Raw genomic sequence first — 57671 nt, forward strand, 5'->3', positions numbered from 1 at the left:
GCGCCTTGCAGCGCGCTACCGCACCCTGAAGCGCCCGGCAACACGCCAGAGCGTGCGCAACGGCGCGTTCAGCACGCGGCCATCGAGTCAGCAGGAACACCAAGAGCTTATGACGGAAAACGTAGCACTCAAGATCGTACAGCGCATTGCCACCGAACTGTCCGTCCAGCCGCGCCAGGTCGCGGCCGCGGTGCAACTTCTCGACGAAGGAGCAACTGTTCCGTTCATCGCCCGTTACCGCAAGGAAGTGACCGGGAATCTCGACGATACCCAACTGCGCAATCTCGAAGAGCGCCTGCTCTATCTGCGCGAGCTGGAAGACCGGCGCGCCGCGATCATCACGAGTATCGACGAACAGGGCAAGCTCACCGACGAGCTGCGTCATGCAATCGAAGGCGCCGACAGCAAGCAGGTGCTCGAAGACCTGTATCTGCCGTACAAGCCCAAACGCCGCACGCGCGCGCAGATTGCCCGCGAAGCCGGTCTGCAGCCGCTTGCCGACGCGCTCATCGCCAACCCTTTGCTCGACCCGCCAGCCGAAGCGGCCGCCTACGTGAACGCCGAAAAGGGCGTGGCCGACGTGAAGGCCGCGCTCGACGGCGCGCGCGACATCCTCTCCGAACAGTTCGGCGAGACGGCCGATCTGCTCGGCAAGCTGCGCGATTACCTGTTCAATCAGGGCGTGGTGTCGTCGAAAGTGGTTGAAGGCAAGGAAAACGCGGAAGAAGAAAAATTTCGCGATTACTACGACTATGCCGAGACCATCCGGACCGTGCCGTCGCATCGTGCGCTCGCGCTGTTTCGCGGTCGCAACGCGGGCGTGCTGATGATCAAGCTCGGTCTCGGCGAAGAACTCGACGCGCAGGTGCCGCATCCGGGCGAAGCGCTGATTGCGCGCCACTTTGGCATCGCCAACCAGAACCGCCCCGCCGACAAGTGGCTCTCCGACGTGTGCCGCTGGTGCTGGCGCGTGAAGGTGCAACCGCACATCGAGAACGAACTGCTGACCAATCTGCGCGACGAAGCCGAGCATGAAGCGATTCGCGTGTTTGCACGCAACCTGAAGGATCTGCTGCTCGCCGCGCCCGCCGGTCCGAAAGCCGTCATCGGCCTCGATCCGGGCATGCGAACCGGCGTGAAGGTCGCCGTGGTCGATCGGACCGGCAAAGTGCTCGCCACCGACGTGATTTACCCGCACGAGCCGCGCCGCGACTGGGACGGCTCGATTGCAAAGCTCGCGCGGCTGTGCACGCAAACGAAGGCGGAACTGATCAGCATCGGCAACGGCACGGCGTCGCGAGAAACGGACAAGCTCGCGAGTGAGCTGATCGCGCGTCATCCGGAATTCAAGCTGCAAAAGATCGTCGTGTCCGAAGCGGGCGCGTCGGTCTATTCGGCGTCCGAACTGGCGGCAAAGGAATTCCCCGACATGGACGTGTCGCTGCGCGGCGCGGTGTCGATTGCACGGCGCTTGCAGGACCCGCTCGCCGAACTCGTGAAGATCGAGCCGAAAGCGATCGGCGTCGGCCAGTATCAGCACGATGTGAACCAGCGCGAACTCGCGCGCTCGCTCGACGCGGTGGTCGAAGATTGCGTGAACGCGGTCGGCGTGGACGCGAACACGGCGTCGGTCGCACTGCTCGCGCGCGTGTCCGGTCTGAACGCCACCTTGGCTCGCAATATCGTCGACTATCGCGACGCGCACGGTCCGTTTCCGTCGCGAGAGCATCTGCGCAAGGTGCCGCGGCTCGGCGACAAAACCTTCGAGCAGGCCGCCGGCTTCCTGCGCATCAACAACGGCGAGAATCCGCTGGACCGCTCGTCCGTTCACCCGGAAGCGTATCCGGTCGTCGAACGCATGCTGGCGAAAATCAGCAAGCATGTCGGCGAAGTGCTGGGCAATCGCGATGCGTTGCGCGGGTTGTCACCCGCTGAATTCGTCGACGATCGTTTCGGTCTGCCGACGGTGCGCGACATCCTGCTCGAACTCGAAAAACCGGGGCGTGACCCGCGGCCCGAGTTCAAGACCGCGACGTTCCGTGAAGGCGTCGAGAAGGTCAGCGACCTGACGCCAGGCATGGTGCTCGAAGGCGTCGTGACGAACGTCGCGGCGTTTGGTGCGTTCATCGACGTCGGCGTGCATCAGGATGGTCTCGTGCATGTGTCGGCGATGTCGAACAAGTTCATCAAGGACCCGCACGAGGTCGTCAAGGCCGGGCAGATCGTCAAGGTGAAGGTGCTGGAAGTCGACGTGAAGCGTCAGCGCATTGCGCTTACGATGCGAATGGACGACGAGGTCGGCGCGACGGCATCGGCGCGTAGTAGTGGTGGCGCGCAGCACGATCGTGGCGGCGCTGGCGGCCGCTCGGGTGGCGGCGCCGGCCGCGGCGCGCCGCAGCGCTCGCGCGAGCCGGAAGCGGGTGGCGCGATGGCCGCCGCGTTTGCCAAACTGAAGCAGAAGTAAGGAGCGCGGTCAGCGTGTGAGTCGATCATGCGCGGATTCCACGCCGTGAAGTTCGCACGCGCAACGCGCCGTTAAACAGAAAGCCCACGCAAGATTGCGTGGGCTTTTCATTTCACCTTTGCTGCAGCGCCGGATCTAGATCTCGATCTTGGTGCCTAGCTCGACCACCCGGTTGGCCGGAATACTGAAAAAGTCGGTTGGCTTCGCGGCGTTCTGATGCATCCACGCGAAGACGCGCTCGCGCCATACCGACATGCCTGGCAACTGTGTCGGCACCACCGTCTCGCGCGCAAGGAAGAAGGACGTGTCCATCAACTCGAACGTCATGTCATGGGTGCGGCCCACTTCCAGCAACACCGCCTTCACGTCCGGCGTTTCGTTAAAACCATAAGCGGCTTTCACCAGATACAAACCACCTTCCATATCCTTGACCGTGACGCGGTCCGCGTCGTTGACATACGGAATGTCGCGCGTGACGAACGTCAGGAAGATGGTGCGCTCGTGCAGCACCTTGTTGTGCTTCAGATTGTGCAGCAGGCTCACCGGGACCAGCGAATCGCTGCCGGTCAGATAGATCGCCGTGCCCGACACGCGGTGCGGCGGGTGCGCGAGCAGGCCCTGCAGGAACGGCATCAGCGGGATACCGTCCGCAGCCGTGCGTTCCTTGACGATCATTCTGCCCTTGAACCACGTCATCAGCAGGAAGAACAGCAGCGCGCCGATGCCAAGCGGCAACCAGCCGCCCTCCTCGACCTTCAGCAGATTGGCGCCGAAGAAGCCCAGATCGACCGTCATGAACACGCCGATGATCAGCGCCACCAGAAGCTTGTTCCAGTTCCACACGTTCACCATGACGACGCACGCAAGGATCGTGGTGATGACCATCGTGGCCGTCACCGCAATGCCGTAGGCGGCGGCAAGATTGTCCGAACTCTTGAACGCGATGACGATGCACAGAATGATGAAGAGCAGCATCCAGTTCACGACCGGCACATAGATCTGACCGATCGCGAGCTCCGACGTATGCAGGATCTTCATACGCGGCACATAGCCTAGCTGGATCGCCTGGCTGGTCAGCGAATACGCGCCCGAAATGACGGCCTGTGACGCGATCACGGTCGCCACCGTCGACAGCACGACGAGCGGCAGCAACGCCCACTCAGGCGCGAGAAGGAAGAACGGGTTTTCGATCGCTTTCGGATCGTGCATGAGCAGCGCGCCCTGACCGAAATAGTTCAGCACGAGCGATGGCATGACGAGCACGTACCACGCCATACGAATCGGCTTCGCGCCGAAGTGGCCCATGTCGGCATAGAGCGCCTCGGCGCCAGTCAGCACCAGCACCACCGAGCCCAGCACTACGTAAGCCTGTAGTACATGCGCGGCCATGAACGTGTACGCATAGTACGGATTCAGCGCGCGGACCACGGTGGGTGCCTGCACGATGTGCCACAAGCCAAGCACGGCCAGCACGACGAACCACAGCACCATGATCGGACCGAACAGGCGGCCGACCATGGCCGTGCCGTGCCGCTGGATCCAGAACAGGAGCACCAGAATCACGATCGTGACCGGCAAAACGAGATGTGACAGATGAGGCGCGGCGATCTCGAGCCCTTCGACCGCGGAGATCACGGAGATGGCGGGCGTAATGACGGCGTCGCCATAGAACATGCACGCGCCGAAAATGCCGAGCATCACCAGCAAGCCGGCCATTTTCGATTTCTCGTCGAGCGAGCGTAGCGCCAGCGCCATCAGCGCAAGCACACCGCCTTCGCCGTTATTGTCCGCGCGCATCACGAACAACACGTATTTGATGCCCACCACGATCACGATCGCCCAGAACAGCAGCGAGATCACACCGAGAATGGACTGCTCGGTCAGCGGAATACCATGCGATGGGCTGAACGCTTCTTTCAGCGAGTACAACGGGCTCGTGCCGATATCGCCGAACACCACGCCGATCGCGGCTATCGCGAGGGAAGGCAGAGGCTGCTTGTGCACGTGATTGTTATCTGTCATAAACGCGACGAAATCCGTTTCCTGAGCGGAAAAACGACCGCTATTCTAAACTGCCCGTCTGGCGCCGCCTGGCTTGTTGTGGATACACCACGTCGATGCTGCGGGCAGTGTAGCACTGCGATATGGGCGCGTCTGCCGCGTCGGCGTCATGCGGCCGTCACGCCGACGCCCTTCGCGAAGCGTCTTCCGCGCAGCGGGTTGAACGTGAAGCGGCGCGTGAGCGCAAAAAAAACGGAGCCCGATGGGCTCCGTTTTGCAGAGTCTGCAACGCACGCGACGCGATGTGTTCAGCGCCCACATGAGCATCAGTCCCCCGCCGACTCCTGCGCCTGCTGCATGCCGCGCTTGATCCACGCGCCCAGATTGTGCGGGCGCACCGTGTCCCACTCCTCGAACGGCTGGTGGATCCACGGGTTGGTCGGCAGATACTGCACGTGATAGTCAGGCTTCACCTTCGAGCAGCCCTTGTACCAGAGCACCGCCGAGCGCACCGCCGTAATGGCCGGATAACGTTCCTTCAGATGCTGCTGCACGCGCGCCAGCGTCACGCCCGAATCCACCAGGTCGTCGACCAGCAGCACATTGCCGGACAACTCGCCGCGCGTCATGGTGATGTATTGCGCGATATCCAGTTCGCCCTGCTCCGTGCCGGCCGCTTCGCGATACGAGCTCGTGGCGAGAATCGCCAGCGGCAAGTCGTAAATACGCGAGAGCTGATCGCCGACACGCAGGCCGCCGCGCGCGAGGCACAGGATCTTGTCGAACTTCCAGCCGGACTCATGCACCTGCAACGCGAGCATTTCGATCAGCCGGTGATACTCGTCCCAGCCGACCCAAAGATTCTTGTCGTCATTGCGCGGGTCTTTCATCGCGATCATGGGTAGACCTTTCACCATGGCTTAAACCTTGAACGGATGACGAAGCAGAATGGTTTCGTCACGGTCCGGACCGGTCGACACCATGTCGATCGGAATGCCCGCGACTTCCTGCACGCGCGACAGATAAGCGCGCGCATTCGCCGGCAGCTTGTCCCATTCCTTGATGCCGACGGTGCTTTCCTTCCAGCCCACGAAGGTTTCGTACACCGGCTCGCAACGCGCGACTTCCGACGCGCCGCGCGGCAGCAGATCCACGGCCTTGCCGTCGACCTGGTAGCCGACGCACAGCTTCACTTCGTCGAGACCGTCGAGCACGTCGAGCTTGGTCATGCACAGTCCGGACACGCCGTTGATCTGGATCGAGCGGCGCAGCGCGGCGACGTCGAGCCAGCCAGTGCGGCGCGGACGGCCGGTGACCGAGCCGAATTCCTTGCCGACGGTGGCCAGTTCGAGGCCGATTGCTTCCTGACGCGCGGCGTTATCCGCGTCGTACAGTTCGCTCGGGAACGGGCCCGAACCCACGCGCGTGCAATAGGCCTTCGTGATGCCGAGAATGTAGTTAAGCTTTTGCGGACCGACGCCCGCGCCCGCGGTGGCGGCGCCGGCCACGCAGTTGCTCGACGTGACGAACGGATAGGTGCCGTGGTCGATGTCGAGCAGCGTGCCTTGCGCGCCTTCGAACAGCAGGTTGCTGCCCGCGGCGTTCGCGTCGTACAGACGGCGCGATACGTCGGTCACCATCGGCTTCAGGCGGTCGGCATAGCTCAGCATGGTGTCGAGCGTTTGCTGGAAATCGACAGCGGCGACGCCCAGATATTGCGTCAGCACGAAGTTGTGATAATCGAGGTTTTCACGCAGACGTTCGGCGAAAGTTTCCGGCTCGAACAGATCCTGCACACGCAGACCGCGGCGGGCTACCTTGTCTTCGTAGGCCGGGCCGATGCCGCGGCCGGTGGTGCCGATCTTGCCTGCGCCGCGGCGCGCTTCACGGCCCTGGTCGATTGCAATGTGATACGGCAGGATCAGCGTGGTGGCTTCGGAAATGAACAGGCGTTTCTGAACGTCGACGCCAGCAGCTTCAAGCTCGCCAATTTCCTTGAACAGCGCTTCCGGCGACAACACGACGCCATTGCCGATGTAGCACGCGACGCCAGGATGCATGATGCCCGACGGAATCAGGCGCAAGATGGTTTTCTTGCCGCCGATGATGAGCGTGTGACCGGCATTATGACCGCCCTGGAAGCGAACGACGCCTTGAGCGTGGTCCGTCAGCCAGTCGACGATCTTGCCCTTGCCTTCATCACCCCACTGGGTCCCCACGACGACGACGTTACGCCCGGGGTTCACATTCACTGCGCTGGCAGACATGTTGTTTCGTAAGCTGGTTAAAAACGTATTCTACCTAGGTTCGCGGAAGCTTCCGAATTTTTCCGTTTCCGCTCAACGGTATGCACGTTATGGTGGAGATAGCAAAGTAAGGTCGGATGGATCGTCCGACATGCGCTTAGGGGCGCGGTTCGACGACCCATGCTCCGTTGCGATCGACCAGCACGCGGTCGAACGCGAATTCATCCAGATCGTGCTCGTGACCCGGCAGCGCCTGGATCACCACTTCGCCCGCGTCGCGCAACGCGGCGACGCTTATACGCAATGCTTCGTCGTGCTGCCATGGCGCGAGAATCGCGCTGCTGCGCGCCTCGACCGGCGAGATGCGCGCCACTTCACGCAGATCGAGCGAGAAGCCGGTTGCCGCGCGCGCGCGCCCGTAAGCCTGGCCCACGTGGTCATAGCGGCCGCCGCGCGCAACCGCATTCGGCACGCCGTCCACGTAAGCGGAGAACATCACGCCGCTGTGGTACGCATAGCCACGCAGGTCGGCGAGATCGATCATCACCTCGGCGCCTTCCACCTGGCTCGCGAGAAACGCGAGGTCGTCGAGCGCGCGGGCGATGGCCGGCGCATTCGGCAAACGCGCCCGCGCCTCTTCCAGCACGGACGCGTCGCCGTACAGCGTGGGCAGCGCGCGCAGCGCGTCGCGCGTGACGGGCGACAGTGTTGCAGTGAGTTCGACGAGCCGCGGCACGTCCTTGCCCGCCAGCGCGTCGTAAAGCGACTGGCCGAGCGCGGCCGCTGCCGGTTCCGCTTCGATCAGCGCCGCGAGCACGCCTGCATGGCACAAATCGAGGCGCACGCGGCCGAGGCCGGCGAGACGCAACGCATCGAGCAGCAGTTGCTGGATTTCCAGATCGGCTTCGAGACCGGCGTGACCGTAAATTTCCGCGCCGATCTGGATCTGTTCACGCGTAGCGTGCAGGCCACGCGGGCGCGTATGCGCCACATTGCCCGCATAGCAAAGGCGTGTCACGCCCTGACGGTTCAGCAGATGCGCGTCGATGCGTGCGACCTGCGGTGTGATATCCGCGCGCAGACCGAGTGTGCGGCCCGACAGCTGGTCCACGAGCTTGAAGGTGCGCAAATTCAGATCCTGGCCGCCGCCCGTGAGCAGCGACTCGATGTATTCGAGCAGCGGCGGCATCACCATCTCGTAGCCGTACGAACGGAAGCGATCCAGCAGATGGCGGCGCAGCTCTTCGATCTTGCGCGCTTCCGACGGCAGCACGTCGGCAATATTCTCGGGGAGTAACCAGGTCGACATCGGTACAGTCCTACGACGTTGAAGACGGCGTCTAAGCGCGCCGGATGTAAATGTGAGTGGCGGGCGGCGGCTCGGTTTTGGCGGCCGCTGCGCTAGCACGCACGCGGCCGAACGGGCGTTTTCGCCTTCATGTTGCCGCGCGCAAGGTCAAACACAGGAGACCTGCCGCATTGGCGAACGACGCGACGTGCCCACTCGCGTCCGCCGCGCGTGCGTCGACGAAGCGCCTCAGGTCACGATGAACAGCAGGATCAATCCGAGCACCATCACGATCAGTCCGCCCACGCGAATCTGATGCGGCGGGCGTTCCGCTATTTTACGGAAGGTGTCGCGCCAGGCAGCCGGAAAAACGAAGGGAAACATGCCTTCGATAATGAGCATCAAAGCGATCGCGAGCAGTAACGAGCCGGCTATATCCATGCGAATCAACGTGCCGCGATGCGGATGCCGCGGCGTTCCGGTTATCAATGTTTGCGCGAGGCCGCGGGAACGTCCGGGGCGGCGACGGCGCCGGTCGGGCTACGCATGAAGCGGAAGAAGTCGTTGCTCGGGTCGACCACGATCACGTCGCCCGGTTTGAAGGTCTTCCTGTACGCCTGCATGCTTTCATAGAACTCGTAGAACTGTGGGTCGCTGCCATACGCGTCGGCCGCGATTTCGGCTGCCTTCGCGTCGCCGTCGCCGCGAATGGTTTGCGCCTGACGATAACCGTCGGCAAGAATCGCCTGCTGCTGAGCGACTGCGTCCGCCTTGATCCTGTCCGCTTCCGCCGTGCCTTTGGCGCGCTCGTCGGCGGCGATCTGCTGGCGCGCGGCGATCATGCGCTTGTACACGGTGTCCGCCATCGCGGCCGGAAAGTCCACGCGCGTGAGTTGCATATCCACCACCGACACGCCCAGTGAGGCCGCGGCCTTATCCATCGTGCCGCGCGCTTCGTCGGCGAGCGCCTGCTGGCGGGCAAGCGCATCGGTGAGCGTGTATTTCGCGAACGTGTCGCCGAGCGCGCTGCGCGAGAGGAGCGCGAGCCTGTCCGGCAGGCTTTGCACGTCGCCTTTCGTTTGCGCGAGCAGTTTCAGCGGATCGGTCACGCGGTATTTGATGACCGGGTTTGCGAGCAGATCGATTTTGTCCGACGTCACGTAGCGGTCTTCGTCCGGCGCGTCGAGCGAGCGGATGCGGCTGTCGACCAGCGTGACCGTCTGCAACGGTGGCGGAAGTTTCACGTGCAGGCCGGGGCCGAGCAGCGCAGCTTCGGCGTCGCCACGCGACGACAGCACGGCCATATGCCGTTGATCGACGACGAACACCATCGACGACGCGGCAAACAGCACGATGACGATAGCGACGACGAGCGCAATGATTTTGTTCATGATGGGCGCGCCTTATTGAACGTCGTCTTCGCGCATGCGGCTGCGGAAGGAGTCGCGTGAACGGAGTGCGTCGCTGCCGGCCGCGGCCTGGCTGGCCGGCGTGGCAGCCGCAGCGGGCGCGGATGCCGGCGTTGCATTGGCAGGCGCCATGCTTTGGGCGTTCATCTGGCCGACAGAGGATGCGGTGGCGGCGGACGGCGTGCCCGCGTTGCCGCCGGCCTGCGCAGCAGCCGCAGTGGACGCCGCTGCGCCGGGCGTCGATACGCCGGGCGTCGATGCGCCGGGCGTCGATACGCCGGGCGCCGCCGCGCCGGGCGCCGTCGCGCCGGGACCTGCGCCAGCACCCACATCGGCCGCACGCTGACGTGTCTGGTCGACCAGTTTGTCGAGCGGCAGATACACCACGTTGTTGCCGCTTCTGCTGTCCACGAACACCTTGGTCGCGTTCGAATAGATCTGCTGCATGGTGTCGAGATACATGCGCTCACGAATCACGGCAGGCGCCTTCGCGTATTGCGCGTAGACCTGCTTGAAACGCTCGGCGTCGCCTTGCGCCTGCGCGACGGTCTTGTCGCTATAAATTTTGGCTTCCTCGATCTGAGCCGCCACGTCGGCCTGCGCGCGCGGCAACAGGTTGGCGGCGTATGCCTCGGCGTCGCGCTTTGCACGCTCGTTTTCCTGATGGACTTTCGCGGCGTCGTCGAAAGCAGCCTGCACCTGGTCGGGCGCCTGCACGCCTTGCATCGTCACTCCGACGACGGCGAGACCCGACTGGTATTCGTCCAGAGATTGCTGGATTTCCGCCATCAACTGCTGGCGGATCGCTTCGCGATCCTGATAGAGGATGTCGTTCGTACTGCGCGCGCCCACGATGTTTCGCACCGCCGCCTGCGCCGCCTGCATCACGCCCTGATCGGGGTCGACGCTGCGAAACAGGTAATCGGTCGGCTTGCGGATCTGATACTGCACGGCAAAGCGCACGTCGACGATGTCGGCGTCATGCGTGAGCATGGAGGCGTCTTTCACGTTCGCGAGACGCACGACGTTGTTGCGACCGATCTCCACCTGGCGGATCTGGCCGATATTGACGATCTCATGCGTTTCGAACGGATAGGGCAAGCGCCAGTGGGCGCCCTGATCTGCGGTATAACGATACTTGCCGAACTGCATCACGACGCCGGCCTGGCCCTCCTGCACGACGAATACGCCGCTGCCCAGATAGATCGCGATCAGTACGCCGATCACGATTCCCACACCGATGCGTGCGCCCCGCCCGTTATCCGGACGGCCGCCGCCTGCCCCGCTGCCCTTGCGGCCGAACATGCGGCTCAAGCGGCGGTTGAAATCACGCCACATCTCGTCAAGATCGGGAGGACCGTCGCCGTCATTGCTCTGCGGACGCTTCGGCTCATTCGGACGGGGGCGATCGCCATTGCCGTCCCCACGGCCCCAGCGCGGATCGTTCAGTGACAGCATCGCGCGCAAGCGCGGCCAGATACTCCGCTCGTTGTAATCGTTCACCTGTGTTCGTTCACCAGAGTAGACAGCGGGTCAGTGCAATTGGAGCGGGTCAGTGCCCGAGTTCTGTGACCTTGCGGTCGTCGCGTGGTGCTGCCGACCGGTCTTCTTCCGACAGATCGATCTGCATATCGGGAAGAGCTTCGGCACTAGCGATTTCAGCGATGGCAGCGCGTAATGTATCCAGCCCTTGCCCGGTACGCGCGCTCAAAAAGACGCGCGAAATATTACCATACTCGTCCCGCTCGACCGCGTCCCCTCGGGCCGCAAGCTCCGGCACCGCGTCGATCTTGTTGAACACCAGCACCTGGCGGATCGTATCCGCGCCGATCGCGTGCAATACCTCGTTCACCTGATCGATCTGGTCGAGGCGCACCGCGCTCGACGCATCCACCACGTGCAGAAGCAGGTCGGCGTGAATCGTTTCTTCGAGCGTTGCGCGAAACGCCGCCACCAGTTGGTGAGGCAACTCGCGAATGAAACCGACCGTGTCGGACACAACCACCTGGCCCGCTTCATCGCCGAGATAGACGCGCCGCGAGGTCGTATCGAGCGTAGCGAACAGCTGGTCCGCCGCATAGGCTTGCGCCTTGGTGAGCGCGTTGAACAGCGTGGACTTGCCCGCGTTCGTATAGCCGACCAGCGACACCGACATGGTCTGATTGCGCGAGCGCTGGCGGCGCTGTGTGCCGTGCTGGCGGCGCAATTTTTCGAGCCGTGTCTTGAGCGCCTTGATGCGTTCGCCGATCAGACGGCGGTCGGTTTCGAGCTGCGTTTCGCCTGGGCCGCGCAGACCGATACCGCCTTTCTGACGTTCGAGGTGAGTCCACGCGCGGATCAGCCGGGTCGACAGATACTGCAGTTGCGCAAGTTCCACCTGCAGCTTGCCTTCATGGCTGCGGGCGCGTTGCGCAAAGATGTCGAGGATGAGGCTGGTGCGATCGATCACCCGCCGATTAAGCGCCTGCTCCAGATTGCGCTGCTGCGCAGGTGCCAGAGCGTGATTGAAAATGACGAGTTCGATGTCGTTCGCTTCGCACGCAAGACGCAGTTCTTCGGCCTTGCCGCTGCCCACGAACATTTTCGCGTCGGGACTGGACCGGCGCCCGGTGAGCGTGACTACGGGATTCGCGCCCGCGCTTTGCGCGAGCAGGCTGAGTTCTTCGAGACTGGCTTCGAAATCGATCTTACCGAAGTCGATGCCGACAAGCGCTGCATTGATCAAATTGGAGGGTATCAAAATAAGGCGGCCGGGAGTTATCGCCAACGGGCGACGCTACGCCGGCCGCGACGGGGGGTTAGGACTGTTCGGAATCCGGGTGGAAATTCACCGGGCGGGCTGGCACGACCGTGGAGATTGCGTGCTTGTAGACCATCTGGGTGACCGTATTCCGGAGCAACACGACGTACTGGTCGAACGATTCGATGTTCCCTTGAAGCTTGATGCCGTTGACCAGGTAGATCGACACCGGCACGTGCTCTTTACGCAGTGCGTTCAAAAACGGGTCTTGTAACAATTGCCCTTTGTTGCTCATAGCAAACTCCGTATTTTTTTGCAGGTTGACTGAATTGACGAGGAAGAAAAAGAGATCCAGCGTCAACCGCTACACTATAGCTGATTTTCATTTTTGCGCGCTGGGCTGGGGACCTCGCCCAAACCCAGTACACACGCGGCTTTCAGCCGGAATTCAGCCTTTATCCGCGTAAGGGTTCGTGGACGATCTGAACTCTATCCGCAATGGAGTCCCCGTTAGCTTGAAAGTTTCCCGGAAGCGGTTTTCGAGGTAGCGCTTGTACGTGTCCGTAATCGCGTCGAGGGCGTTGCCGTGAATCACGATGATCGGCGGATTCTGGCCGCCCTGGTGCGCGTAGCGCAACTTCGGACGAACCGGCCCGCGGCGGCGAGGCTGCTGGAATTCCACCGCTTCGATCAGCGCGCGCGTGAGTTTCGGCGTCGGCAGCTTGACCATGGCCGCTTTGTACGCGTCGTCGACCGAGCGCATCAGCGGGCCGATTCCGCTTTTCTCCGCGGCGGAAATGAAATGGAATTTGGCGAAGTCCAGGAATTTCAGTTTGCGCTCGATGTCGGCCTTGGTGCGCTCGCGCACGTGTGAGTCGAGGCCGTCCCACTTGTTCACACCCACCACCAGCGCGCGTCCCTGCTCCACGACGAAACCGGCGATATGCGCGTCCTGTTCCGAAATGTCCTGACGGGCATCGAGCAGCAGGATCACGACGTTGGCGTCGGAAATCGACTGCAACGTCTTCACGACCGAAAACTTTTCGATCGCTTCGAACACTTTGCCTCGACGACGCAGACCGGCGGTGTCGATCAGCGTGTAGGGTTTGCCGCCGCGTTCGAAGTCGACGTAAATCGAATCGCGCGTGGTGCCCGGCATGTCGAACGCGATCACGCGCTCCTCGCCGACGAGCGCGTTGATCAGCGTCGACTTGCCTACGTTCGGCCGACCGACGATCGCGATTTTCACGCCGCGCGCTTCTTTTTCCTGGTCGCTTTCTTCCGGCTGACCGGCGTACGCGACTTCGAGCGCTTCGTTGATCATGTCGGTCACGCCGTCGCCGTGCGCCGCCGAAATGGCGCGCGGGTCGCCCAGACCGAGTTCGTAGAAGTCGGCGGCGACCGCGCTGTATTTCATCCCCTCGGCCTTGTTCACGACGAGGAAAATGGGCCGGCCAGTCTTGCGCAGATAGTCGGCAATGCTCTTGTCCTGCGGCGCGAGACCATTGCGACCGTCGACGATGAACACGACGATATCCGACTCCTCGACCGCCTGGCGCGTCTGGCGCGCCATCTCGTGCAGAATGCCGTCTTTCGCGACCGGCTCGAAACCGCCGGTGTCAACGACCAGATATGGCCTCTCGCCAGTGCGCCCTTCGCCGTAATGGCGATCGCGCGTCAGACCGGGCAGGTCGGCAACCAGTGCGTCACGCGAACGCGTGAGGCGGTTGAATAGCGTGGATTTCCCCACATTGGGGCGCCCGACGAGGGCAATTACGGGTTTCATCAGATGTTGTTCACGGTGAGACGCGGCGTCAGGATCGACCGCCCGCGTAGCGACGCCATGCGGCCGCGACACGGCAGCGTTTGACGAAAATTATCACGAATCCGCCCAGCCCTAAACGCACTGTCAATATGCGCACCGGGGCGGACGAAGTGTCTGGCTGTATGGGCAGCGCCAGCGGGCTGCCAGGTTCAGTCTTTCCCTGACCACTGCCCGACGGGCAGTTCGCATGCCAGTTGGACTACGGTGTCCTGCGATCCGCCAACAGGTTGCACGACCAAGGTTGCACGACCAGGCGGCGCCGCAGGCAGCCGCCGTGGCCGCGCGGGCCGATCTTTCAGACTTGCTTGTTCGATTCGCCTTTTGAATCGCTTTTGGACTTGAAAGACCAACCGGTCCGGCAAAATGTTTTGCCTGACCGGCCTTTGCAGAAAATTGGCAAATCAGCGTGCGGGCTGACGCAATCAGCCCGCACGCCTGGCGCGGCGCTGCGCGCACAGCCCGACCACACGATCAGCGCGGACGGAAACCGTACAGATCGCCGTCATGGGTTTGCACGACCAGCGTCTCGCCCGCCAGCACCGGAGCGGCCGTGATCGCGCTGCCGTCCGTCTTCATGCGTGCGACGAGCGTGCCGTCGTCGCGCGAAAGGAAATGCACGAAGCCCTGATAGTCGCCCAGCACGGCCGCGTGACCGAGAATGAACGGCACGCTCAGGTCGCGATTCTTCAACGCGTCGTTTTTCCACAGCGGTGCGCCGCTCGACACGTCGAACGCCTGAACGACGGACCAGTCGTCGGCCGCCACCACCGCGCGCTCATCCTGCGCGAGGCCGCTCGTGCTGGAGAACGCCTTTTCCCACAGCGCGCGACCCGAGTTCGCGTCGAAACAGCCAATCTGGCCCTGGAACGTCACTGCGCAGGTTTCCGAACCAACCAGCGTAGGCGGACCCGTCACATCGTTGATGCGCTCCACTTCCGTTACGCCCTTCGGATACGACACCGGCGTTTGCCAGTAGTTGTCGCCCGTTTGCAGGTTGATCGCCGCGAACGCACCGCCCGGGAAACCGGCCAGCACGGCTGCATCGCCGGCGAACGTCATGCCCGACGACACACGCAGATTGAGCGGCACAGCACGATTGCGGAAATTCCACTTCTGCTCGCCGGTTTGCGCGTTGAACGCCGTAATCTGGCCGTCGACCGTGCGAACCACCACCAGACCGTTGCCGACCAGCGGCGGCGAAATGATTTCGCCCGGCGCCTTTGCGGTCCACAGTTGCTTGCCGTCCGCGCCGAGCACGTACACGTCGCCTTTCAGCCCGCCGACCGCAGTCAGCGTGCCGTCGCTGCCGACGCCCGCGGACAGATCGTCGTGCAACTTCACGCGCCAGAGATCCTGGCCGGTTTGCGCGTCGATCTTGGCGACCGAACCGTTTGCGCCCGCTGCATACACTGCGTTGCCAACCGCGACAGGCGAAAACAGATAGCGGCCCGCCTTGCCGACACTCGCCTTCCAGACCTGCTGCACGTCGAGCACGGGTTTGAAGTCGGTGAGCGGCGTCGGCACGCGGCGCTCGTCTTTCGCGGATGAGCAAGCCGCCAGAGTGAGGACGGTCATCGCACAGATAACGGGCACAGCGTAACGTTTCAGCAAATTCATCGGTGGACGAAGCATTCAGGAAATGGATTTAAAGGAGACGGTAGGTCAACGCAAGCGTCGCGCTGCGCGCGACGATCAGCCGCCCAGTGCGTCCAGCTTGAACTGGATCAGCTGGCGCGCCGAGCTATCGTTTTTCGACAGCGAGTCGAGCGCGACCTTGTAGGCTGCGCGTGCATCGTCGCGCTTGCCCTGGGCGGCCAGCAGGTCGCCGCGGCCATTGGCGACGAGTCCCTTGAACGCGTCGGATTGCGGCTCCGCGAGCAACGCGAGACCCTGGTCATAGGCTTTGTCGTCGAGCAGCAGCGAAGCCAGACGCAGCTTCGCGATCTGCTTGAACTCGTCGTCTTTCGCGTGATCGATGGTCCATTGCAACTGGGCCTTCGCGCCGGCTTCGTCGCCCGCTGCGTACAGCGCCTTGGCCGCGCCTAGCGAGGTCATTTGCGCATAGGCCGTGCGGCTGAAGCGGTCTTCCATGTCGGCGGCAACGCGCGTGATTTTCGCCTTGTCATTCGAGGCCACCGCTTGCTGCACCTGGTCATACAGTACAGCGGCTTCCGCCGCCTGACGACGCTGCCAGAAATTCCAACCGTTCCAGCCAGCTGCGGCCACGAGGGCCACCAGCACGATCCATGTGGTTGCATTGCCCCACTGCGTCCACCATGCTTTCAGACTTTCAATCGATTCTTGTTCGTCGTGGTAACTCATTGCCCGGCGATGTCCTCTTTCTTGCTACAGGTGCGTGTCGAGCCAAACTGTGAACAACCGGCTCGACGACATTGCGATCAGTCGTCGCCGTCTTCGGCGGTTGCAACCATCGCATTGATTAGAAATTCGGTCAAGTCTTCAGCAGGCACGTTATGTTGCTCACTTTTACCGCCGTTGGCGGCCGTATCTCGCAACGGTTTCACGCCGACCGTGCCGTTGGCGATCTCGTCCTCACCAAGCACGACGGCGAATGCCGCGCCGCTTGCGTCAGCACGTTTCATCTGCGACTTGAAGCTCGCCCCCTGGCCGTCGGCGCTGCAATGCAGGATCACGTTCAGCCCGGTATCGCGCAGACGCTCGGCGATGATAAAGGCCTGCTCGCGCGCCGCGTCGCCCTGATGGACTACGTACACGTCGCAACCTTCGTCCTCGGGCACGAGACTGTCTTCCTTCAGCAACTCGAGAATGCGCTCGATGCCCATCGCCCATCCGCACGCGCCGGTGGGCTTGCCGCCGAGCTGCTCGATCAGCGGGTCGTAACGGCCGCCCGCTGCAACGGTGCCCTGCGCGCCGAGCTTGTCGGTCACCCATTCGAACACGGTCAGGTTGTAATAATCGAGACCGCGAACGAGGCGCGGATTGATCGTGAACGGAATGTTGTTCGCCTTCAGAATGCGCTGCAGTCCTTCGAAATGCGCGCGCGATTCCTCGCCGAGAAAATCGATCAGCTTCGGCGCATTCTGCGCGACTTCCTGCAACGCCGGATTCTTCGTGTCGAGCACGCGCAGCGGGTTCGTGTAGAGACGGCGTTTCGCGTCTTCGTCGAGCACGTCCATGTGCTTTTCGAGATAGGCGATCAGTTCGACGCGGTGCGCAGCGCGCTCTTCTGACAGACCCAGCGAATTGATCTCAAGCTTGATGCCCATGAGCCCGAGATCGTCCCACAGCCGCTGGCACATCAGGATGATTTCCGCGTCCGCGTCCGGGCCGGCGAAGCCAAGCGCTTCAACGCCGACCTGATGGAACTGGCGATAGCGCCCGCGTTGCGGCCGCTCGTGACGGAACATCGGGCCGATGTACCACAGCCGCTTCGGGCCGTCGTACAGCATGTTGTGCTCGATCGTGGCACGCACCACGGCCGCGGTGTTTTCCGGGCGCATTGTCAGGTTCTCACCGTTCAGCGCGTCGGTGAAGCTATACATTTCTTTTTCGACGATATCCGTCACCTCGCCGATACCGCGTTTGAACAGCTGCGTATGCTCGACGATCGGCGTGCGGATATTCTGGTATCCGTACGAACGCAGCATCGACTTGACGGTGGCTTCAAAAAACTCCCACAGTCCGGCTTCCTGCGGAAGGATGTCGTTCATGCCCTTCACGCCGGAGAGCTTTTCGAGCTTTTTCTTCTGTTCAGTCATCTGTCTTTCTGGAACCGATATTTAGTTGAGCGCTTCGGCGCGACCATAGCGGCGCTCGACGTAGTCACTCACGATTTGCTGGAACTCCTGCGCAATGTTGTCGCCGCGCAGCGTCTTGACCTTCTCGCCGTCGATGAACACCGGCGCAGCGGGATTTTCGCCCGAACCCGGCAAGCTGATGCCGATGTTCGCCTGCTTCGATTCACCCGGACCATTGACGATGCAGCCCATGACCGCAACGTGCATTTTTTCGACGCCTGGATACTGATCGCGCCACACCGGCATCTGCGTGCGCAGGTAAGTCTGAATCTGCGACGCCAGTTCCTGGAACAGCGTGCTGGTGGTACGGCCGCAACCGGGGCACGCGATCACCATCGGTGTGAACGAGCGCAAACCCATGGTTTGCAGAATTTCCTGGCCGACGATCACTTCGCCGGTGCGCGACGCGCCGGGTTCCGGTGTGAGCGAGATACGGATCGTATCGCCGATGCCCTGTTGCAGCAGCACGGACAGCGCCGCCGTGGACGCGACGATGCCCTTCGATCCCATGCCCGCTTCGGTCAGGCCCAGATGCAGCGCAAAGTCGCAACGGCGCGCGAGCTCGCGGTACACCGCGATAAGGTCCTGCACGCCGCTCACCTTGCACGACAGGATGATCTGGTTGCGCGACAGGCCCAGTTCAACCGCGCGCTCCGCGGAGCCGATCGCCGACTGGATCAGCGCCTCATACATCACGCTTTGCGCTTCCCACGGCGTGGAACGAGCCGCGTTTTCGTCCATCATTTTCGCGAGCAGGTCCTGGTCGAGACTGCCCCAGTTCACGCCGATCCGCACCGGCTTGTCGTACTTGACTGCTGCTTCGATCATTTGCGCAAACTGCGTGTCGCGCTTCGCGCCGTGGCCGACATTGCCCGGATTGATCCGGTACTTCGACAGCGCTTCCGCGCACGCGGGATAGTCGCGCAGCAGCAGATGGCCGTTGTAATGAAAGTCGCCGACGAGCGGCACCGACACGCCCATGCGATCGAGCTGCTCGCGCACGGCCGGCACGGCCGCCGCTGCCTCCGGCGTGTTCACCGTAATACGCACGAGTTCCGAGCCGGCCTGGGCCAGCTCCTTGATCTGGATCGCAGTGCCGATCGCGTCCGCGGTGTCCGTGTTGGTCATCGACTGCACGCGTACCGGTGCATCGCCGCCGATGGTCACGAGTTGGCCGCCCCAGCGCACATCGACCGCATGAGACTTGCGCCGCGGCGCGTGGCCGCCGAACACCGGTTCGTTGGAAACGATTTTGCTACCTGATTGGGATTGAGCTTCAGATTGCATCGAAAAACCCATTTACGCCGCACACGCCACGAAAAACGTGGCGCCTGAATTGAAGAAGCGCCGCGGTCTGATTGGCCGCGGCGCATGCCGTATCTGTCAAGGCAGCGTCAAGCGAGCTACATTGCCCTTCGCTGCCGCATACCGGGATGGATCGACCGGTTGGCCGTCCAGCGTCAACGCCTGGAGGCCGGCCTTGTTGCCGACCGTCACCTTGAACGGCGCCTCACCCGTCACTTCTTTCGTATCGCCAGCGTGCACGAGGCCGGAGTAGATCTCCTTGCCGTCCTTGCCACGCACGCTGAACCAGCTGTCCTGCGTCACGCGCAGGGCGACGATCGCTTCGCCCGCGGGCGGAGCCGACGTTGCCGCGGTACTCTGATTGGCGGCCGACGCACTCGTGACAGTGGCCGCCGGCTGCGAGCCCGCTTTCGGCGCGGCATTCATTGCCGTCACAACCGGCGCCGGCGACGGGCTGGTACCGGTGGCCAACGGCGCGGGCATGGGGACGCCCGATGCCGTGTTTGCGCCTGCCGCCTGCGTCTGCGGCGCGGACGCCGTGCTGTCCGCGGTGGTTGCCGCGGTATCCGAACCTGCCATCTGGCTTTGCGACACCGCGCCCGATGTGCCGGTCGCCACGTTCGTCGAGCCGTTCGCGCTCGCCTTCAGACGCGCGAGCCACGCCGACGAATCACCGCCGTTGGTGTGCCACATACCGAGCGCGATGATCACCACGATCACCGCCGCCACGCCCCACAACCAGGACCGGCTCTTCTGCTGACCGCCGCCCAGCGACAGCGACACCTTGCCTCGCGGCAGATCCCTGCCCGACGATGCCGGCATGGTCAGATCCGGTGCCGGCACGCCCTTTTCCCGACGCAAGGCCTGAGTGAAGGGCGCCGGGTCGGCGCCGAGCATTTTCGCGTAGCTGCGCACCACGCCGAGTGCGAAGGTGGTGTCCGGCAAATGACTGATGTCGCCCGATTCAAGCGCACGCAGCTTGGCCGCGGAGACTTTCAGCCGCGCCGACACGTCTTCGATTGACCAGTTTTTCGATTCACGCAATTGGGTCAAGCGCGCGCCCACCGCCGCCAACGAATCCAGAGCCGGCTGTACGACAGGCTGCACCACCGCCCGCGCGACAGGTACCGGGCGGCCTTCGTTCGTGTCTGTGTCCTGCGGCTGCGGGTGCTGCGGCTCACTCATCCCAAATCCTTTCGCGTCGATTCTTTTTCACTTGCGTTATCCGAACGGGCCGAAGCCTCACGCCCGAATCGCAGACCGTTTATAACAAAATGCGCGGCTTCGTGTACTGCTTCCGATCGCTTCTGCAAACTTTCTTTTCAGTCCTCGCCGACAAGGCCGCCTGCACTCACGCTGCCTCGCCGCCTCGACGACTACACGGCGCGAACCTCGATAACCTTTGCCGCCCTCCCGGTGCGCTCAGCGAGCCGCGTGCGGTCTTTCACCGCGCCGGCTAACTGACCACAGGCAGCGTCGATATCATCGCCGCGTGTTTTGCGCACCGTGGTGACGACGCCCGCGTCCATCAGCACTTGCGCAAACCGCTTGATCTGCTCCGGTTTGGAGCGAATGAGACCTGATTCCGGAAACGGATTGAACGGAATCAGATTGAATTTGCACGGCACGTCGCGCGTGACCGCCAGCAACTCGCGCGCTTGCGCTTCGCTGTCGTTCACTCCGTCGAGCATGCAATATTCAAAGGTAATGAAATCGCGCGGCGCGACTTTCAGATAGCGCTGGCAGGCAGCCATCAGTTCGCGCAGCGGATACTTCCTGTTCAGCGGCACGAGCATGTCACGCAGCGGATCGCTTGGCGCATGCAGCGACACCGCAAGCGCTACTGGAAGATCCGCGCCGAGCCGGTCCATCATCGGCACGACGCCGGAAGTAGACAACGTTACGCGACGACGCGACAGGCCGTAGGCGTTGTCGTCGAGCATCAGTCGCATGGCAGGCACGACCGCGTCGTAGTTGAGCAGCGGCTCGCCCATGCCCATCATCACGACGTTCGTGACCGCCCGCTCACCCTTGCCGTCACCCCCCGTGGCACGGCCGCCGTCTGTCCCGCGTGACGCGCGCAACGCGAACTCGGCCATACGCAACTGGCCAATGATCTCGCCGGTGGTGAGATTGCGGGAGAAACCCTGTTTGCCGGTGGAACAGAAACGGCAGTTCACCGCACACCCGGCTTGCGACGACACGCACAGCGTGCCCCGCGTCTCCTCGGGAATAAAGACGGTTTCGACCGCGTTGCTGTTGCCGACGTCGATCAGCCACTTGCGTGTGCCGTCGGTGGAAATATGGTCGCTGACAATGCCGGGCATCGCGATCGTGGCGCGCCCTTTCAGCTTTTCGCGCAAGGACTTCGCCAGATCGGTCATGCCGTCGAAGTCGGCAGCGTTGTACTGATGAATCCAGCGCTGCAATTGCTTGGCGCGAAACGGTTTCTCGCCCAGGCTGTCGCAATAGGCGACAAGCCCTTGGGCGTCGAGGTCGAGAAGGTTGACGCAGGGACTGCTCGTCATATCGAATCCTGCCATTTCAGTGCGAGACTGCGTTCATGCAACAAGCTGCATGAACGCAATGCCGTTCGCGCCCATTCCTGCTGCTTTTACCTTACTACTTTTGCGGCGCGCGTCGTGCTTTAAACAAACAGTCGCACGACACCGCGCACAGTACAGGCACTAACCCGGCGATTAACGCGAGTAAACGTTGACTTGCGGGAAGAAGAAAGCGATTTCAGCCGCTGCCGTTTCAGGCGCGTCCGAACCGTGCACTGCGTTCGCGTCGATGCTGTCTGCGAAATCAGCGCGAATCGTGCCCTTCTCCGCTTTCTTCGGGTCCGTTGCGCCCATCAGGTCGCGATGCTTCAGGATGGCGTTCTCGCCTTCCAGCGCCTGAACAACCACCGGGCCGGAGATCATGAACTCGACCAGATCCTTGAAGAACGGACGTGCAGCGTGCACAGCGTAGAACTTCTCCGCGTCAGCGCGCGACAGATGAACCATGCGCGACGCCACGATCTTCAGACCAGCGTTTTCGAAACGGCTGTAGATCTGGCCGATCACGTTCTTGGCCACTGCGTCCGGCTTGATAATCGACAGGGTGCGTTCGATCGCCATAAAAACTCCAAAAAATTAAGAGGTTACAGATTCAAATGAATCCGCTATTGTAGCATGTTCCCGTGTATGATTGCGATTGAACCCTTACAGCATTGAAAGAATTCAGGCGTAACTGTACGAATGCTGGTAGCGTAGACGCTGAAGACATTTTTCATGCATTGAAACTCCGCGCTTTCGCACCAATCTTAGGGTTAGACATACCGCAAGCGTCGGCATATTTTCGCCAACGCGGCACCACCACGACGTATCACGCTTCTGACGTAAGGAGAGACCATGAACGATCATCCGTATAGCTTTGGCCGCACTGGCGCAGTCAGCACGGTCGAAACGCGCAACCGTGTGCTACGGAACACCTACTGGCTGCTCGCGCTGTCGATGATCCCGACGGTGCTCGGCGCTTATGTGGGCCTGGCAACCGGCTTCTCGCTGTTTGCCGCAACGAGTCCGGCCATGAGCATGCTGGCGTTCTTCGCGATCGCCTTCGGCTTCATGTTTGCCATCCAGAAAACCAAAGACAGTGCAGCGGGCGTCTTCGTGCTGCTCGGATTCACGTTCTTCATGGGCCTGATGCTGTCCCGTATTCTGAGCTTCGTGCTCGGATTCTCGAACGGCCCATCGCTGATCATGCTTGCCTTTGGTGGCACGGGTGTGATCTTCGCGTCCATGGCAACGATCGCCACGGTCAGCAAGCGTGATTTCTCCGGTCTCGGCAAGTGGCTCTTCATGGGCGTGATCGTGCTGCTGCTGGCATCCGTAGCAAATGTGTTCCTGCACCTGCCGGCGCTCATGCTCACGGTGTCGGTGCTTGCGATCGTGATCTTCTCGGCCTATATGCTGTTCGACGTCCAGCGCGTCGTGAACGGCGGTGAGACGGACTACATCACTGCCACGCTCGCGATCTACCTGGACCTGTACAACGTATTCGTGAATCTGTTGGCGCTGCTCGGGATCTTCGGCGGCAACCGCAACTAAGCGGGACATGGCAACGGCATCGACTGCCGTTGCCCGTTAAAAAAGCCCATAGCGATTGCTCGTTATGGGCTTTTTTTCGCACCGACGCCGTCAATCAGTCAGCGGGCGCCAGACTCACGCAGACAAAATCTAGCTCACAGACTCAGCCACGCGAACCCATCGTCCTGCGACGCCACCACCACTTCGGTAGGCGACGCGCCCAGCACGCCGGCCATTGCGGCCTGCGCCAGTTCCGGCGTGTTATTTTGCTGACTGAGGTGCGCCGCCACCAGATGCCGTAAGCGCGAGCGATCGAGCGAAGCCAGAATCTGCGCCGCCGCGTCGTTGTTCAGGTGCCCATGATTCCCGCTGATGCGCGCCTTCAGCGACTGCGGGTAGCGGCTGCCCGCCAGCATCCGCAGATCGTGGTTGCATTCGAGCACCAGTGCATCGCAGCCGCTTAGCACCGTGCTGATATGCGGCGTGGACGTGCCGACATCGGTCAGCACCCCGAGCCGGCTCGCCCCGTTGGAAAGCACGTATTGGAGCGGCTCGCGGGCATCGTGGGGCACGGTGTACGGAAGCACGCTGAGATCGCCGATCGCGACCGCCTCGTCGCCCCATAGCACCTGCAGGTCGACGTCGGCTTCGTCGGCGCCGACCGCGCGGGCGGTGCCCCAACTCATATACAGCGGGATGGCCCACTTGCGTGCAAGCGTCAGCGCGCTGCCAATGTGGTCACTGTGCTCGTGCGTGATCAGAATCGCGTCGAGCCCTTCGACGCTCGTGCCGAGCCGCACGAGACGCCGCTCGACTTCCTTCGCTGAAAAGCCGCAGTCGAGCAGCACGCGCGTGGTGGACGCACCGCTTTGCGCTTCCACCAGCAGCGCATTGCCCTCACTGCCGCTGCCGAGACTGGCGAATCTCACAGTCCGCTTAATTGAGCTGTGCGTGCAGCAGCGTCACGATGCGCTGCGCGTCGGACGACGTGTCCACCTGCCCGTTCGCATCCAGCACCGCGACCTGCGTCACCGTGTCGCCCTTCGGACGCACGTTGACGAGAAACTCCGGCCCCGGCTTTTTCGCCGAATTGCCGCTGTAGAACAGCTTGCCGAACAGGCCTTCGCGCTTTAACTCCTGCATGGAGTCCGCGTAACGCACGTAATAGATCCCCTTCGCGCGGTCGCGATTGTCGACCGTGAAGTTGGTGCGGTCGAGCGCGAGACCCACGCGCAGCCACGCGCGGTCGAACGATTCCTGCAGATCGAGCGTCGACGCCCCCGCGGTCTGGTCGATCGTGGCCGGCGCAACGGCCGGACGCGCATCGGTCAGCAGTTGCTTGGACTGCGCTTCGGTCAGCCCGAATTTCTGCATCAGCTTCGTCAGGAACAGCGCCTCCAGCGCCGGATCGCGCGGACGCTCCTCCCAGCGCGACGAAGTCTTGTCCTGCCCCGTCATGACTTCTTCCATTGCGCTGTGCGTGATGGAAATGTCGGAGGTGTCGCCCGGTGCGCGCGAGACCAGCGTGCGGAAGCTGTCACGCGTGCCCGACGAATAGGCGAAGTCGATCACCTTGCCGACCGTACGGCGGAACCAGTCGTCCGGAATGTTCGCCCGGTTTTCGGCCCAATCGGTGACCATGATGCCGGTGGCCGGCGCGTCCGTTTTCAGCGCGAAGCCGTTTTCCTGCCAGAACTCCTGCAACTGCGGCCAGAGTTGGTCCGGCGTGCGGCCGTCGACCACCAGCCAGCGGCGATCACCGTCACGCTCGATATGCATGCCGAGCGGGTCTTGCGCGGTCGGCTGCCCTTCCGTTGCGTTGCCCGCGGCCGTCACCGCGCGCTGCGGCGCGCCACCCAGCGCCATATTGGCCGGCGGCGCGACGTAACGTTGATCGGTCGGCGTGGTGGTCAGGTCGTTCGGCACGGCGAGCGGCGGCGCACTCGCGGCCACCTTGTAATTGACGCGGTCGGATGCAAACCAGTCGTTCAGCGTGTCACAGCCGGCGAGCGTCGTGAGAGCAAGCGCCAGCGCCGCCATGCGGGTTGCGTGGAGGGAAAGTGCGGAACTTTTCATGAGGTCCTTCGTGATACTGGAACGCGGTGCCTGGTTCTGTGTGCCGGGAACGTGGGCTGGATCGACGTCGGTTAAGGGAGTGCCCGGTGGGCAGTCTTTGTTGGGCTGGCGCGGGCGACGCTCGGGCCGAATCCGCTTAGCCCAGCAGGCCCGCTTCGCGCAGCGCGCCGCGCACCACGTCGTGGTATTGCGCGTCGAGCGGCGTCAGCGGCAGACGGATGCCGCCTTGCACACGGCCCAATTGCTGCAACGCCCATTTCGCCGGAATCGGATTCGATTCGATGAACAGGTTCTTATGCAGCGACAAAAGTTTCAGATGAATGTCGCGCGCGGTCTTCGCATCGGCCGCGAGCGCGGCTTTGCACAACTCGCTCATCGCGCGCGGCGCGACGTTCGCCGTGACCGAAATATTGCCATGGCCGCCGAGCAGCATGAGCGCTATTGCGGTGGGATCGTCGCCGCTGTAAATGCCGAAGTGCGCGGGCGCCGCCTTGATCAGATTCGCGGCGCGGTCGATGTTGCCGGTGGCTTCCTTCACGCCGATGATGCCCGGCACCTGCGCGCAACGCAGAATCGTGTCGTTGCTCATGTCCGCGACGGTACGACCCGGCACGTTGTAGAGAATCACCGGCAGGTCGACCGTTTCGGCGATCTTCCGGAAGTGGCGATAGATGCCTTCCTGGGTCGGCTTGTTGTAGTACGGCACGACTTGCAACGTGGCGTCGGCGCCGACTTCTTTGGCCTGCTGCGTGAGTTCGATGGCTTCGGTGGTCGAGTTGCCGCCCGAGCCCGCGATCACCGGAATGCGGCCCGCTGTGTGCTCGACGGCCGTTTTGACCATCAGGATATGTTCCTGAACAGACAACGTAGCCGACTCGCCGCTCGTGCCGACCACGACCAGCGCGTTCGTGCCCTCTGCGATGTGCCAGTCGATCAGCTTGCGAAACGCCGGCAGATCGAGACCGCCGTCTTCGAGCATCGGGGTGATGATGGCAGGAATGCTGCCGCGAATCTTTACGCTGTCGTTGCTGCCGGTGTTGCTCTGAGTGCCGTTAGTCATGAAACGCCATGAATTTGATCAGGTAAACCGCGATTGTAGCGGATTAGCCAGCCAACTCGTAACAAGGCGGGGGTGCCGCCTGCGCGGATTCGGCTGAGCGCTCCGCCTCCAGAATCGCGCAGATGCGCTGGACGTAAGCCGGGCGCGGCTGCGCGAGAAAACCGTCTTGAAAAGCGACCACTCGCAAGTGGCCGCGGACCACGTCGAGCAACTCGCCAGGGGCCAGCAGGAACGCCGGATTGGAGGGCTTGCCGACGCTCCCGTTTCCTGTCGCGAAGGTCTCGTAAATCAGTACGCCGCCAGGCGCGAGCGCTTTCATAAGCTGCGGAAAGAGCGGCCGGTGCAGGTAGTTCGTGACCACCACGGCCGCGAATGTCGCGTCAGGCGGCAACGGCCATGCGGCGCCTTCGAGGTCGGCGTTCAGTGTGATGATGGGCGCTGGAATGGCCGTGGTGGTCGCCGGGGCAATCGGCGGCGCGGCGCGCAGCATGGCGAGCGCGGCGCAATCGCGATCGACCGCGGTGACCGGATGCCCGCACGACGCGAAAAACCGCGCATGGCGCCCCGCTCCGCACGCGACGTCGAGCACCGCGCCGCCGGGCGCGACGAGATGCGCCCAATGGCGCACCCAGCGCGACGGCTCGCCGCCGCCATGTACCGATGCCATCGCCGACCCGCCCATACCGGGAGACGGACCAGAGGAATCGGATAAGTCGGACGAGTCGAATGACGCGTCGGTCGGCATCTCCATGACCTTATGCTGAATAATGCTCAGTTGTACGACAGACCCATTGCCTCACGCACGTCGCGCATCGTTTCCGACGCGAAACGACGTGCCTTGTCGCAACCGTCGGCGACGATTGCGCGCAGCAGTGACGGATCGTCCATGTATTTCTGCGCGCGCTCGAGCATGGGTTGCTGTTCACGCAGAATGCCTTCGATCACCGGCTGCTTGCATTCGAGACAACCAATGCCCGCCGTGCGGCAGCCCTTCTCGACCCACTCGTGCGTCGCTTCGTCCGTATAGACCTGATGCAATTGCCACACTGGGCATTTGTCTGGATCGCCCGGATCGGCGCGGCGCACGCGCGCCGGATCGGTGGGCATGGTGCGCACTTTCTTCGTGATGGTTTCCGCGTCTTCGCGCAGGCCGATCGTGTTGCCATATGACTTCGACATTTTCTGGCCGTCGAGACCAGGCATGCGCGACGCCTCGGTGAGCAGCACCTGCGGCTCGACCAGGATGATCTTGCGCGATCCTTCGAGATAGCCGAACAGCCGCTCGCGGTCGTTCATCGAGAGGCTCTGCGACTCCTGCAATAGCGCACGCGCCCGCTCGAGCGCCTCGTCGTCGCCTTCCTGCTGATAGGCGTTACGTAGTTCGTGATACAGCTTCGCACGCTTGCCGCCGAGCTTTTTCGCAGCGTCGCTGGCCTTCTGCTCGAAGCCGGGTTCACGGCCGTACAGATAATTGAAACGACGGGCGATTTCGCGCGTCATTTCGACATGCGGCACCTGATCCTCGCCGACCGGCACGAGCGAGCCGCGATACAGCAGAATGTCCGCGGCCATTAACACCGGATAGCCAAGGAAACCGTAGGTGGACAGATCCTTGTCTTTCAGCTTTTCCTGCTGCTCCTTGTAGGTCGGCACACGTTCGAGCCAGCCTAACGGCGTGCTCATGCCAAGCAGCAGCGCGAGTTCGGCGTGTTCCGGCACCTTGCTCTGGATGAACAGCGTGGCCTGCGCCGGATCGATACCGGCGGCGAGCCAGTCGACCAGGACGTCCCACACGTTTTTCTCGATCACCTCGGGCGTTTCGTAGTGCGTCGTCAGCGCATGCCAGTCGACCACGCAGAAGAAGCACGGATACTCGGACTGCAACCGCACCCAGTTTTTCAGCACGCCGTGAAAGTGGCCGAGGTGCAACGAGCCGGTGGGCCGCATGCCGGAGAAGATACGGTCTGGGAACATGGTTATCTAGAAGAGCGAAACAAGGGGAGTCAGGACCGCCGTGATTGCACTGTAGCCAATCGTGACGAGCGGGTTCAACCAGTAGCGGGTGAGCGTGCCCGTCATTACCAGCGCCATCACGATGAAAAAGCCCCAAGGTTCGAGACGCGACAATGCAATCGACTGCTTCGGCGGCAGCAATGCCATCACGACCCGGCCGCCGTCGAGCGGCGGCAGCGGAAACAGATTGAGCACCCCGAGCACCAGATTCACGCCGACGCCCGCGCCCGCCATGCGCGTAAAAAACGGTTCGTCGACATTCAATACCGCGAGGGCAATGCCGAACACGCCCCAGATCAACGCCTGAATGAAATTGCAGGCCGGCCCCGCCACCGCAACCCACAGACTGCCCCAGCGCGGATTGCGCAGATTGCCGAAGGCGACCGGCACCGGCTTCGCATAGCCGAACATGAATGCGCCGCTGGTCGCAAAGTACAGCAGCAAAGGAATGGCGATCGTGCCAAGTGGGTCGATGTGCCGCATCGGATTGATGGACACGCGGCCGAGCACGTAAGCGGTATTGTCGCCAAGCCAGCGCGCGACGTAACCGTGCGCGGCCTCGTGCAACGTGATCGCGAAAATCACCGGCAGCGCGTACACCGCAATGGTCTGTATCAGGGAAGAATCCATAACTCGCTATTGTAACAACGCGCTGGCGGGCGTCTGTCCGCTTTCGCTCATGCCGTTTCTTCGAGACCGAAAGGCGCGAGCGAGCCGCGTCCCGGCCGCACCAGCACCGGCTCCGGCCCGGTCAGGTCGATCACGGTAGAGGGCTCGCACACACACGCGCCGCCGTCGATGACCAGATCCAGCTGTTTCTCCAGACGTTCCCGGATTTCCTCCGGGTCATTCAGCGGCTGCGTGTCGCCGGGCATGATCAGCGTCGAGCCTAACAGCGGCTGGCCGAGTTCCTCCAGAATCGCGAGCGTGATTGCATGTTCCGGCACCCGCAGGCCGATCGTCTTGCGCGACGGGTGCGACAGGCGCCGCGGCACTTCTTTCGTGGCCTGCAGCACGAAAACATAGGGACCGGGCGTGACCGACCTGATCAGCCGGTACTGGCGATTGTCCACCATCGCGAAATTGGCGAGTTCCGACAGGTCACGCACCAGCAGCGACAGCAGTTGCTTCTCGTCGAGCCCGCGGATGCGGCGCAAACGTTCGACCGCGTTCTTGTCGTCGAGGTGGCAGGCGAGCGCGTAGCTGGAATCCGTCGGCAATGCGACCACGCCGCCATCGTTGATGATTTGGACCGCCTGTTTGACGAGGCGCGGCTGCGGGTTGTCAGGATGAAGCCGGAAGTATTGGGACATGGTGACGGATGGTGCCTGCGGATGAACAGCGGGTGGAACGTGCGCGACAACAGCAGGAAAAGGTCGGACGAAACTGCGGAAGCTGGGCGGACCGGAACGCACAAGCTGGATGGACCCCGAGCGCCCGCGCGCGCGCATGACGTGCCGACATGGCACGACGGGCAATCACAGCCAGCGTTCCCAGACTGGCTTCAGATCGGAGGGCAACTGCGGCAGCGTGCCGATATCGACACGGCCCTCGCCGGGCGCATGAAAGTCTGAACCGCGCGACGCTTCGAAGCCGAACCGGCGCGCGACGTCGGCATATTCGCGGTACTGGTCGGGCGTGTGGCTGCCTGTGACGACCTCGATTGCCTTGCCGCCAAGGTCGATGAACTCGGCGAAAAATGCGTCGAATTCCACCGGCGAATAGGCGTAACGGCCAGGGTGCGCGATGATCGCCTCACCGCCCGCCGCCTGAATCCAGCTGACGGCGTCGGCAAGCTTGGCCCAACGGTGTCCGACGTAGCCCGGCTTGCCGTCACCGAGAAAACGGTTGAATACGTCCTGCGTAGAACTGGCATGGCCGCTTTCCACCATGAACCGCGCGAAGTGCGTGCGCGAGATCATGTCGGGATTGGACACGTATTTGAGCGCGCCTTGATAGGCGTCCGGAATGCCTAGCCTGGCCAGCTGCTCGCCGATCGCTTCGGCACGCGCGGCGCGGCCGTTGCGTGTGCGCGCAAGACCGTCGATCAACGTCGCGTTCGTCGGATCAATACCCAGCCCGACGATATGCACCGTACGTGACGCCCACGTGACCGAAATTTCCACGCCACTCACGTAGGGCATGCCGAGTTCTTCGGCGGCGCTGCGCGCCTCCTTCTGGCCGCCCAGTTCGTCATGGTCGGTCAGTGCCCACAACGTCACGCCACCCGCGTGCGCACGGCGTGCGACATCGGCCGGCGCGAACTGGCCATCGGAAACGGTGGAATGACAGTGGAGGTCGGCGTTCATCATCGTCGTAAGCAGGATCTGATTTCATTTTACTGCAATGCAGTAAGTGAACGCAGCGCTATCTCGCGTTGCCCGGCCCGTCGGCAGGATGGGCGGACGGCTTTGCCGCCCCAGTCGCTACCCCAATCGCTGCCTAGATCGCCGCGTCGATCGCTGCCTCAAATCGCGGCGTCAATGCGTGCGGTCTACGCTCAAATGCATCAGGTGCAAAATGCCTCGATCAGTGCTGCGACCTGCTCCGGCTGATCGTGATGCACCATGTGCCCTGCTTCGTCGATGATCTTCTCGCGCCAGTTCGCGAACGCTTCGAAGCGCGCCTTGAATTCACTGAGAGGAATCTCGCCGGCGATCTGTGCGAGTGTCGGCGAATTCGCGGCTTCCACGTGCAGCACCCTTGCGCTGACCTTACGCCACACAGCCATCACCTCGTCGAGCCGGTAAAGCGTGGGTCCGCGCACCTTGTGCGCCGGATCGGCGAGCAGCATGTAGCGGCCCTCGCCGTCCGGTTTCGACCAGTGCTGCGCCAGAAACCGGGCGCGCGCAGCGTCGAGCCGCGGGTTAGTTTTGATAAGACGCGCGGCCACATCGTCCAGCGACGCGTAGCGCTTCAATTGAGGCGGGTCGCGCAGTTCGTCCAGCCAGTTCAGCAGCCGTCGGGGCGCGTGCGCGGGATCGGCGGGCGCAAGCCCGAACCCTTCCAGATCGACCACGCGACGCACGCGCTCCGGCCGGACACCCGCATAAATGCACACGATATTCGCGCCCATGCTGTGGCCGACCAGGTTGACTTCACCGGATGGCGCGTAGTGATCGAGCAGCGCATCCAGATCCGCGACATAGTCCTGAATCCAGTAATGGCCGCCGCCACGCTCGGCAACCGGCCAGTCCGACAATCCGAAGCCGCGCATGTCGGGCGCGAGGACCTGCCAGTCGCCCGCCAGCGCGTCGACGACGAACTGGAACGATGCCGCCACGTCCATCCAGCCGTGCAGCATGAAGAGCATCGGCGCGTCCGGGCTGCCCCAGCGTCGCACGTGCAGGCGGATGCCGCGCACGGAGATGAATTCGGACCGGGAGGAGTTCATGAACGGCGCGCCTAAAAAAAGAATGATCGTTCGATTATAGCGAGCACACGTGAATGAGCGGCGCGTCGTGATAGGGAACGGAGGATTCCCTCAGGACGGCCCGACCCGGTTGTAAGTGCGTGGGCCGTCACCCCGCCCGCCGCTTACGGTGCCGGCGGCGGCTCTTCCTGGGCCGCTCTTGCGACCAGTGCCGCGAGCTCGGTTTCGTCGAAGCCGGCATCCCGACGCGCGTCGAAATTGAACGGTCCGCGTAATTTCGGTGCGTGATACTGGTCGGCAAGACGGATGTAAGTCGGGTGCGGATCGAGGCCGTGTTCGTCGCACAGATGCCGGAACCAGCGATTGCCGATCAGCACATGGCCGATCTCGTCGCGCAGGATGATATCCAGAATTGCCGCGGACGCGTGATCGCCCGCCTGTTGCAGACGCGCGCGAATTGGCGGCGACGCGTCGAGGCCACGCGCTTCGAGCGTGCGCGGCACGAGCGCCATGCGCGCGAGCACGTCGCCACGGGTACGTTCGCACATGTCCCAAAGGCCGTCATGCGCCGGAAAGTCACCGTACGCGTGGCCATATTCCGCGAGACGCGCCGTGAGCAGCGAGAAGTGATAGGCCTCCTCGGCGGCAACCTTGAGCCAGTCGACGTAAAAGGCGGCCGGCATGTGGGAAAAGCGCCAGACGGCGTCGAGCGCGAGATTGATCGCGTTGAATTCGATGTGCGCAAGTGCGTGCAGCAGCACGGCGCGGCCTTGCGGAGATTGCATGCTGCGCCGCTCCAGCTTGCGCGGCTCGACCAGTTCGGGCCGGGAGGGACGGCCTGGCAAGCCGGCCGGCTCGGCAAGTTCGAGTGCTGCGGGACAGGTCATGTCGCCGTCGAGCACCGCCGCGTGAATCGCGCGCGCCGCCGCGGCCTTTGCGACCGGTTCGGCCTCGAGCAGTGCAGCGAGCGCCGCACTGCGGGCGCAACCGCCGACACGCTCGCCTTGCGGTAGCGAGGTAGCGTGTGGAGGACTAGACGGGACAGATCGAGTGGCGAAAACCATGACAAGCAAAGAGAAAAAACGCGGGCCGGATCGTTTCCGACATCCAGCATCCAGATTCGGCCTGCGGCAAGCGTGCGCCAGCCGTTCAGCAAGCAGGAATCGCCGTGGCCGTGCTTCGCTCAGACAGCCGGAGACAGCCAAGCGGCCCAACCACACAACCGTTTACAATACCCGATTCGACTCATCAGCGCGCCTGACGCGCCGGCCGGCGTTCCCGCACGGCCAGCGGGACACGACATTCAGACCCTTGCTCCGCGCAATGCGCGCGACCGATCCAGAGGAGACACTGTGACCATCTACAAGCTTGGCGACGCCGCCCCGACTATCCATGAGAGCGTGTTCGTCGCAGATTCGGCGAACATCATCGGCAACGTGACGCTCGAGGAGAACGCCAGTGTCTGGTTCGGCGCGACGATTCGCGGCGACAACGAGCCGATTACCATCGGCGCAGGCAGCAACGTACAGGAAAGCGCCGTGCTCCATGCGGACGCGGGTTTCCCGCTGACAGTCGCACGGAACGTCACGATCGGCCACCAGGTCATGCTGCACGGCTGCACGATCGGCGAAGGCTCGTTGATCGGCATTCAGGCGGTGGTCTTGAATGGAGCGGTAATCGGCCGCAACTGTCTGGTCGGAGCGGGAGCCGTCGTGACCGAAGGCAAGGTGTTTCCCGACAATTCGCTGATTCTCGGCGCGCCCGCCAGAGTGGTGCGCGAACTCACCGAGACGGATATCGCCAATCTGAAGCGCAGCTCGGCAGGTTATGTCGAGCGGTGCGAGTATTTCAAGGCGCAACTCGTGCGCATCGGCTAACCAGCCGGGCGCGCGGCGCGCAGGGCGCGGCATCAGGCCGCGTCATTCGACCGAGGAAAAGTTGTGAGCGACCAGTTGCAAAAATTCATGTTCAGCGCTGCGCCGGTGCGCGGCGAGATCGTTTCACTGCGCAATACGTGGCAGGAAGTGCTGACGCGGCGGGATTACCCGGCGCCCGTGAGAACCATTCTCGGCGAGATGATGGCCGCATGCGCGCTGCTGTCGGCCAATCTGAAGTTCGACGGCACGCTCATCATGCAGATTTTCGGTGACGGGCCGGCCAAGATGCTGGTCGTGCAGTGCAGCTCGGATCTGTCCATGCGCGCCACTGCAAAGCTGTCCGGCGAGAGCGACAGCGTAATCAGCGACGATCTTTCAATGATCGACCTTCTGAACGCAAGCGGCCACGGCCGTTGCGTGATCACCCTCGACCCGCGCGACAAGCAGCCCGGCCAGCAGCCGTATCAGAGTATCGTGCCGCTGTCGGGTGTGGACGGCCCGCTCAAAACCATGTCGGAAGTGCTCGAGCACTACATGCACCACTCGGAACAGCTCGACACGCGCCTGTGGCTCGCCGCGAACACCGACCGCGCGGTCGGCATGCTGCTGCAGAAGCTGCCCGGCGACGGCGGCATCGTCCCGCATCCCGGCGATCTCGACGCGGATACCTGGGAGCGCGTGTGCACGCTTGGCGGCACCATGTCGCAGGACGAACTGCTCAAGGAAGAACCGGAAACGATTTTCCGCCGGCTGTTCTGGCAGGAAAACGTACAGCATTTTGAGCCTGCGAAGACGCGCTTCGAATGCAGCTGTTCACGCGAGAAAGTCGGCGCCATGCTGAAAATGCTGGGCCGCGACGAGGTGGACAGTGTGATCGCGGAGCGCGGTCACGTCGAAATTCATTGCGAATTCTGCAACCAGCGATATGAGTTCGACCCGGTGGACGTGGCGCAACTTTTCGTCGCCGATGCGCTCTCACAAGGTGTGACGCCCGCGGCCGACCAGCGGCATTAACGCGACGCACAGGGTCCGAAGGCGTCCGGCGGATGGAGACTGAACATGACTTATCGAACTTCGTTCAAGCGTAGCGCACACTCGCTCGCCATGCTGGCCGTGCTGGGCAGTGCCGCTGTGCTAAGCGGCTGCATGATGGACCCGCCGGGTCCGTCGCCGATTTACAGCCGGCTTCCTGCTGACCAGTCGGGCGCAGCCAGCACCGTGCAACCGCTCTCCCCTGCGGAACGTCAACGCTACGATGCGATCGATCAGCAGGTGATGGCCGAGCAGAATCAGGCGATCGCCGCGGAAAACGCGGCTCAGGCGTACTCGCGGTATTACTCGCCGCCGGTGAGCGTGTACGGCAGCTATTACGGTGGCGGCTGGGGACATGGCTGGGGCACCGGTGTCGGGATCGGCTACGGGCCGACCTGGGGCTGGTAGGCGAGCCGCATCGGATAGAACGCAATCCGGCATGCTTGGAATGCGTTGGGCGAAAAAAAGGCGTGGTTCGTACCACGCCTTTTTTGCGTCTGGCCTCGGCCTGAGGCGATCGGATTGCCGCTTCGGTTGCCGCCTGGTTTGCCACTTCAGTGCGCAGCCGGCTTCCTGTCCTTCGCGCCGCCCTTGCCACCGTGTTTGCGATCTGGCTTCGCACGCGACTCGGGGTTCGGCACCACATGCAGCGGCGCGGCCGACACTTCCCCACGCGTCGACGTTGTCACCGACGGCGTGTTCGCGCTCGGCAACGGCGCATTCGGCGACACGAACTGCACGAACACCTCGCCGTCTTTGACCATGCCCATTTCGTAACGCGCCCGCTCTTCCACCGCAGCCGTGCCGTTTTGCAAGTCTTGCACTTCACCCTGAATGCGCTCGTTGCGCAGCTTGGAATCGGTGTTCTTTTGCAGTTGCTGCGCCAGTTGCTGCTGCAACTCGTGGACGCGCAGCCAGCCGCCGTGCCCCCACCAGAGCGGGTACTGGATCAGCGCCAGCAGTACGATCAGGACAGCAGTGACGAGCCGCATGAAATAAGCACAATAAATACACGCCGCCCTGCGCTATACGCAGGGCGGCGGGTCAATCAGAAACGAAGAATAACCGGCTCATCGGTCAGCGCTAGCTGCGTGACCATTAGCGCAGGTTGTAGAACGCCGACTTGCCCGGATAGCTGGCGATATCGCCGAGATCTTCCTCGATACGCAGCAACTGGTTGTACTTCGAGATGCGGTCCGAGCGCGACAGCGAGCCGGTCTTGATCTGGCCGGCATTCAGGCCAACCGCGATGTCCGCGATGGTCGAATCTTCGGTTTCGCCCGAACGGTGCGAGATCACCGCCGTATAGCCCGCGCGCTTGGCCATTTCGATTGCCGCGAAGGTTTCCGTCAGCGTGCCGATCTGGTTGATCTTGATCAGGATCGAGTTGGCAATGCCCTTCTCGATGCCTTCCTTCAGGATGCGCGTGTTCGTGACGAACAGGTCGTCGCCAACCAGCTGGACCTTCTTGCCGAGCTTGTCGGTTAGCGTCTTCCAGCCCGCCCAGTCGCTTTCGTGCATGCCGTCTTCAATCGACACGATCGGGAACTTGTCGGCGAGGTTCGCCAGGTAGTCGGCGAATTCGGTGGACGACAGTTGCAGACCTTCGCCCGCCAACTGGTACTTGCCGTCGTGGTAGAACTCGCTCGCCGCGCAATCGAGCGCGAGCAGCACGTCTTCACCAGCGCGGTAGCCTGCTTTCTCGATCGCCTGCAGGATCGTGGACAGGCATTCTTCGTTGCTGCCGAAGTTCGGCGCAAAGCCGCCTTCGTCGCCCACGGCCGTGCTCATGCCACGGTCCGACAGGATCTTCTTCAGCGCGTGGAATACTTCGGCGCCGCAGCGAAGCGCTTCGCGGAAGGTCGGCTGGCTGACCGGGACGATCATGAATTCCTGGATGTCCAGGCTGTTGTTCGCGTGCGCACCGCCGTTGACGATGTTCATCATCGGCACCGGCAGCTGCATTGCGCCCGAGCCGCCGAAGTAGCGATACAGCGGCAGACCGGCTTCTTCAGCCGCGGCCTTCGCGACCGCCATGGAGACAGCCAGCATGGCGTTCGCGCCGAGGCGCGATTTGTTGTCCGTGCCGTCGAGTTCGAGCAGCGTCTTGTCGAGAAAAGCCTGTTCGGAAGCGTCGAGGCCCATGATCGCTTCGGAGATTTCGGTGTTGATGTGCTCGACAGCCTTCAGCACACCCTTGCCGCCGTAGCGGCCGGCTTCGCCGTCGCGCAGTTCGATTGCCTCACGCGAGCCGGTCGAAGCGCCCGACGGCACCGCAGCGCGGCCCATCGTGCCCGACTCGAGCAGCACGTCGCATTCGACGGTGGGGTTGCCTCGCGAATCGAGAATCTCTCGACCGATGATATCTACGATAGCACTCATGGTTTCCTCAAGAAATGACGTTGAATTCTTTACTGTGACACTGCACCGCGCGTGTGCCGATCTCCCCGGCATGAGACTTCTGCGACGATGCGTTCGACGACCATTGCGTGCGTTCGCCGCGTGCCCACGAGCGGGTCATTATGCAACCCTGACGTGACACGCAACGAACACCTGACTCAATTGAAATCGCTTTCGAGGAACGGCGCGCGCTTGACGGCCTGATCGAGTGTAACAAGCGTCTCGAGCAGATCGGCCATGCGATTGAGCGGCACGGCGTTCGGGCCATCCGACCTGGCTTCCGACGGCTTCGGATGCGTCTCCATGAAGAGACCCGACACGCCCACTGCGACCGCGGCACGCGCCAGCACCGGCACGAACTCGCGCTGCCCGCCCGAGCTCGTACCCTGGCCGCCCGGCAACTGAACCGAGTGGGTGGCGTCGAACACGATCGGCGCGTTCGTTTCGCGCATGATCGCAAGCGAGCGCATGTCCGACACGAGGTTGTTATAGCCGAACGACACGCCGCGCTCGCACGCCATGAAACGGTCTTCCGACAAACCTGCTTCACGCGCGGCGTCGCGCGCCTTGTCGATCACATTCTTCATGTCGTGCGGTGCGAGAAACTGGCCCTTCTTGATGTTGACCGGTTTGCCCGAACGCGCGCAAGCGTGAATGAAATCCGTTTGACGGCACAGGAAAGCGGGCGTTTGCAGGACGTCGACAACCGACGCGACCTGCTCGATCTCGTGCTCGGCGTGAACGTCGGTCAGCACGGGCAGACCGAGCTGGCGCTTCACTTCCGACAGAATCCGCAAACCCTCGTTCATGCCCAGACCGCGAAACGACTTGCCGCTGCTGCGATTGGCTTTGTCGTACGACGATTTGTAGATGAACGGAATATTCAGCTTCGCGCAGATTTCCTTCAGGCGGCCGGCGACGTCGATCGTCATCTGCTCGGATTCGACGACACAGGTGCCTGCGATCAGGAAAAACGGCTTGTCGAGCCCGATTTCGAAATCGCCCAGTTTCATGCTTTCTCCCCGACCTTGTTCGCAGCAGACGCCTGATGATGCGCAAGCGCCGCCTCGACGAAAGACTTGAACAACGGATGGCCGTCACGCGGCGTGGACGTGAATTCAGGGTGGAACTGCACGCCGACGAACCACGGATGCATGCTGCGCGGCAATTCCATCATTTCCGGCAGGTCTTCACTCGGGGTACGGGCGCTGATGATAAGGCCGCCGGCTTCGAGCTGGGGCACGAAGCGGTTATTGACTTCATAACGGTGCCGGTGACGCTCGTTCACGTCCTTGCCATAGATCTCTTCGGCCATCGTGCCGGGTTTGATCGGGCAACGTTGCGACCCGAGGCGCATCGTGCCGCCCAGATCTGATTCTTCGGTACGCTTTTCGACGCGGCCTTCGCGGTCGTACCACTCGGTAATCAGCGCAACCACACGGTTCGGCGTTTCCTGGTCGAACTCGGTGCTGTTGGCGTCTTTCAGACCGACCACGTCGCGTGCGAATTCGATCACGGCGAGCTGCATGCCGAGGCAAATGCCGAGGTACGGCACCTTCGCTTCACGCGCATAGCGGATCGCAGCGATCTTGCCCTCGGTACCACGACGGCCGAAGCCGCCCGGCACGAGCACAGCGTCCAGATGCCGGAGGCTCTCGACGCCATGCGTCTCGATCTCTTCCGAGTCGATATATTCGATGTTCACGCGCGTGCCCGTATGCATGGACGCATGGCGCAGCGCTTCGATCAGCGACTTGTACGATTCCGTCAGATCGACGTACTTGCCGACCATGCCGATCGTGACTTCGTTTTTCGGGTTCTGCAGCTTTTCGACCAGTTCCGACCACATGGACAGATCGGCCGGTTTCGGCGTGAGCTTGAGTTCTTCGCAGATGATTGCGTCGAGCCCCTGATCGTGCAGCATTTGCGGAATCTTGTAGATGCTGTCCGCGTCCCACACAGAAATCACCGCGTCTTCGGGGACGTTCGAGAACATCGAGATCTTCGCGCGCTCGTCGTCCGGAATGCGGCGGTCGGCACGACACAGCAGCACGTGCGGCGAGATACCGATTTCGCGCAGCTTCTGCACGCTATGTTGCGTAGGTTTCGTTTTGAGCTCGCCGGCCGTGGCGACCCAGGGCACGAGCGTGAGATGCACGAAGCACGCGCTGTTGCGGCCCATGCGCAGGCTCATCTGACGCGCGGCTTCGAGGAACGGCAGCGATTCGATATCGCCGACCGTGCCGCCCACTTCCACAATCGCGACATCCGGCTCGCCGCACGTGGCCGACGCCGCGCCGCGCTCGATGAACGCCTGAATTTCATTCGTGATGTGCGGGATGACCTGCACCGTTTTGCCGAGATAATCGCCGCGGCGTTCCTTGCGGATCACCGATTCGTAGATCTGGCCCGTGGTGAAGTTATTGGCCTTGCGCATCTTCGTGCTGATGAAGCGCTCATAGTGGCCAAGGTCGAGGTCGGTTTCCGCTCCGTCTTCCGTCACGAACACTTCGCCGTGCTGAAACGGGCTCATTGTGCCGGGGTCGACGTTGATATACGGATCAAGCTTGAGGAGGGTGACTTTCAGACCGCGCGATTCGAGGATCGCGGCGAGGGAAGCGGCGGCAATACCCTTGCCGAGGGAAGATACTACGCCGCCGGTGACGAAAACATATTTGGTCATCGCTGGATGCTCGCGGGAAAAACGGATTATACCGTAAGCAGGGTCCCAACCCCAGCAAAATCCGCGCGACGCGCACACGCGCATATGCCGCCGCGCGGGCTATCGCATATGCCGATCATGCACCGTTTTCGCTGCGCGTTCTGCCCCGAACGCGCGAGCCAGACTCAGCCGCGCCGCTCCAGTTCGCGCAACATCCGCTGCACGGCGCGAGCCGTTTCGAGCGGTCTTTCCATTGGATAAAGGTGGCTACCCTCGATCCATTCGATATGGCCACCGGTTGCGCGCCGCGTCGCTTCGAGCCCGGCCTGGCGAATCTCCTTCGAACGCGTTCCGGCGATGAATCCCACCGGCACCGGCGCGCCGCGCGCGAGCCGCGAGCCGAGCGTGTGCGGCAACGTCTTGTAGATCTGATATTCGATGCGCCGGTCGAACGCCAGCGTGCGCGAACCATCGGGCGAACTCTGCGGTATGCCGAAGTCGATGTAGTCGGACAGCATACGTTCGTCCCAGCGCGCGAACGCGGGCTTCGCGTGGAAGTGCCGCCATGCCTCGTCGCGGCTCGCCCACTGGGTGCGCCGAGTGCGCGTAGCCGCCGCGGGCGACAGCCGCTCGTCGAGCCCGGTCCATTGCGATACGCGCAGCATGCTGCTGCGCCAGCCCGCGATCACCGGCGAATCGAGCATCACCACGCCGCGCACCCATTGCGGTTTCTTGAGCGCGGCCATCAGCGACAGATAGCCGCCAAGCGAATGCCCCACCAGCCACACCGGCCGCTCGTAACGGCGGCCCACATCGTCGAGCAGTTGCTCGACCAGATGCGGCCAGTCCTGCGTCACGGGAAAGCGCATGTCGTGGCCGATGCGCTCGATGGCGCGTACTTCGTAATCGTCCGCGAGTTCTGCAAAAATCGTCCGGTAGGTGGACGCCGGAAAGCCGTTCGCGTGCGAGAAGTGAATGATGTTTTTCAACTGCGGCTCTCTCCGTGCTGTATTGCGCGCGAGCTTCGCGTAACTGCCGCGAGCCATGGAGCGCGCTGCTTTTTTCTTCAGATGCGCCTCAGCGGTCCATCCAGTAACGACGCTGCGTGTCGCGGTAGCGTTCGAGCGTCAGCGTGCCGCTATCCGCGCTTTTCGCGCTATCCACGCCCTGCACTCCCTGCACGCGCTGCACGCCCTGCCCGCTCGCGGGCTCGACTTCGACACGAACCGCGCCGTCGGTATCGCTGCGTCCGAGCGGGATATGTCTTGCCTCGTATCGCTCGAACACCCCCGCATTCGGATGATGAAAACGGTTGCGATAGCCTACCTGAAATAACGCGACGAGCGGCTCGACAGAGTCGAGGAACGGCTCGGTAGACGAGGTCTTGCTGCCATGATGCGGCACGACCAGCACCTGCGCGCGCAACGCGCTGCGCTCCCGTGCAAGCAGCGCCCGTTCGGCGGGCGCTTCGATGTCCGCCGTGAGGAGAGCCGTCAGCACCTCGCGGGTGGACTGAGCAGTTTTACCCGGCACCTCGGACCCCGCTGCGCCAGTGCTCACGCGCAGCACGCAACAGTGCGCGTTCGGTTTGCCTTGCAGCGGCCCCGGGTCGGGCCAGAGAATCGCGAATTCGACGCCGTCCCATTGCCAGCGCTGTCCGGCGGCGCACGGCAGCGTCTGCGCGCCATGCCGCCGGGCCGCGTCCCACAGAAAGTTGGCCGGCGCGAGCGCGGCAACCATCTGACGCACCTCGATCGCGTCCAGCACCGCCGGCGCGCCGCCCGAGTGATCGGAATCCGCGTGGCTGATGATCAGCGTGTCGAGTGCGTTAATACCTTGCGCCTGCAGGAAGGGCACCACCACGCGCTCACCGGCGTGGGTCGATTCGGGTCCCGGTCCGGTATCGAACAGCAGCGTGTGTCGTGCGGTCTGGATCAGCACGGACGTACCCTGCCCGACGTCGAGCGCGGTCAGCCGGAACGCGCCCGGCGACGGTCCCGACGGACCCGGCCACAACAACGGCAGCCAGGCGAGCGGCGCAGCCCAGCGCAGCGGCCAGCCGCGCGGCGTGAGACACCAGAGTACGCCGAGCGCCGCTGCGGCCAACGACCACGCGTCAGGCTGCGGCAAGCGCCACAGCGTCCACGCCGGGCCGGCGAGCCGCTGCAAAGCTTCGGTCAGTAGCGCAATCAGCGCGTGCGCGGCATGCCACGCGTATGCATCGAACGGTGCGGGCAGCGCGACGCCTGTGAGCACGGCCGGCGTCACGAGCAGGCTCACCCACGGAATCGCAAACGCATTCGCAATCGGGCCGATCAGTGGTAGCTGCGAAAACCAGTAGACGGTGAGCGGCGCAAGCGCCACGGTCACCGCGAACTGCACGTGCGCGGCGCTACGCAACCGCATGCCGGTCCTGCGCAGTCCACGAACCAGACGTGCTTGCAAGGCGCTCCATCCGGATGCGCCAACGCCCTCCTGGTGTTCCAGATTGTGCTCGGGATGTTGCGCATGATCCTGTACGCGAGGATTGCCCGACATAGCCAGCAGTATCGCGCCCACCGCGCAGAACGACAGCCAGAATCCCGCCGACAGAACCGCCCACGGATCGATCAGCAGCACGAGCCCCAAAGCCCACGCCAGCACCGACGAGCGCGGCAGATTGCGTCCGCCGAGAAACGCGAGCGCGAGTACGCCGGCCATCCACAGCGCGCGCTGCGCGGGCACGTTAAAGCCCGCCAGCGCCGCGTGCAATGCGGCGAACAGCACGCCGCACGAAACGGTGACTTTCTGCGCCGGCACACGCAGTGGCCAGTCGCGGCCGATGAAACCGGAGCGTCGCCACAACGCACCCGCGAACCAGCCAGCCAATCCCGCAACGATGCCGATATGCAGCCCCGAAATCGCGACCAGATGACTCGTACCCGTCGCGCGCATCAGTTGCCAATCGGCGGCGCTGACTTCGTCCTGCGCGCCGAGGGCAAGCGCCACCACGATCCCGCGATGCGGCGCGTCGCCCAGCACTGCGTCGATCCGCTCACGCAATGCGGCGCGCCAGCGATCGACGATCACCGCGACGCCTCCCGCATGCCCTGCCAGCCGGAGCGCATGTGCCGGCGCGCTCACGTAACCGGTGGCGCGCACATTGCGCGCGAGCAGCGTAGCTTCGGCATCGCGCACACCGAAGTTCGCATTGCCGTGCGGCCGCTTGAGCCGCACGGTCAGACGCCAGCGCGCGCCGGGTTCGAGCGGCGGCGGTGGTCGATCGTCGGCGATCCACGAGAGCTGGATGACGCGCGGGAACGCGGTGATCGGCGCATCGACGGAAGTCACGTCGAACAGGAAGCGCGCGCCTTTGTCGTCGCGTGACGGCAGGCCGTGAATGCTGCCGGTGACCTGGAGATCGCGGCCTTCCCAGGCAGGCGGCAGCGCGACGGCCACGCGCATCTCGGCGCGTGAGGCAGCGTAAGCAAAACCGCAGCAGATGGCGGCGATCCATACCGCGCCCCACGCGACGAATGACCGCGAGCGCGTGCGAAACGCGCGCACCGCTATGCCCACCGCAAGGGTAACGGCCACGCTCAACGCAAGCCATCCCCGCCAGCCGGGCAACGCCGCCTGCTGCTGCAGCCAGATCACGCCCAACGCAAACCCACACCACCCCGCCCGCATGCGCCCCCCGCCCTTCATGCGCCGGGCGACGCAGCCACACCCACACGTGCAGCACAAGCGTCAAAAGACGGACGTCGCGCTCCCGCGGGGCGAAGTGCTCGCCCGGCGCGAATCACTCAAACCATCATCGGGGATTATGCGGAGGAAAGGGCCAGCCGGGGCAGCGCCGCGAGCGCGTTAGCCGTTGTGCCTAGGGCGGTTGCGTCGGCGGCCATTCCGCGCAGGTGCGCGAGCCCCGCGCCGATGGCGGGAATCTGCGCGGGTGAGTTGCGCTGCTTGTACATCCATGACGGCGCAATGTCGGGCGCGTCCGTTTCGACGACGAGCGCGTCGAACGGCAACTGCTGCGCGAGGCGCCGGATCTGCCGTGCCCGCTCGAATGTCAGATTGCCGCCGAAGCCAAGATGCATGCCCTGATCGAGATAGGCCTGCGCCTGCTGGAAACTGCCATTGAACGCATGGGCGATGCCGCGATGAATCTGGTGCCGGCGCAAGCCTTTGATCACCTGGTCCTGCGATTTACGCACGTGGCAGATGACCGCCAGATCGAATTCCCGCGCGAGTTGCAGCTGGCCGTTGTAGAAGAATTGCTGGCGCGCGTCGTCGAGCCCGTCGACAAAATAATCGAGCCCGATTTCGCCGATGCCGACAAAGCGCGGATCATCCAGACTCGCCTCGATCTCCATGCGCAGCAGGTCGAGGTCGCTCTCCTGCGCGGACGGCGTGAACAGCGGGTGGATGCCGAGTGCATACGCGCCGCCGTCGATCCGATGCGCCAGCTCACGCACCGCGGCGAAGTTACCGCGGCCGATCGCCGGAATCACGATCCGCCCGACGCCCGCCCGGCGCGCCGAGGCCGCGACTTCGTCGCGGTCGGCGTCGAATTCGGAAGCGTCGAGATGACAGTGTGTATCGATCCACATGGCGCGCCTCGCGAACGGCGGAGCAGTGAAAGAAGACGCCGGGCGAAGACGCCTAAGCCCGCACGTGCGGCTCTTCGTGCAGCACGCCGTCACGCAGACGCATGATGCGATCGCAGCGTGCGGCAAGCTCCGGATCGTGCGTGACGATCACGAAACTCGTGTCGAGCGTTTGCGACAGTTCGAGCATCAGGTTGAAAACCGTGTCGGCGGTGCCGCCGTCGAGGTTGCCGGTGGGCTCGTCGGCGAGCACGCATGCGGGTTTCGTGACCAGTGCGCGGGCGATCGCGACACGCTGCCGCTCGCCGCCCGACAACTCGCCCGGCCGATGCTTCGCACGATGCCCCATGCCCACGCGCTCCAGCACCGCGAGCGCTTCGTGGCGCGCGGCCTCGGTGGTCGTGCGGCGAATCCGCAACGGCATCGCGACGTTATCCAGCGCTGAAAATTCAGGCAGCAAATGGTGAAACTGATAAACGAAGCCGAGCGCGCGATTACGCAGATCGTTACGTTCACGTTCGGACAGTTGCGTGAACGGCTTGCCCATGACCGACACATGGCCGGCGCTCGGATCGTCCAGTCCGCCGAGCACATGCAGCAGCGTACTTTTACCCGAACCGGATGCGCCGACGATGGCGAGTTTCTCGCCGCGCCGCACGCTCAGTTGCGTATTGTTGAGCACCGTCACGTTCAGACCGCCCTGCACGAACGACTTGGAAATGCCGGTCGCTTCCAGCACGTAGGGATGCAACGCGGCGTCAGAGGTCATGGAAAGGTGGGCGGAACGGTCATTCATAGCGCAGTGCCTCTGCAGGACGGACCTTGGCACCACGCCAGCTCGGGTACAGCGTGGCCAGCGCGGACATCAGGAAAGCAATGACGCCGATACGGGCGACATCGGCGGGAATCAGTTCGGACGGCAGTTCGCTGATGAAGTACACCGACGGCGGCAGGAACTGCACGCCGAGCATGTGCTCGATCATCGGCACGAGCCACGGAATGCTCCACGCGATCAGGCAGCCGAGCGCGACGCCGGTCGCCGTGCCGATGAAGCCGATCGTCACGCCCTGCACCACGAAGATTTTCATGATCGAGCCGGGCTGCGCGCCGAGGGTGCGCAAAATCGCGATGTCGGCCTGCTTGTTGGTCACCGTCATGACGAGCGACGACACGAGGTTGAACGCCGCCACCGCGATAATCAGCGTGAGAATGATGAACATCATGCGTTTTTCGATCTGCACGGCCGAAAACCACGTCTTGTTCTGCTGCGTCCAGTCGCGGATATACAGGTCGCCGGACAGCGTGCGCGCAAGCTGGTGCGCGACCTCCGGCGCTCTTTGCATGTCGGTCAGGCGCAGCCGCACGCCGGTCGGCGCGGGCAGCCGGAACAGCGCCTGCGCGTCCTTGATGTTGATCAGCGCGAGCGTGCTGTCGTATTCGTAATGCCCGGACTCGAAAATGCCCACCACGGTGAACTGTTTCAGCCGCGGCAGCATGCCCGCCGGCGTGATCGTGCCTTCCGGCGCGACCAGCGTGATCTTGTCGTTCACCTGCACGCCGAGATTGGCTGCGAGATCCGCGCCGAGCACAATGCCGAAATCGCCCGGCACGAGATCGGTCAGCTTGCCGCCTTTCATTTCCTTGCCGATGTCGGATACCTGCGGCTCGAGCGACGGTTCGACGCCGCGCAACGCCACACCGCTCACGGCATCCTGACGCGTGAGCAGCGCCTGGGCCTCGACATACGGCGCCGCACCGATCACTTCCTTGTTCTGGCGCGCTTCCTGGGCGGTCAACTGCCAGTTGGGCATGGAGCCGGTCGGCGAAAAAATTTCGACGTGCGCGAGCACGGACAGCATGCGGTCACGCACCTCTTTCTGAAATCCGTTCATGACCGACAGGACGACGATCAGCGCCGCAACACCGAGCGCTATGCCGGACATGGACACGAGCGCGATGAACGAAATGAATCCGTTACCGGTCGTGCGTTTGCCGGCGCGGGTATAGCGCCAGCCAATCTGCCATTCGTAGGGAAATTTCAAGCGAATCCTTATCTGCGTTCTTCGGCTGCTCACCGGTTTGCGCCGCCCCGCGGCAGCGTTCTTCCGGCCCCGTCGCGCCGCACCGTGCGGCTCGAGCACCCTGATCATTGGTGTCGCGGCGACCCCGGATGGTTCCTGCGAGTCCGTCGCTGCGATCCGGTGCGACAGCAAACCTCGCGCCGCCGGCACCGCGTGGGGCGACATCAATCAAGCGCGAAGTTTGCCATACAATGCCGCCGCGCCGCGCAAACGGCACGGGGCGGGCCCTCGAGTCACCCGTTCCTGTTTCGTTGCTGTCGCTTTCCTCGCTCACGGCGCGGCCGCGAGCCGCGTCCACCATGCAGGCGCGCAGTGGTGGCGCTATCGCAGGTTATACCGGCTTCGCAGACCATTGATGATGCCGGCCGCGTCGCTCGTCGCGCGCTCCCGCACGTCGGCGTCCTTGCGGTCGCGATGCAGATGGCTGATGTCCCAGTTGCAGCCCGACTCGTCATCGACGGTTTCGTGCAGGCCTGTGGGTATCCAGCCTGCCGTGGATGGGTTGGCATCGAGCGCCTTGACGACAATGGTCAGCAGTTCCTGCTCGTTTCTCAGCTCACGTGACATAACGGTCTCCATCGTATCTGCGCGGGTCCGCCGCGCGCGGTATGCCGCGCTGTGCCGCCGATCGCTGTCGGGCCGCGTTTCCCGCATCCGCCGATACAGTCCGCCATCTGATCTGAATACTCGCACTCTTTGCCCTACAATGCGCAGCATCATGCACGCCAACCGTCTTCATCTTCTCCTGCCCTTTGCGTTGCCCGCCGCAGCGGACGCCTCCACCGCACTTCACGACATCCAGAGTCCCGCACTCGACCGCCTGATCTCGCGCGCGACGCTCACCGAGCGCGTGATCGGCGAAGACTTTCAGCGCACGCTGCCGCACGAGCGCTGGATCGCCCGGCAGTTCGGCGCGCTGCCGTCCGGTGCGGCCGCCGCCGATGAAGCGCCGCTTGCACCGTACATGTTGCGCGCGGACGGCGGCGATCCCGGCAGCGCCACCTGGGCTTGCGTGCAACCGGTCCACGTGCGGATCGCGCACGATCATCTGGTGCTGATCGATCCCGCATCGCTCGACTTGCCGGACGACGACGCCGCAGCGCTGCTCGCGATCGCGCGTCCGCTGATCGAGGAACTCGGCGTGCGGATCGAAGCGCCGAAACCGGCGCGCTGGTATCTGTCGGGCGAGGGGTTCGGCACGCTCGCGGGCGCGTCGCCGTTACGGGCAAGCGGGCGCAATATCGAAATCTGGCTGCCGCACGAAGCGCATTCGGGCGAGCGCTCACGCGCGTGGATGAAGCTGCAGAACGAAGTGCAGATGGCATGGTTCGAGCATCCCGTGAACGAGGCGCGCGAGGCGCGCGGCCTGCCCGCTGTCAATTCGATCTGGTTCCACGCGCAAGGCGCGGCGCAAGCGGTCACGAGCCCGTTTTCGCAGGTGTTCTCGGACGCCGCGGCCACGCGCGGTCTCGGCATCACCGCAGGTGTGCCGGTCGCCGCGCCGCCCGCTTCATTCGACGCGTTCGCCGGCGCGTCGGCGGCGCTCGATCGTGGCGCAGGCGGCGGCTTCGATGATGCCGGGGCCCGCGCTCACCCAGGTGCGAACTCGCCTGCCCTCGCGAACGGCACGGCAGGCCATGCGCCGCCCCGTCCTGCCGGTTCGGCGAGCAACACGGCGCTCGTCGAACTCGATCCGTTTTCCGCGCCGTTCATCGAACAGGACTGGGCGCGCTGGAATCACGCATTCGCGTCGCTCGAGAAAGACTGGTTCCAGCCTGCGCTCGATGCGCTGCAAGCCGGCCGGCTCGCCGAACTCGGCGTCACACTGTGCGGCGACACCGGCTCGGTCACGCTCAACGTCACGCGCGGCGATCTGCGCAAATTCTGGCGGCGGCGCGTGCTTGCGTCCCTTTTCATCGAATGATCCACGGCCTTTCCGAATGACTCGAATCGTTACGCGCGCTTCCTCTCCTGTCGACGCTGAAGTCCTTACGCGGCACGGTCTGCATCCGGTGCTCGCGCGTCTGTACGCGGCGCGCGGCGTGTGCGTACCGGACGAAATCGAAACCGGCCTCGCGCGGCTCGTGCCGCCTGTCGCGCTCAAGGGTTGCGAAGACGCCGCCGTGCTGCTCGCCGACGCCATCCAGGGCAAGCGCCGCATGCTGGTGGTCGCGGACTACGACTGCGACGGCGCCACTGCCTGCGCGGTCGCCGTGCGCGGCCTGCGCATGTTCGGCGGCCGCATCGAGTATCTGGTGCCCAACCGGTTCGAATACGGCTATGGCCTCACGCCCGAAATCGTCGCGCTGGCCGCGCGCAATCCGTCGGGCAAGCCGGAACTGCTGATCACCGTCGACAACGGCATTGCCAGCGTGGACGGCGTGCAGGCCGCCAACGCGCTCGGCATCGACGTGCTCGTCACCGATCATCATTTACCCGGCGACGAATTGCCGCCCGCGCGCGCGATCGTCAATCCGAATCAGCCGGGCTGCACGTTTCCGAGCAAGTGCATCGCGGGCGTCGGCGTGATGTTCTACGTGCTGCTCGCGCTGCGTGCCGAATTGCGCCGGCGCGGCGCGTTCAGCGATGCGTTTGTCGAACCGCGTCTCGACGGTCTGCTCGACCTGGTCGCGCTCGGCACCGTGGCGGACGTCGTCAGGCTCGACGGCAATAACCGCGTGCTGGTCGCGCAAGGTTTGCAGCGCATCCGCAAAGGCAAGATGCAACCGGGCATCGCCGCGCTTTTTCGGGCCGCCGCGCGCGACGCTCGCCAGGCGTCGGGTTTCGACCTCGGCTTCGCGCTGGGTCCGCGCCTGAATGCGGCGGGACGGCTTTCCGATATGTCGCTCGGGATCGAATGCCTGACGACGGACGACGTCGGCCGCGCATGGGAGCTCGCCCAGCAACTCGACACGATGAACCGCGAGCGTCGCGAAATCGAGGCCGGCATGCAGCAGCAGGCGCTCGAAGACCTGTCGTCGATCGAGCCGGACGGCGCGACCACCATCACCCTGTTCAATCCGACGTGGCATCAGGGCGTGATCGGCATCGTCGCGGGACGGCTGAAGGAGAAATTCCACCGGCCGTCCTTCACGTTCGCCCTCGCCGACGACAGCGGCCAGATCGTCAAAGGTTCGGGCCGCTCGATTCCGGGCTTTCACCTGCGCGACGCGCTCGATCTGATCTCGAAGCGCGAGCCCGGTCTGATCGCCCGATTCGGCGGTCACGCGATGGCGGCCGGCCTGACGATCGCCGCCGCCGACGTGCCGCGCTTTACGGCCGCGTTCGAATCGGTCGGCCGGGAATGGCTGTCGGCCGACACGCTGTCGCGCACCGTGGAAACCGACGGCGAGCTGGAAGACGCTTACTTCACGCCGCAATTCGTCGAAATGCTGGACGCGGCGGTGTGGGGTCAGGGCTTTCCGGCGCCCGTCTTTTCCGGCGAGTTCGACATTGCGTCACAGGCGCTCGTAAAGGACAAGCACCTGAAGCTGCAACTCGTGCGCGGACGCCAGCGTTTCAACGCAATCTGGTTCAATCACACCGACACGCTGCCCGCGCGCACCACGCTCGCGTACCGGCTCGCGAGCGACTCGTGGAACGGCGTGTCGCGCGTGCAACTGATCGTCGAGCACGCGGCAAGCTGATCGCGCGCTGAAAGCGGCGCACGCATTCGCGCGGCGCGTTCCTCCGAATGCCGCGGCGAACTCGGGGCGCCACTACGCGTTGCGGCAAAACCCGCGGAAAACGCCGCAAAATCAGTCCAAAGTACACGCCGGCGCGTTGATCGGGCGACGGCGCGGCGCGCCGATCGGCTATAATTTCGTCTTTTTACGAAGCCATAAAAGATCGACATGGAAGCGGAACGTCTCAACGCGATCGAAGCCTCACTCGCGGACCTGCGCACTCGCGCGGACTCGCTACGGGGGTATCTTTGACTACGACGACAAAGCACTGCGTCTAATCGAAGTCAACCGGGAACTCGAAGACCCGGACGTCTGGAATGACTCCAAGCACGCCCAGGCCCTCGGCCGGGAGAAGAAACTGCTCGACGACACGGTCGGCAAACTCACGTCGCTCGACAACGACCTGCGCGATGCACAGGACCTGTTCGAAATGGCGCGCGAAGAAAACGACGAGGAAACGCTCGTCGCCTGCGAATCCGATGCGCAGGAAATCGAACAGCGTGTGGCCGATATGGAATTCCGCCGGATGTTCGCGAATCCGGCCGACCCGAACAACGCATTCCTCGACATTCAGGCTGGCGCCGGCGGCACCGAAGCGTGCGACTGGGCGGCCATGCTGCTGCGCCAGTACCTGCGCTACTGCGAGCGCAAGGGTTTCAAAACCGAAGTACTCGAACAGACCGACGGCGACGTCGCGGGCATCAAGAACGCCACGATCAAGATCGAAGGCGAATACGCGTATGGCTTCCTGCGCACCGAAACCGGCGTGCACCGCCTCGTGCGCAAGTCGCCGTTCGATTCGTCGGGCGGGCGTCATACGTCGTTCTCGTCGGTGTTCGTGTACCCGGAAATCGACGACTCGATCGAAGTGGACATCAACCCGGCCGATCTGCGGATCGACACCTACCGCGCATCCGGCGCGGGCGGTCAGCACATCAACAAGACCGACTCGGCCGTGCGGATTACGCACTTGCCGTCGGGTATCGTCGTGCAGTGCCAGAACGACCGCTCGCAGCACCGCAACCGCGCCGAAGCGATGGCCATGCTGAAATCGCGTCTGTACGAAGCGGAAATCCGCAAACGTCAGGAAGAGCAGGACAAGCTCGAAGCCGGTAAGACCGATGTGGGCTGGGGTCATCAGATCCGCTCGTACGTGCTGGATAACAGCCGTATCAAGGATTTGCGCACCAACGTCGAAATCAGCAACACCAAGAGCGTGCTCGACGGCGACCTCGACCCGTTCATCAGCGCGAGCCTGAAACAGGGCGTCTAGCGCACTAGCGGTGCGGCTTGCTCCGCCGCGCCGCATCTGCCGGCGTTTCACTGTTTTTCTGTACCGCCTGAGGTTTCCCAATGACTGGCTCCCCGCGTGCGGCTGATTCCGGCGCGGGCCACCGAATATCGACATCATCATGACCGAACCGACCCAGCCCGAGATGGGCCAGCCCAGCGCGGCCCAGCCTGGTGCGACGCAACCCGCTTCCATCCCCGAGGACGATAACAAGATCATCGCCGAGCGCCGCGAGAAGCTGCGCGAGTTGCGTGAGCAAGGCGTCGCCTATCCAAACGACTTCCGCCCCACGCATCACGCAGAAGACCTGCAGTCGCAATATGAGCACGCCGACAAGGAAGCGCTCGAAGCGAACCGCCTCGAAGTGGCGATCGCCGGCCGCATGATGCTCAAACGCGTCATGGGCAAGGCAAGTTTCGCGACCGTGCGCGACGGCTCGGGCCAGATCCAGTTCTTCATCACGCCGGCCGACGTCGGCGAGGCCACGTACGACGCGTTCAAGAAGTGGGACATGGGCGACATCGTCGCGGCGCGCGGCGTGCTGTTCCGCACGAACAAGGGCGAGCTGTCCGTGCGCTGCACGGAACTGCGCCTGCTGTCGAAGTCGCTGCGTCCGTTGCCGGACAAGTTTCATGGTCTATCGGACCAGGAAATGAAGTACCGCCAACGCTATGTCGATCTGATCGTCACGCCGGAAACGCGCAAGACTTTCGTCGCGCGCACGAAAGCGATCTCGTCGATCCGCAAGTTCATGGCGCAGGCCGATTTCATGGAAGTCGAAACGCCGATGCTCCACCCTATTCCGGGCGGCGCGGCGGCCAAGCCGTTCACCACGCACCACAATGCGCTCGACATGCAGATGTTCCTGCGCATTGCGCCGGAGCTGTATCTGAAGCGCCTCGTGGTCGGCGGTTTTGAGCGCGTGTTCGAGATCAACCGCAACTTCCGCAATGAGGGCGTTTCCGTGCGCCACAATCCGGAATTTACGATGATCGAGTTCTACGCCGCCTACACCGATTACAAGTGGGTGATGGACTTCACCGAGCAACTGATCCGCCAGGCGGCGATCGACGCATTGGGCACTGCCACCATCACCTATCAGGGCCGCGAACTGGATCTGGCGCGACCGTTCCATCGCCTGACCATCACCCAGGCGATCCAGAAATACGCGCCGCAATACACGAACGAACAACTCGCTGACAGCGCTTTCCTGCGCACGGAACTGAAAAAGTTCGGCGTGGACGCATCGCAGCCGCAATTTCTGAACGCTGGGGTCGGGTCGCTGCAACTCGCGCTCTTTGAAGAGACCGCTGAGTCGCAATTGTGGGAGCCGACGTACATCATCGACTATCCGGTCGAAGTGTCGCCGCTTGCGCGCGCATCGGACAAGGTCGACGGGATCACCGAGCGTTTCGAGCTGTTCATCACGGGCCGCGAGATCGCGAATGGCTTCTCGGAACTGAACGATCCGGAAGACCAGGCCGCCCGCTTCAGGAAGCAGGTCGATCAGAAAGACGCAGGCGACGAAGAAGCAATGTTCTACGACGCCGACTACATTCGGGCGCTGGAATATGGAATGCCGCCGGCGGGCGGTTGCGGGATCGGTATCGACCGCCTGGTCATGATGCTGACCGACAGCCCGAGTATCCGCGACGTCATTCTGTTTCCACATCTACGTCGCGAGGATTGATGCCTGTCTGCGGCCTTGAACGTTGAAGAAGCCCGGCTCCGGCCGGGCTTTTTTCTTGCTACTCCTGCTTTCGAAGGCGGCATACTGCGCTGGCCGGCGTGTAACCACCTGTAAAAGCTGCGCGTAGCGGGCCTCCCGTGCGGTTTGTCGCAAGCGGTGGCGGATTTGGGAAGCGACGTATCTCGGGCCGCCGGGCATCTTCCGGTGGCAACCGGCCGCAGAAACCACGCGCTAATCGTTACAAATTGAAACGTCGCACGGATTGATTTGCCTGACACTTGGACTTAATTACAGTTCACAGTCGACTTTGCACCAGACGGAGGTCACCATGGATAACCTCAATACGCAACCCACGCAACAGCCAGGTTCACAACGGCGTCTTCATCCGCTGATCGCGACGGCGGCCGGCGCGGTCATCGTCGCCAGCCTCGTTGCAACAGCCGCCATGACAGGTGTGTTCCCGAAGGCGTCGAGCAGCGGCGCACAAACCCAAACGTCGCAGGCCGCCCCAGTCACCGCGCAACAGCCGGGCGTCGTAGACTCCGCGGCGCCTGCCGCTCCGTCGCCGCAGCAGGCCGCTCCGCAGGTTGCGGCGCAGCAGCCTGTCGTCCAGACAACGCAACCTGTTCCGAGCCCGGCCCCGACGCAGTACGCGCAACAGCAAGCCCCGGCCGCAGCGCCGCAATACGCACAGCAGCCGCCCTCCCAGCCTGCCTACTGCTCGACGTGCGGCACGGTGGTCGCCATTTCGGCAGTACGTCAGGAAGGACATGGCACTGGCATCGGCGCGGTAGGCGGCGCGGTGGCAGGTGGCGTGGTGGGTAACCAGTTCGGCGGCGGCGGCGGCCGCACGGCGATGACGATTCTCGGTGCGCTGGGCGGCGGTCTCGCCGGTAACTCGGTCGAAAAGCATATTCGCAGCACTACGGCGTACTCGGTGCGCGTGCATATGGAAAACGGCAAGACGCGTTATTTCACTTACCACGAAGCGCCGCCGTTCCAGCAAGGTCAACGCGTGCGCGTCGAGAATGGCACGCTGGTGGCGAGCTGAACCCCCTCCTTTGCCCGGTCTGAGTTTTCACCATCGACCAGCAAAAAAGGCGATTCCCCAATCAGGGAATCGCCTTTTTTTCGCTGCTGGTTCGCCATGCCCAACCGACCACGGCGCGGAAATCTAGTAATCCGCGTCTTCGATCCAGGCGGCCTGAATCGCTTCGAGGATTTTTTCGTTCGACCGTTCCGGATCGTCGTCGAAACCTTCCAGTTCCGTGACCCAGCGGTGCAAATCGGTGAAGCGCACCTGCTGCGGATCGACGTCCTGGTGCTTGTCCGTCAGGGCCATCGCGATGTCTTGCGTATCGGTCCACTTCATGGCTGCTTCCTCCTGTTAGTGGTTTTCCTTCGCGTGATTGATGGAGTAGCGCGGAATCTCGACAACCAGGTCCTGCTCCGCCGGCACGATGGCCTGACATGAGAGGCGCGAAGCAGGTTCGAGACCCCACGCCTTGTCCAGCAGATCGTCCTCGTCTTCCTCGGACGGCGTCAAGGCGGCGAAACCCTCACGCACGATCACGTGGCACGTGGTACAGGCACATGACTTCTCACACGCGTGCTCGATCTCGATACCGTTATCGAGCAGGTTGTCGCAAATGCTCTTGCCGGGCACGGCGTCGATCACCGCGCCTTCCGGGCACAGCTCGACATGAGGCAGCACAACGATTTGAGGCATACATTTTCCGTTTGGGTCTGCGGCGCGAATGCCGCAAACAGGCTTCGCACCATTTTACTGGCGCGGCGCGGACTTTTTAAGTCCATGCCGCGCGTCTTCTCGTCTGGATGGGCCAGGCGGCTGCAACCAGGGCGACGCTCAGATGTCGTCGAGCTTGCGACCCGCAAGCGCGCGGCGAATGCCCTTGTTCATGCGACGGGCGGCGAATTCGTCGGTGCCTTCCGCGAGCTTTTTGGTGGCAGCTTCGATCAAATCCGCGTCGTCGCTCTGAGCGACGTTGCGCAGCGCGGCGAGCAACGCGTCCAGCTCCGCGCGCTCGCTGTCGTCGAGCAACTCGGCGTCGGCGGCAAGCGCGGCGTCGGTTGCTTCGACCAGACGGCGAGCTTCCACCTGCGCCTCGCGCAGCGCACGCGCGCGCATGTCGACTTCGGCGGTCGAGAAACTGTCTTCGAGCATCTTCGCGATGTCGTCGTCGGCAAGACCGTAGGACGGCTTCACCACCACCGACGCTTCCACGCCGGAACCCTGTTCCCGCGCGAATACGGAAAGCAGCCCATCCGCGTCGACCTGGTAGGTGACGCGAATGCGGGCGGCGCCGGCGGCCATTGGCGGAATGCCGCGCAGTTCGAACCGCGCGAGCGAGCGGCAATCGCTGACGAGCTCGCGCTCGCCTTGCACGACGTGGATCGCCATCGCCGTCTGGCCGTCCTTGAACGTGGTGAAATCCTGCGCACGCGCCACCGGAATGGTCGAATTGCGCGGAATGATCTTCTCGGTCAGGCCGCCCATGGTCTCGACGCCGAGCGACAGCGGAATCACGTCGAGGAGCAACCAATCGTCGCCGTCCGCACCGCGATTGCCCGCGAGCAGATCAGCCTGGATCGCCGCACCCAGCGCGACGACCTGATCCGGGTCGAGGTTCGTCAGCGGAGGCTGGCCGAAAAACGCTTCGACCGCGCGGCGAATCACCGGCATGCGCGTTGCACCGCCAACCAGCACCACGCCCTTGATGTCCTTCGTCGCAACCCTGGCGTCGCGCAGCGCTTTTTTCGTCGGACCGAGCGTGCGCGCGACCAGCGCCTGCGTGATCGCTTCGAACGTCGCCTCGTCGACCGTCAGATCGATCTCAGTGCCGTTCGAGAGCCGGGCCTGCACGCTAGCGACCGGCGCGTCCGACAGCGCCTCCTTGGTGGCGCGCACGCTGTCGAGCAGCAGGCGCACGTCTTCGGGGGCGAGCGTGTTCGGCGCAATGCCGGACTGCTCCAGCACGTGACGGTACAACGCGTGGTCGAAGTCGTCGCCGCCGAGCGCGGAGTCGCCGCCCGCCGCGAGCACTTCGAACACGCCTTTCGTCAGTTTCAGAATCGACAGATCGAAGGTGCCGCCGCCGAGGTCGTAGACCGCGTAAAGGCCTTCAGAGCCGTTGTCGAGGCCGTAGGCGATCGCGGCCGCGGTCGGCTCGTTCAGCAGACGCAGCACGTTCAGGCCGGCGAGACGCGCGGCGTCTTTGGTCGCCTGGCGCTGCGCTTCGTCGAAATAGGCGGGCACGGTGATGACCGCGCCGACGAGCTCGTCGCCGAGCGAATCTTCGGCGCGCTGACGCAGCGTCGCGAGAATTTCCGCCGACACCTCGACCGGGCTCTTCACGCCGTCCACGGTACGGATCTGCACCATGCCGGGTGCGTCGACGAAATCGTAGGGTGCGTTTTCCGCGCCCTCCACTTCCGCCTTGCCACGGCCCATGAAACGCTTGACCGACACGATCGTGTTGCGCGGATCAGTGGCGGCCTCGGCCTTGGCCGCGCGGCCAATGCGCCGGCCGCCCTTTTCCAGGTAACGCACGACGGATGGCAGCAGCGCGTGACCTTCTTCGTCGGGCAGCACGTCGGGCACGCCGCTGCGCACAGCCGCTACGAGCGAGTTGGTGGTGCCGAGGTCGATGCCGACCGCGAGGCGCCGCTGATGGGGCGCCGGCGCCATGCCGGGTTCGGAGATTTGCAGTAGGGCCATCTGGATCTTCTCGGGGCCGCTCGCCCCGTCCTGAATTTTTTGCGTTGCTGGATGTGTTGCTACGGCTCTTCTGTGCTTTGCCGTCTAGCCTTCGAGACGCTCGATCTGCGTGCCGATCTCGGACGCTACCCGCTCGATGAACATCAACTGCCGCACCGCCTCGCCTGCCGCCTGATTGGCGCCGCTGTCGAGCAACGCGCCGAGCTTGTCAAAACGCACGCGCTCTTCGTCGCGCAGTTCGGTGAGCAATGCGTCGAGCGCGTCGACATTTTTCGCCGCGGCCGCGTCCTCGATGCCCTCGCGCCATTCCATCTGCTGCATCAGGAACGCCGGCTCCATCGCGGTATTGTTCTCCGCGCCGACGTCGATGCCGCGCAGATGCAACAGGTAGGTCGCGCGCTTTAGCGGATCGCGCAGTGTCTGATAAGCCTCGTTGGTACGCGTCGCCCATTGCATCGCGATGCGCTTTTGCGCGTCGCCGGCGGCCGCGAACCGGTCGGGGTGCACTTGCGCCTGGACTGTGCGGTACGCGTGATCGAGCGCCGAATCGTCGAGCGCGAATTGTGCCGGCAGACCGAACAGGTCGAAGTGGCTGTCGTTCAGCGAGGCCATCGGATAGAAAGGGTCCGTTCTGGAATTAAAAAGGCAGCGAGCTTGCGCAAAGTCGGCATAGATACGCGGATCAAACTAAAAAGGCGGCCCGCGCCGCCTTTGGTCCGCTACACGCGGAAATGAACCGGTTACACGCGGAACGACTCGCCGCACCCGCATTCGTCCTTCACGTTCGGATTGTTGAACTTGAAGCCTTCGTTCAACCCTTCGCGTGCGAAATCGAGTTCGGTGCCGTCGATATAGGCGAGGCTTTTCGGATCGACAACGACCTTCACGCCGTTGCATTCGAACACTTCGTCTTCAGGCGCGAGTTCATCCACGTACTCGAGCTTGTAGGCCAAGCCGGAGCAACCCGTG

Annotated in this window: 52 protein-coding genes (1 of these 52 only partly in view); 10 read left to right on the plus strand and 42 right to left on the minus strand. The window is 63.4% G+C overall.

Features of this window, described 5'->3' with window-relative positions:
• The first annotated feature begins 109 nt into the window (after positions 1 to 109).
• Positions 110 to 2464 (plus strand): Tex family protein, encoded by a 2355-nt coding sequence (locus AAGS40_RS08690; RefSeq protein WP_345810880.1) that lies wholly within the window; start codon positions 110 to 112, stop codon positions 2462 to 2464.
• Between the two features lie 135 nt (positions 2465 to 2599).
• Here the strand turns inward: AAGS40_RS08690 and AAGS40_RS08695 are convergent, their stop codons facing one another.
• From AAGS40_RS08695 to ndk, 17 genes are all read right to left on the minus strand, one after another.
• A complete protein-coding gene (locus AAGS40_RS08695) occupies positions 2600 to 4486 on the minus strand; it encodes a potassium transporter Kup (protein WP_345810881.1) in 1887 nt (628 codons plus the stop codon).
• Positions 4487 to 4791: 305 nt separating this feature from the next.
• Positions 4792 to 5382, minus strand: coding sequence for a phosphoribosyltransferase (locus AAGS40_RS08700; RefSeq protein WP_345810882.1), 591 nt, complete (start codon positions 5380 to 5382; stop codon positions 4792 to 4794).
• Positions 5383 to 5385: 3 nt separating this feature from the next.
• Entirely contained in the window at positions 5386 to 6732 is a 1347-nt protein-coding gene (locus tag AAGS40_RS08705) for an adenylosuccinate synthase (protein WP_345810883.1), read from the minus strand.
• A 136-nt stretch (positions 6733 to 6868) separates the two neighbouring features.
• Entirely contained in the window at positions 6869 to 8020 is a 1152-nt protein-coding gene (locus AAGS40_RS08710; RefSeq protein ID WP_345810884.1) for an ATP phosphoribosyltransferase regulatory subunit, read from the minus strand.
• Between the two features lie 228 nt (positions 8021 to 8248).
• Positions 8249 to 8440 carry a DUF2065 domain-containing protein gene (locus AAGS40_RS08715; protein WP_345814327.1) on the minus strand — a complete coding sequence of 64 codons (192 nt, stop codon included), beginning with the start codon at positions 8438 to 8440 and terminating at the stop codon, positions 8249 to 8251.
• Between the two features lie 44 nt (positions 8441 to 8484).
• Positions 8485 to 9390, minus strand: a complete 906-nt coding sequence (locus AAGS40_RS08720) for a protease modulator HflC (RefSeq protein WP_345810885.1) — start codon at positions 9388 to 9390, stop codon at positions 8485 to 8487.
• 12 nt (positions 9391 to 9402) lie between these two features.
• Positions 9403 to 10911: an FtsH protease activity modulator HflK gene (gene hflK, locus AAGS40_RS08725; RefSeq protein WP_345810886.1), complete on the minus strand. Its 1509-nt coding sequence runs from the start codon at positions 10909 to 10911 to the stop codon at positions 9403 to 9405.
• Positions 10912 to 10960: 49 nt separating this feature from the next.
• Entirely contained in the window at positions 10961 to 12175 is a 1215-nt protein-coding gene (gene hflX, locus AAGS40_RS08730; RefSeq protein WP_345810887.1) for a GTPase HflX, read from the minus strand.
• Positions 12176 to 12206: 31 nt separating this feature from the next.
• Positions 12207 to 12443 (minus strand): RNA chaperone Hfq, encoded by a 237-nt coding sequence (gene hfq / locus AAGS40_RS08735; RefSeq protein WP_006051315.1) that lies wholly within the window; start codon positions 12441 to 12443, stop codon positions 12207 to 12209.
• 153 nt (positions 12444 to 12596) lie between these two features.
• Positions 12597 to 13934 (minus strand): ribosome biogenesis GTPase Der, encoded by a 1338-nt coding sequence (der, locus tag AAGS40_RS08740; protein ID WP_345810891.1) that lies wholly within the window; start codon positions 13932 to 13934, stop codon positions 12597 to 12599.
• Positions 13935 to 14444: 510 nt separating this feature from the next.
• Entirely contained in the window at positions 14445 to 15590 is a 1146-nt protein-coding gene (bamB, locus tag AAGS40_RS08745) for an outer membrane protein assembly factor BamB (RefSeq protein WP_345810892.1), read from the minus strand.
• A 75-nt stretch (positions 15591 to 15665) separates the two neighbouring features.
• Positions 15666 to 16295, minus strand: coding sequence for a tetratricopeptide repeat protein (locus AAGS40_RS08750; protein ID WP_345810893.1), 630 nt, complete (start codon positions 16293 to 16295; stop codon positions 15666 to 15668).
• 77 nt (positions 16296 to 16372) lie between these two features.
• Positions 16373 to 17713 (minus strand): histidine--tRNA ligase, encoded by a 1341-nt coding sequence (gene hisS, locus AAGS40_RS08755; protein WP_345810894.1) that lies wholly within the window; start codon positions 17711 to 17713, stop codon positions 16373 to 16375.
• Between the two features lie 21 nt (positions 17714 to 17734).
• The gene (gene ispG, locus AAGS40_RS08760) at positions 17735 to 19051 is read right to left on the minus strand and encodes a flavodoxin-dependent (E)-4-hydroxy-3-methylbut-2-enyl-diphosphate synthase (protein ID WP_345810895.1); all 1317 of its coding nucleotides are present in this window, start codon (positions 19049 to 19051) and stop codon (positions 17735 to 17737) included.
• Between the two features lie 84 nt (positions 19052 to 19135).
• Positions 19136 to 20242: a RodZ domain-containing protein gene (locus tag AAGS40_RS08765; protein ID WP_345810896.1), complete on the minus strand. Its 1107-nt coding sequence runs from the start codon at positions 20240 to 20242 to the stop codon at positions 19136 to 19138.
• Between the two features lie 191 nt (positions 20243 to 20433).
• Positions 20434 to 21585 (minus strand): 23S rRNA (adenine(2503)-C(2))-methyltransferase RlmN, encoded by a 1152-nt coding sequence (gene rlmN / locus AAGS40_RS08770; protein ID WP_345810897.1) that lies wholly within the window; start codon positions 21583 to 21585, stop codon positions 20434 to 20436.
• 171 nt (positions 21586 to 21756) lie between these two features.
• On the minus strand, positions 21757 to 22182 hold the full coding sequence (gene ndk, locus AAGS40_RS08775; protein ID WP_345810898.1) for a nucleoside-diphosphate kinase: 426 nt from the start codon (positions 22180 to 22182) through the stop codon (positions 21757 to 21759).
• Between the two features lie 273 nt (positions 22183 to 22455).
• Between ndk and AAGS40_RS08780 the strand changes: the two genes are divergently transcribed.
• Complete coding sequence (locus AAGS40_RS08780; protein WP_345810899.1) at positions 22456 to 23154, plus strand: Bax inhibitor-1/YccA family protein; 699 nt, start codon at positions 22456 to 22458, stop codon at positions 23152 to 23154.
• 134 nt (positions 23155 to 23288) lie between these two features.
• Here AAGS40_RS08780 and AAGS40_RS08785 read toward each other — a convergent pair whose 3' ends face one another.
• From AAGS40_RS08785 to AAGS40_RS08830, 10 genes are all read right to left on the minus strand, one after another.
• A complete protein-coding gene (locus tag AAGS40_RS08785; protein ID WP_345810900.1) occupies positions 23289 to 24062 on the minus strand; it encodes an MBL fold metallo-hydrolase in 774 nt (257 codons plus the stop codon).
• A gap of 7 nt (positions 24063 to 24069) precedes the next feature.
• Positions 24070 to 25209: an outer membrane protein assembly factor BamC gene (bamC, locus tag AAGS40_RS08790; protein WP_345810901.1), complete on the minus strand. Its 1140-nt coding sequence runs from the start codon at positions 25207 to 25209 to the stop codon at positions 24070 to 24072.
• 136 nt (positions 25210 to 25345) lie between these two features.
• Positions 25346 to 26269 carry a 4-hydroxy-tetrahydrodipicolinate synthase gene (gene dapA / locus AAGS40_RS08795; RefSeq protein ID WP_345810902.1) on the minus strand — a complete coding sequence of 308 codons (924 nt, stop codon included), beginning with the start codon at positions 26267 to 26269 and terminating at the stop codon, positions 25346 to 25348.
• 43 nt (positions 26270 to 26312) lie between these two features.
• A complete protein-coding gene (locus tag AAGS40_RS08800) occupies positions 26313 to 26951 on the minus strand; it encodes a class I SAM-dependent methyltransferase (RefSeq protein WP_345814328.1) in 639 nt (212 codons plus the stop codon).
• An 89-nt stretch (positions 26952 to 27040) separates the two neighbouring features.
• Complete coding sequence (locus AAGS40_RS08805) at positions 27041 to 28243, minus strand: tryptophan--tRNA ligase (RefSeq protein ID WP_345810903.1); 1203 nt, start codon at positions 28241 to 28243, stop codon at positions 27041 to 27043.
• A 6-nt stretch (positions 28244 to 28249) separates the two neighbouring features.
• Positions 28250 to 28912 carry a site-2 protease family protein gene (locus AAGS40_RS08810; protein WP_345810904.1) on the minus strand — a complete coding sequence of 221 codons (663 nt, stop codon included), beginning with the start codon at positions 28910 to 28912 and terminating at the stop codon, positions 28250 to 28252.
• Between the two features lie 47 nt (positions 28913 to 28959).
• Positions 28960 to 29595, minus strand: a complete 636-nt coding sequence (locus AAGS40_RS08815; protein ID WP_345810905.1) for an L-threonylcarbamoyladenylate synthase — start codon at positions 29593 to 29595, stop codon at positions 28960 to 28962.
• 165 nt (positions 29596 to 29760) lie between these two features.
• On the minus strand, positions 29761 to 30591 hold the full coding sequence (locus AAGS40_RS08820) for a 3',5'-nucleoside bisphosphate phosphatase (RefSeq protein WP_345814330.1): 831 nt from the start codon (positions 30589 to 30591) through the stop codon (positions 29761 to 29763).
• A gap of 200 nt (positions 30592 to 30791) precedes the next feature.
• Positions 30792 to 31676, minus strand: a complete 885-nt coding sequence (locus AAGS40_RS08825; protein WP_345810906.1) for an alpha/beta hydrolase — start codon at positions 31674 to 31676, stop codon at positions 30792 to 30794.
• 143 nt (positions 31677 to 31819) lie between these two features.
• Positions 31820 to 32719, minus strand: coding sequence for a ferritin-like domain-containing protein (locus AAGS40_RS08830; protein WP_345810907.1), 900 nt, complete (start codon positions 32717 to 32719; stop codon positions 31820 to 31822).
• Between the two features lie 288 nt (positions 32720 to 33007).
• On the opposite strand from AAGS40_RS08830, the gene AAGS40_RS08835 reads away from it, so the two are divergent.
• The 3 genes from AAGS40_RS08835 to AAGS40_RS08845 all read left to right on the plus strand — a co-directional run bounded on the left by AAGS40_RS08835 (position 33008) and on the right by AAGS40_RS08845 (position 34972).
• Positions 33008 to 33532 carry a gamma carbonic anhydrase family protein gene (locus AAGS40_RS08835; protein ID WP_345810908.1) on the plus strand — a complete coding sequence of 175 codons (525 nt, stop codon included), beginning with the start codon at positions 33008 to 33010 and terminating at the stop codon, positions 33530 to 33532.
• Between the two features lie 63 nt (positions 33533 to 33595).
• The gene (gene hslO, locus AAGS40_RS08840) at positions 33596 to 34546 is read left to right on the plus strand and encodes an Hsp33 family molecular chaperone HslO (RefSeq protein ID WP_345810909.1); all 951 of its coding nucleotides are present in this window, start codon (positions 33596 to 33598) and stop codon (positions 34544 to 34546) included.
• Positions 34547 to 34591: 45 nt separating this feature from the next.
• Positions 34592 to 34972 (plus strand): hypothetical protein, encoded by a 381-nt coding sequence (locus AAGS40_RS08845; RefSeq protein ID WP_345810910.1) that lies wholly within the window; start codon positions 34592 to 34594, stop codon positions 34970 to 34972.
• A 146-nt stretch (positions 34973 to 35118) separates the two neighbouring features.
• Here AAGS40_RS08845 and ftsB read toward each other — a convergent pair whose 3' ends face one another.
• The 10 genes from ftsB to AAGS40_RS08895 all read right to left on the minus strand — a co-directional run bounded on the left by ftsB (position 35119) and on the right by AAGS40_RS08895 (position 46863).
• Positions 35119 to 35556, minus strand: a complete 438-nt coding sequence (gene ftsB, locus AAGS40_RS08850) for a cell division protein FtsB (protein ID WP_345810911.1) — start codon at positions 35554 to 35556, stop codon at positions 35119 to 35121.
• A gap of 106 nt (positions 35557 to 35662) precedes the next feature.
• On the minus strand, positions 35663 to 36946 hold the full coding sequence (gene eno / locus AAGS40_RS08855; RefSeq protein ID WP_028199512.1) for a phosphopyruvate hydratase: 1284 nt from the start codon (positions 36944 to 36946) through the stop codon (positions 35663 to 35665).
• A gap of 176 nt (positions 36947 to 37122) precedes the next feature.
• On the minus strand, positions 37123 to 37977 hold the full coding sequence (gene kdsA / locus AAGS40_RS08860) for a 3-deoxy-8-phosphooctulonate synthase (RefSeq protein ID WP_345810912.1): 855 nt from the start codon (positions 37975 to 37977) through the stop codon (positions 37123 to 37125).
• Entirely contained in the window at positions 37974 to 39647 is a 1674-nt protein-coding gene (locus AAGS40_RS08865) for a CTP synthase (protein ID WP_345810913.1), read from the minus strand. Before AAGS40_RS08865 ends, kdsA begins: the two co-directional genes overlap by 4 nt.
• Before the next feature lie 164 nt (positions 39648 to 39811).
• Positions 39812 to 40615 (minus strand): alpha/beta hydrolase, encoded by an 804-nt coding sequence (locus AAGS40_RS08870; protein WP_345814332.1) that lies wholly within the window; start codon positions 40613 to 40615, stop codon positions 39812 to 39814.
• A gap of 88 nt (positions 40616 to 40703) precedes the next feature.
• The gene (locus AAGS40_RS08875; RefSeq protein WP_345814333.1) at positions 40704 to 43295 is read right to left on the minus strand and encodes a DNA internalization-related competence protein ComEC/Rec2; all 2592 of its coding nucleotides are present in this window, start codon (positions 43293 to 43295) and stop codon (positions 40704 to 40706) included.
• A 134-nt stretch (positions 43296 to 43429) separates the two neighbouring features.
• Positions 43430 to 44218, minus strand: coding sequence for a TatD family hydrolase (locus AAGS40_RS08880; protein ID WP_345810914.1), 789 nt, complete (start codon positions 44216 to 44218; stop codon positions 43430 to 43432).
• Between the two features lie 52 nt (positions 44219 to 44270).
• Positions 44271 to 45011: a lipoprotein-releasing ABC transporter ATP-binding protein LolD gene (gene lolD / locus AAGS40_RS08885; RefSeq protein WP_345810915.1), complete on the minus strand. Its 741-nt coding sequence runs from the start codon at positions 45009 to 45011 to the stop codon at positions 44271 to 44273.
• Complete coding sequence (locus AAGS40_RS08890) at positions 45004 to 46257, minus strand: lipoprotein-releasing ABC transporter permease subunit (RefSeq protein ID WP_345810916.1); 1254 nt, start codon at positions 46255 to 46257, stop codon at positions 45004 to 45006. The genes lolD and AAGS40_RS08890 overlap by 8 nt, the downstream gene beginning before the upstream one ends.
• Positions 46258 to 46617: 360 nt before the next feature.
• A complete protein-coding gene (locus AAGS40_RS08895; protein ID WP_345810917.1) occupies positions 46618 to 46863 on the minus strand; it encodes a hypothetical protein in 246 nt (81 codons plus the stop codon).
• Between the two features lie 139 nt (positions 46864 to 47002).
• Here AAGS40_RS08895 and AAGS40_RS08900 point away from each other — a divergent pair, with 139 nt between their 5' ends.
• The 5 genes from AAGS40_RS08900 to AAGS40_RS08920 all read left to right on the plus strand — a co-directional run bounded on the left by AAGS40_RS08900 (position 47003) and on the right by AAGS40_RS08920 (position 54014).
• A complete protein-coding gene (locus AAGS40_RS08900; protein WP_345810918.1) occupies positions 47003 to 48220 on the plus strand; it encodes a regulator in 1218 nt (405 codons plus the stop codon).
• Positions 48221 to 48236: 16 nt separating this feature from the next.
• Complete coding sequence (gene recJ, locus AAGS40_RS08905; protein WP_345810919.1) at positions 48237 to 49943, plus strand: single-stranded-DNA-specific exonuclease RecJ; 1707 nt, start codon at positions 48237 to 48239, stop codon at positions 49941 to 49943.
• Between the two features lie 207 nt (positions 49944 to 50150).
• Positions 50151 to 51255, plus strand: a protein-coding gene (gene prfB, locus AAGS40_RS08910) for a peptide chain release factor 2 (protein ID WP_345810920.1) whose coding sequence is annotated in 2 segments (ribosomal slippage) — positions 50151 to 50231 and positions 50233 to 51255 — 1104 coding nt in all. Because the reading frame shifts where the segments join, the coding sequence is not laid out codon by codon here.
• Between the two features lie 163 nt (positions 51256 to 51418).
• Positions 51419 to 52963: a lysine--tRNA ligase gene (gene lysS, locus AAGS40_RS08915; RefSeq protein ID WP_345814334.1), complete on the plus strand. Its 1545-nt coding sequence runs from the start codon at positions 51419 to 51421 to the stop codon at positions 52961 to 52963.
• Between the two features lie 328 nt (positions 52964 to 53291).
• Complete coding sequence (locus AAGS40_RS08920) at positions 53292 to 54014, plus strand: glycine zipper 2TM domain-containing protein (protein ID WP_345810921.1); 723 nt, start codon at positions 53292 to 53294, stop codon at positions 54012 to 54014.
• A 123-nt stretch (positions 54015 to 54137) separates the two neighbouring features.
• On the opposite strand, the gene iscX is transcribed toward AAGS40_RS08920, so the two are convergent.
• From iscX to iscA, 5 genes are all read right to left on the minus strand, one after another.
• Positions 54138 to 54335, minus strand: a complete 198-nt coding sequence (iscX, locus tag AAGS40_RS08925; protein WP_345810922.1) for a Fe-S cluster assembly protein IscX — start codon at positions 54333 to 54335, stop codon at positions 54138 to 54140.
• 15 nt (positions 54336 to 54350) lie between these two features.
• Positions 54351 to 54692 carry an ISC system 2Fe-2S type ferredoxin gene (gene fdx / locus AAGS40_RS08930; protein WP_013338768.1) on the minus strand — a complete coding sequence of 114 codons (342 nt, stop codon included), beginning with the start codon at positions 54690 to 54692 and terminating at the stop codon, positions 54351 to 54353.
• A gap of 138 nt (positions 54693 to 54830) precedes the next feature.
• Positions 54831 to 56702, minus strand: coding sequence for a Fe-S protein assembly chaperone HscA (gene hscA, locus AAGS40_RS08935; protein WP_345810923.1), 1872 nt, complete (start codon positions 56700 to 56702; stop codon positions 54831 to 54833).
• Positions 56703 to 56786: 84 nt separating this feature from the next.
• Entirely contained in the window at positions 56787 to 57314 is a 528-nt protein-coding gene (gene hscB, locus AAGS40_RS08940) for a Fe-S protein assembly co-chaperone HscB (protein WP_345810924.1), read from the minus strand.
• Between the two features lie 128 nt (positions 57315 to 57442).
• Positions 57443 to 57671, minus strand: the 3' portion of a protein-coding gene (gene iscA / locus AAGS40_RS08945; RefSeq protein WP_345810925.1) for an iron-sulfur cluster assembly protein IscA. It continues 95 nt past the right edge of the window; the window shows 229 of its 324 coding nt (coding positions 96–324); the start codon falls outside the window, past its right edge — the gene reads right to left on this strand; it ends in the stop codon at positions 57443 to 57445.

It is taken from the genome of Paraburkholderia sp. PREW-6R, assembly GCF_039621805.1.
Taxonomy (GTDB): Bacteria; Pseudomonadota; Gammaproteobacteria; order Burkholderiales; family Burkholderiaceae; genus Paraburkholderia.

Excerpts from the sequence above, each read along its gene's own strand:
- recJ (WP_345810919.1), top strand. The coding sequence starts at position 48,237 with ATGACTCGAATCGTTACGCGCGCTTCCTCTCCTGTCGACGCTGAAGTC.
- AAGS40_RS08875 (WP_345814333.1), bottom strand. The coding sequence starts at position 43,295 with ATGCGGGCGGGGTGGTGTGGGTTTGCGTTGGGCGTGATCTGGCTGCAG.
- kdsA (WP_345810912.1), bottom strand. The coding sequence starts at position 37,977 with ATGAAACTGGGCGATTTCGAAATCGGGCTCGACAAGCCGTTTTTCCTG.
- AAGS40_RS08690 (WP_345810880.1), top strand. The coding sequence starts at position 110 with ATGACGGAAAACGTAGCACTCAAGATCGTACAGCGCATTGCCACCGAA.
- iscX (WP_345810922.1), bottom strand. The coding sequence starts at position 54,335 with ATGAAGTGGACCGATACGCAAGACATCGCGATGGCCCTGACGGACAAG.
- AAGS40_RS08830 (WP_345810907.1), bottom strand. The coding sequence starts at position 32,719 with ATGGTTTTCGCCACTCGATCTGTCCCGTCTAGTCCTCCACACGCTACC.
- hscB (WP_345810924.1), bottom strand. The coding sequence starts at position 57,314 with ATGGCCTCGCTGAACGACAGCCACTTCGACCTGTTCGGTCTGCCGGCA.
- dapA (WP_345810902.1), bottom strand. The coding sequence starts at position 26,269 with ATGACTAACGGCACTCAGAGCAACACCGGCAGCAACGACAGCGTAAAG.
- AAGS40_RS08845 (WP_345810910.1), top strand. The coding sequence starts at position 34,592 with ATGACTTATCGAACTTCGTTCAAGCGTAGCGCACACTCGCTCGCCATG.
- AAGS40_RS08825 (WP_345810906.1), bottom strand. The coding sequence starts at position 31,676 with ATGAACTCCTCCCGGTCCGAATTCATCTCCGTGCGCGGCATCCGCCTG.
- ispG (WP_345810895.1), bottom strand. The coding sequence starts at position 19,051 with ATGGGTTTTTCGATGCAATCTGAAGCTCAATCCCAATCAGGTAGCAAA.
- AAGS40_RS08780 (WP_345810899.1), top strand. The coding sequence starts at position 22,456 with ATGAACGATCATCCGTATAGCTTTGGCCGCACTGGCGCAGTCAGCACG.
- AAGS40_RS08700 (WP_345810882.1), bottom strand. The coding sequence starts at position 5,382 with ATGGTGAAAGGTCTACCCATGATCGCGATGAAAGACCCGCGCAATGAC.
- eno (WP_028199512.1), bottom strand. The coding sequence starts at position 36,946 with ATGAGTGCTATCGTAGATATCATCGGTCGAGAGATTCTCGATTCGCGA.
- rlmN (WP_345810897.1), bottom strand. The coding sequence starts at position 21,585 with ATGACGAGCAGTCCCTGCGTCAACCTTCTCGACCTCGACGCCCAAGGG.
- AAGS40_RS08765 (WP_345810896.1), bottom strand. The coding sequence starts at position 20,242 with ATGAGTGAGCCGCAGCACCCGCAGCCGCAGGACACAGACACGAACGAA.
- AAGS40_RS08900 (WP_345810918.1), top strand. The coding sequence starts at position 47,003 with ATGCGCAGCATCATGCACGCCAACCGTCTTCATCTTCTCCTGCCCTTT.
- AAGS40_RS08895 (WP_345810917.1), bottom strand. The coding sequence starts at position 46,863 with ATGTCACGTGAGCTGAGAAACGAGCAGGAACTGCTGACCATTGTCGTC.
- hscA (WP_345810923.1), bottom strand. The coding sequence starts at position 56,702 with ATGGCCCTACTGCAAATCTCCGAACCCGGCATGGCGCCGGCGCCCCAT.
- AAGS40_RS08695 (WP_345810881.1), bottom strand. The coding sequence starts at position 4,486 with ATGACAGATAACAATCACGTGCACAAGCAGCCTCTGCCTTCCCTCGCG.
- AAGS40_RS08815 (WP_345810905.1), bottom strand. The coding sequence starts at position 29,595 with ATGTCCCAATACTTCCGGCTTCATCCTGACAACCCGCAGCCGCGCCTC.
- AAGS40_RS08715 (WP_345814327.1), bottom strand. The coding sequence starts at position 8,440 with ATGGATATAGCCGGCTCGTTACTGCTCGCGATCGCTTTGATGCTCATT.
- hisS (WP_345810894.1), bottom strand. The coding sequence starts at position 17,713 with ATGACTGAACAGAAGAAAAAGCTCGAAAAGCTCTCCGGCGTGAAGGGC.
- bamC (WP_345810901.1), bottom strand. The coding sequence starts at position 25,209 with ATGAAAAGTTCCGCACTTTCCCTCCACGCAACCCGCATGGCGGCGCTG.
- hfq (WP_006051315.1), bottom strand. The coding sequence starts at position 12,443 with ATGAGCAACAAAGGGCAATTGTTACAAGACCCGTTTTTGAACGCACTG.
- AAGS40_RS08810 (WP_345810904.1), bottom strand. The coding sequence starts at position 28,912 with ATGGATTCTTCCCTGATACAGACCATTGCGGTGTACGCGCTGCCGGTG.
- AAGS40_RS08865 (WP_345810913.1), bottom strand. The coding sequence starts at position 39,647 with ATGACCAAATATGTTTTCGTCACCGGCGGCGTAGTATCTTCCCTCGGC.
- AAGS40_RS08705 (WP_345810883.1), bottom strand. The coding sequence starts at position 6,732 with ATGTCTGCCAGCGCAGTGAATGTGAACCCCGGGCGTAACGTCGTCGTC.
- bamB (WP_345810892.1), bottom strand. The coding sequence starts at position 15,590 with ATGAATTTGCTGAAACGTTACGCTGTGCCCGTTATCTGTGCGATGACC.
- AAGS40_RS08805 (WP_345810903.1), bottom strand. The coding sequence starts at position 28,243 with ATGTTCCCAGACCGTATCTTCTCCGGCATGCGGCCCACCGGCTCGTTG.
- AAGS40_RS08920 (WP_345810921.1), top strand. The coding sequence starts at position 53,292 with ATGGATAACCTCAATACGCAACCCACGCAACAGCCAGGTTCACAACGG.
- AAGS40_RS08820 (WP_345814330.1), bottom strand. The coding sequence starts at position 30,591 with ATGAACGCCGACCTCCACTGTCATTCCACCGTTTCCGATGGCCAGTTC.
- AAGS40_RS08720 (WP_345810885.1), bottom strand. The coding sequence starts at position 9,390 with ATGAACAAAATCATTGCGCTCGTCGTCGCTATCGTCATCGTGCTGTTT.
- fdx (WP_013338768.1), bottom strand. The coding sequence starts at position 54,692 with ATGCCTCAAATCGTTGTGCTGCCTCATGTCGAGCTGTGCCCGGAAGGC.
- lolD (WP_345810915.1), bottom strand. The coding sequence starts at position 45,011 with ATGAATGACCGTTCCGCCCACCTTTCCATGACCTCTGACGCCGCGTTG.
- lysS (WP_345814334.1), top strand. The coding sequence starts at position 51,419 with ATGGGCCAGCCCAGCGCGGCCCAGCCTGGTGCGACGCAACCCGCTTCC.
- ftsB (WP_345810911.1), bottom strand. The coding sequence starts at position 35,556 with ATGCGGCTCGTCACTGCTGTCCTGATCGTACTGCTGGCGCTGATCCAG.
- AAGS40_RS08710 (WP_345810884.1), bottom strand. The coding sequence starts at position 8,020 with ATGTCGACCTGGTTACTCCCCGAGAATATTGCCGACGTGCTGCCGTCG.
- der (WP_345810891.1), bottom strand. The coding sequence starts at position 13,934 with ATGAAACCCGTAATTGCCCTCGTCGGGCGCCCCAATGTGGGGAAATCC.
- AAGS40_RS08750 (WP_345810893.1), bottom strand. The coding sequence starts at position 16,295 with ATGAGTTACCACGACGAACAAGAATCGATTGAAAGTCTGAAAGCATGG.
- AAGS40_RS08800 (WP_345814328.1), bottom strand. The coding sequence starts at position 26,951 with ATGGGCGGGTCGGCGATGGCATCGGTACATGGCGGCGGCGAGCCGTCG.
- AAGS40_RS08880 (WP_345810914.1), bottom strand. The coding sequence starts at position 44,218 with ATGTGGATCGATACACACTGTCATCTCGACGCTTCCGAATTCGACGCC.
- ndk (WP_345810898.1), bottom strand. The coding sequence starts at position 22,182 with ATGGCGATCGAACGCACCCTGTCGATTATCAAGCCGGACGCAGTGGCC.